Source organism: Pseudonocardia aurantiaca (assembly GCF_039526725.1).
GTDB lineage: Bacteria > Actinomycetota > Actinomycetes > Mycobacteriales > Pseudonocardiaceae > Pseudonocardia > Pseudonocardia aurantiaca.
The window spans coordinates 319,123-374,918 of record NZ_BAAAJG010000016.1; the positions used below are offsets into that span (position 1 = coordinate 319,123).

Here is a 55,796-nt window from a genome sequence, read left to right on the forward strand (position 1 = left end):
TGTGAGTTGTTGGGTTTTGGGTTTGCTGCCTTACCGTGCCGGGTGTGCCGATGAACCTGTTGCACCGTCGCATATGCCGTTCGGACTCGTGGGCACTGCGCATGCACTCCCAGGTGCTGCCTTGGGCGTGCAAGGCGGTTCCGCTCGACGGCGACGTGCTGGAGATCGGCCCCGGCTACGGCGTCACGACGCGCTGGCTGCTCGACCAGGGCGCGCACGTCACGGCCGTGGAGGTGGACCCCGACCTCGCCGGCGGCCTGCGCCGCGAGTTCGACGGCCGGGTCGACGTCCACACCGGCGACGGCGCGGCGCTCCCGTTCCCCGACGGATCCTTCGACACCGTCGTCTGCTTCACGATGCTGCACCACGTGCCCTCGCCCGGGCACCAGGACCGGATGTTCGCCGAGGTGGCGCGGGTGCTCCGGCCGGGCGGGACGTTCGCGGGTTCGGACAGCCGCGTGAACCTGCGGTTCCGGCTGCTGCACATCGGCGACACGATGGTCGCGGTCGACCCGGGCGCCCTGCCCGACCGGCTCCGCGCGGCCGGGCTGGAGGACGTGGACGTCGACGTGGTCCCGCGCTCGCTCCGGTTCCGGGCCACTCGCGGCTAGAGCCAGCCCTCGTCCAGCGCCGTGCGGTAGGCCTCGGCGCGCGACGGGACGCCGAGCTTCGTCGCGATGGCGGCGAGGTGGTTGCGGACCGTGCCCTGGGACAGCTGCACCCGCCGGGCCACCGCCGTCACCGGAGTGTCGAGCCCGGCGGCGCGCAGGACGTCCAGCTCGCGGGGTGTGAGCGGGCATGGGCGCGCGGTGAGGGCGTCGGCGGCCAGCGCGGGGTCGACGTAGCGCGCGCCGCGGTGCACGCGCCGGATCACGTCGGCCAAAGCCCCGCCCGGCGCGCCTTTCGGGAGGAAGCCCCTGGCCCCGGCGGTGAGCGCGCGCTGCAGGTGCGGCGGGCGACCGTGCCCGGTCAGGATCACCACGGCGCACGACGGCGCGGCCGTCGCGAGCTCGGCGGCCACCGCGATCCCGTCGAGATGGGGCATCTCCAGGTCCACGACGGCGACGTCCGGGCGGTGCGCCACGGTCGATTCGACCGCGGCCCGCCCGTCGCCCGCCTGCGCGACGACGTCGAGGTCGGGTTCGAGAGCGAGCAGGGCGGCGATCGCGGTGCGGATCAGCTCCTCGTCGTCGGCGAGCAAGACCCGGATCGGCCGGTCGTTCACGGGGCGGCCACCGGGATCGCCGCGTCGAGGGTGAACACTCCGCCCGCCACGGACGTGCGCAGCCGTCCGCCGGACTCGGCGAGGCGCTCGTCGAGACCGCGCAACCCGGAGCTGTGTCCGTCGGGCGCGGCGAGGGCCGGGACGCCGTCGTTGGCCACGGTCATCCGGACCTCGTCGCCGCTTCGCACGACCTCGATCGTGCACCAGCGGGCCCGGCTGTGGCGCAACACGTTGGTGCTGGCCTCGCGCACGGTCGCGGCGAGCCCCGCGGTGACCGGCTCGGGCAGCTCTCCGGCCGCGGACGTCACTGTGCACCGCACACCGGACGAGCGCAGCACCTGCGCGATCGCGGCGAGCTGGGCGTTCAGGTCGACGGCCCGGTAGCCGTGCACCACCGCCCGCATCTCGGCCAGCGCGTCCGCGGCCAGCTCGCGCACCTCGCCCGACTCCCGGCCCGCCCGTGCGGGGTCGGCGACGGCGAGCCGCTCGGCCAACTCGGCCTTGAGCGCGATCACCGACAGGTGGTGGCCGAGCAGGTCGTGCACGTCGCGGGCGAAGCGCAGGCGTTCCTCCGCGGCGGCGAGCCGGGCGGCGGAGTCCCGTCCGGCTCGGGCGTCCAGCACCAGGCTCCACAGCGAGACGGGCAGCCAGTTCATGGCGAGCACCGCGGCCCCGAATCCGGCCGTGATCAGCGCGTACGCGGCGGCCGAGCCTCCTGTCCAGGCGCCGACGCCCGCCGCGAGGCCGGTGGTCAGCAGGGCGACGGCGGCCCCGGCGGCTGGACGGGCGAGCAGCGGCGCCGACCCGACGACGGTCGCGCCGACCCACGCCCAGGTCCGCCAACCGTCGGGGCCAAGTGAGCCCACCGGGGCGACCAGCGGAACCGACGCGACCACCGCCACGGCGAAGGCCGCAAGCAGTCGGCGGCGGCTGGCGGGGGCGAGCCCGGGGGTGGCGGCTGCGAGCAGCGCACCCGCCTGCGTGGCAGCGACGGCGAGGACGCCCACCGCGCCGAGCACCCGCCACAGCGGGCGCGGCTCGGAGACGAGCCCGATCGACGGCATCACGAGCGTCGTCACGACGGTCACGGCGAGGGAGAGCAGCACGGCCGCTCGCGCCCGCCCCAGCCTGGGGTCGGGCGCGGACGGACCGGCCGCTGGCACGGTCGTGATCATCCCCGGCGCGGGTCCCACCGCACCAGCCGACGGGCCGCGAGCGCCGCCACGACCAGCCACAGGACCAGCACACCGATGGACGCAAGGGCGCCGGCCGGGCCGGCGGTGCCCAGCCAGCCGCTGCGCACGAGCTCCGTCATCGACCCGAGCGGCAGCAGCAGACCGACGAGCGCGGGGACGGAGCCGACTATGGCGACCGGGATCAGCACACCGGGCGTCGCGAGGAACACCGACACCGACGGCAGGGTCGTGAGGAGCGCGGCCTCCGAGCTGCGCGTCACCCCGGAGAGCGCTGCCGAGAGCGCGGCCAGCACCGCCCCGCAGAGCACGATCCCGGCGAGCATCGTCCACGGTTGTGCCGGCAGGGGCAGGCCGAGCACCAGCACCCCGAACGCGACGAGCAGCACCGCCTGCCCCGCGAACACGGTGAGGCCGCCGAGCGCGGTCCCGAGGAGGATCGTCCGGTCCTGGAGGACACCTGCGCGCAGGCGCTTGAGCACACCCTCCTGCCTGCGCGTCGCATAGACGGCGGTGAGGTGGTAGTGCACGGAGAACACCGCCGCCATGCCCATCGCGCCGGCCACGCCGTGTACGCCGGTCACCGGGTCGTCGCTGTGGGCGCGGGCGAGCAGGAACCCGAACAGCAGCGGCGTCACCGCCGCCACCAGCGCGGCACTCCAGTTGCGGCGCAACAGGAGCAGCTCCATCCGGAGCAATGCATTGAGCGGGCCGGGCGCGTCCGCCGTCCGCCGGGTCCTCGTCGTGGTGGGGGCGGTCATCGTCCGGTCTCCGATCCGCTCGTGGCGGCGATGCCGAGGAAGACGTCCTCGAGTGAGGCGGGGCGGGCGCTGAGCCCGGCGAGGACCGTTCCGGTGCGCCCGGCCCAGCCGAGCAACTCGGCGAGGTCGGCCTGCAGGTCGCGGCTGCGGTAGCCGACGGTCTCGGCGTCGATGTCGCGGACGGCGTTGGCCAGTCGCGGCGGTTCGAGAGGCGGGCGCGTGAACGTGATGCGCGCCGGCAGGGCGGCCACAACCTCGGCCGGGCTGCCCTCGGCGACGATCCGGCCCGCGTGCAGGATCGTCACGCGATCGGCGAGCGCCTCGGCCTCCTCCAGGTAATGCGTGGTCAGCAGCACTGTTGTGCCCGCCCGGCGCAGCTCGCCCACCGCGTCCCAGGTGCGGCGGCGAGAAGCCGGGTCCATGCCGGTGGTGGGCTCGTCGAGGAACAGCAGCTCGGGCCGGCCGAGCACAGCGAGGGCGAGCTCCAGGCGGCGGTGCTCCCCGCCGGAGAGCTGGGCCACGGGGACGCCGCCGCGGTCGGCCAGCCCGACCAGCTCCAGCGTCTCGGTCACCGGCCGCGCACCCCGGGTGAACGAGCGCCAGGTGCGCACCGTCTCAGCCACCGTGAGCAGGCCGGAGAGCCCGCCGTCCTGCAGCATCACGCCCGTGCGGGGCCGCACGGCGGTGCGGTCGCGCGCCGGGTCGCAGCCGAAGATCCGCACACTGCCGCCGTCGGGCTCCTGCAGCCCTTCGAGCGTCTCGACGGTGGTGGTCTTGCCCGCGCCGTTCGTGCCGAGCAGGGCGTGCAGCTCGCCCCGCCCGACGTGCAGCGATATGCCGCGAACCGCCTCGTGGTCGCCGTAGCGCCGCCGTAGCTCGGTGGCTTCGATGATCGTGTCGGTCTCCATGCCGACGACTCTCGGGCCGTCCGCCGGTAGGCGGCACCGGCGAAACGCACGGCCGGACCGTGCGGAGTGGGTCGGTCAGAGAGTGGGAGCCCCCGCGCTCTCGACGATCCGGGCCTGCACGTCCCCGTCGACCACCCGCGCCTCGAATCGGGGGACGGCCGCGGTGGCGGGCCCGTGCACGACGCACCCGTCGTCGAGCCGGAACTCGCTGCCGTGCCACGGGCAGACGACGCGACGATCCCCGTCGCTGCCGATGACCTCGCCCTCCGACAGCGGCGCCGCGAGGTGCGGGCAGCTGTCGGAGAGTGCGGTGACCTCGGAGCCGCGCCGAAGGACGAAGACCGGCACGTCACCGGCTTCGCGACGGACCGGGGTGCCGTCCGGGAGGTCGGTCAGCGCGCCGAGCGAGCGCCAGTCGTGCGGGGCGAGGTCGCGCACCCGGTCGGCGTGGTTGGGCCCGAGCGACTGGTGGTAGGCAAGGTGCCCGCCGAGGGTGGCGCCGACGGCGCTGACCGCCGCACCCGCCAGGGAGAGGAGCCGGCCGCTGCGACCCCGAGCCCGTTGAACGAGGCTCCCGGCGTAGCAGCTGATCGCGACGGCATTGGTGGCCGCGTGGACGAGGCCGACCCGCTGCTGGTCCGGGTTCGACGTCGACCAGTCCGTCCAACCGGTCGCCACGGTCGGCGGCGCGAGCAGCAGCCCGGTGGCGATGAGGCCGGTGGAGGTGCGGCGCCGCCCGCCAACGGCGTCGATCAGGGATGCGGACACCAACGTCCCGAGCGTCGCCTGCACCAGCACCGGGTGCACGGGATGGCCGAGCCAGACGCCGTGCAGTGCGTCCTCGACGCGCCGGTCGGACAGGAGCTTCCGGACTCGGGTGCGGATCGCCGCGGCCGGCCCGTCGAGCGCCTCGGCGCGCTCCAGCCGGCTGATCTGCTCTAAAGGCCACATGAACCCGGGATTGCCCGTCCTCGTGCCGGCTAACCGGCTCTGCGTAGACGGGCGTCAGTGGCCGGGGTGCAGGAAACGCAGCGTGAAGGTCTCGAACCGGCCCGGCTCGACGCCGCTCGGGGCGCGCACGAGCCCGTCCGTTCCCGGCTGCGGCGGCGCGGGCGGGTCCGCCATCAGCCGGTGCAACCGGGCCAGCGCGTGACGGTAGAACCGCAGCTGCGTATAGCGTCCGAAGAGCCGGAACCCGAGCCGGAACAGCGGGTTGGCGATCGGGGCGCGGCGGGAGTGCGCGACGATCCGGAACTCGACGCGCCCCGTCCCCAGCTCCTTCGCCACCTCGTAGCCGAGCCGGCCCTGCTCCAGGTGCCCGCGCAGCGTCTGGTACGACCAGCCGACCACCCGCTCCGGCCCGTTCGGCCCGTCGCGCATTTCGTCCAGCTGGGCGGTGATGCGCACGCCGAGGAGGAAGCGGAGGAAGAGGAACCGGCCCTCCAGCAGCATGTCGCGGCCGACGAGGCCGCCGGGATGGTGGAAGGCAGCGCGCAGGATGCGCGGGTCGCTGAACTCGTAGCTGTTGACCAGCACGGCCGCCGTCTCCACGAGCCCCCCGGGCACCGGCTCGCCTGGCGGCTCGTGGCCGACCTCGATCACCCTCCGGTCCCGGTGCCACCCCTCCACGACGAACGGGGGAGCCTGCGCCTCGTCGTAGTTGACGGGGCGGTGGCGCAGCTCGGCCACGGCATCAGCGAGCGTGGGTAGGCTGCGCAATCCGGCGCTCAACGCCCGGCTGCGCGTTCGGCCGCGTCCCCCAACAGCCAGAGCATCGACGGCCACAACCCCACGAATATCGCGCGGCGCTCCGCGTTGCCCCGCTCCTCTTGGTCGACGGTCTTGGCGCGCAGCCAGAGGCTCACGCACAGCCCGACCGACGCAACGGATGCCCCGTGCAACGCGACCGCCGACCAGCGCAGCATTCCGGTGGGGATCACGACGAGCGGGTACCCGCGTGATCGTGGTCCTACCCGCCCGCTCTCGTGAGATCCCCGGAACGCGCCTGCACCGCGTCGCGGTCGTCATGCGGTGGCCCCTCGGCCTGGCCAGGGTGAGCTGGCGCTATCTCTGGCGCATCACGCCTGTGCACCGCACCGAGACGACGGGGGACGAGCGCGACCTGCCGGAGCCGATCCCTGCTGAGGTGTACGACGAGGACGTCCAGCGGGTCGAGGACGGCGTCGGGCCGATGCTGCGCCGTCGGTACTCGGTCTGCGTTACCGGGACCGACGTCGACCCCGACGTGGTGCTCGGGCGGTTCGCGGGCGACCCGAACTGCGGGGCCCCGGCCGAGGTCGCCGTGTTCGAGAAGATCCGCGGCGAACCCGCCGCGCTCTGCGTCGGTGACGAGTTCCTGATCCGGATGCCGGGGCCATGGAACGGGCCGGTGCGGGTGATCGCGCAATCGCCCACCTCGTTCCGGCTGGCCACGCTGCGCGGTCACCTGGAGGCGGGGCAGATCGAGTTCCGCTGCCGCCGCGAGGAGGACCGCCTGCTGTTCGAGATCGATTCGTCGGCGCGCTCCGGCGACCGGCTGTCCCACCTTCTCTACGACCGGCTCAAGCTGGCGAAGGAGATCCAGCTCAACCTGTGGGTTGAGACGTGTCTGCGGCTGGCTCGCGACACCGGCGGACGCACCCGCGGCGGCGTCCGCGTGGAGACCCGCCGCCTCCCCGAAGCCCTGACCCCCTCCCCGCGAGTCGGGGTGTGAGCGTGCGAGTCGGGGCTGTGCGGGGGGAGCAACACGCACCCAGGGCGCGACTCGCGCGCACCCAGGCCCCGACTCGCGTGCCTTTCTGCAGCGACTCGCGCACCCCTTTCCGGCGACTCGCGCGCTCTTTTGCAGCGACTCGCGGGGTCAGGTCCAGGTCAGGGGGAGGGTGAGGGGGCCGCGGGCCAGGGTGCCCTTGCGCCACTCCACGTCCTCGGCGGGCACCCCCAGGCGCAGGTCGGGGAACTCGCGCAGGAGCCCGCCGATCGCCTCCTGCAGCTCCATGCGCGCGAGCTGCGCGCCGAGACAGTGGTGGGCGCCGTGGCCGAAGCCGACGTGGTGGTTGGTGGCGCGGTCGAGCACGAGGGCGGTGGCCTCCTCGAACACGGCGGGGTCGCGGTTGGCGGCGTGCACCGCCACCATCACGGCCTCCCCGGCGCGCACGGTGACGCCGGACAGCTGCACGTCCTCCGTCGCGATGCGGGCGAACCCGGCGGATGCGCCGAGCGGGATGAAGCGGAGCAGCTCCTCCACACCTGCGGCGACGACCGCAGGGCCCCCGCGCAGCGCGTCGCCGCGGTCGGGGCGGGTGAGGAGAGTGAACGCGATGTTCCCGATCTGGTTCATGGTGGTCTCGTGGCCGGCGACGAGGATCCCGACGCCCATCCCGATGAGCTCGCCCTCGTTCAGGCGGTCGCCCTCGTCGCGGGCGCTGACGAGCGCGCCGAGGAGGTCGTCGGTCGGCTGCGCCCGCCGCTGCGCCACGAGCCCGGCCATGTAGGAGAACAGCTCGTTCATCGCGGCGGCGCGCTCGTCCGGGCTCATCGCCGATGTCGAGAGGGCGGCGTCGGCCCCGGCCCGGAAGATGGTGCGGTCCTCGACGGGCACGCCGAGCAGCTCGCAGATGATCGTGACGGGCAGCGGCACGGACAGGTGCTCCACGAGGTCGGCGCCCGGGCCCTCGGCGCGCATCCCGGCGAGCATCTGCGCGGTCAGCTCGGCGGCGCGCGGGCGCAGCTCCTCGACCCGGCGCACGGTGAACGCCCTGGCCACGATCTTGCGCAGGCGCGTGTGCTCCGGCGGGTCCATGTTCAGGATCGAGTTGGCCAGGTGGTCGATCTCCGGCCGCAGTCGCGGGACGTCGCGGCCGACCACGGCGGCGCGACTGAACCTCGCGTCACCGAGCACCGTGCGCACGTCCGTGTGCCGGACGGCGAGCCAGGCCTCCCCGCCGTAGGGCAGGCGCACGCGGGACACGGGTTCGTCGCGCAGCAGCGTGGCGTAGGTCGGGTCGAGCTCGAGGCGGTCGGGATCGGAGAACGGGTAGGCGCGAGTCATGACATCTCCCCATGGATGTAAGCAATCGCTTACTTGTGGAGAATACGCCGCTGTGGCTCCAGGAGCACCCGGGCCGCCCGCAGCACGTGCTCGGTAACGACCTGCGGGTCGTGCAGCGGACCGGCGCGCAGGGCGCCGCGCATGAGCGAGATGCCGAGCAGCCATGCCAGCAGCAGGTCGGCGCGCACGCGGGCGTCGTCCGGGTCGTCGGAGTCGACGAGCGAGGCGAACGCGGCCGAGTAGGCGGAGCCGAGCTGGTTGCGCACCTCCTCGGCCACCTGGGTGCTCCCGGCGGCGAGCAGCACCGCCATCAGCGGCTGCGGGCCCCGGTCGGCCTGGTCGGCGAGTATCGCGGCCAGGGTGCGCTCCAGCAGGTCCTCCCGAGGCCCGTCGGCCAGCAGTCCCATCGCCTGCCCCAGCACCGCCTCGGCGAACAGGCCCTCCTTGTTGCCGAAGTAGCGGAAGAGCAGCGCCTGGTTCACCCCGGCCCGGTCGGCCACCGCCCGCACTGTCGTGGCGTCGTAGCCCACCGTCGCGAACAGCTCGCTCGCAGCCGTGATGAGGGCGCGCCGGGTAGCCGCCGAATCCCGCTGCCGGGCGCCGACCGTCGGCGGCCGGTCCGGTCGGGGTTCGGTCATGGCTGGTCTCCTGCCTTGTCGGGGCGCGTCGTTGCGTCGCGATCAGAACACATCGGCGGGCGTGTGGCGGGCCGAGGCCTGGGGTATCCGGGCCGGGTTCCCACTCCGCTACCGACCAACACGATCCGGAGGTGCACCGCCGCCATGGCGCAGCGCGACTACGGCTCGAGCGGCCCGGCGGGGGCGCCCGCCCTGGAGGACCCGGAGCTGGAGGCAGTGGAGCTGGTGGCAGTGGAGCTGGAAGCGGTGGTCGGCGACGACGGGCAGGCAGAGCAGGCCATGACGGACGCCGCCCGCGACCTCGATGCGGAACGGTCGGACGGCGCCGCGCGGATCGATGCTTCGCGGGGCTCGGACGGCGCGGTCGCGCCCGCGTCGGGCCGGCAGGACGCCGGGCCTGACGTCTGGCGCTAGCCGGCTGTGAATCGGGGTGTCGCGGTGCCGGGAGCGGTGGGGGAGCGGACCGGCGGCAAGGGAAGTAAGCGGTTGTGCACCGGCGGGCCGGTGCGGGTGGCGGCCGACGTCGGCGCGGGCGGGGGCGGCGGCGGTCGGGTCGGAGACGTGCCGGCCGGCGATTTCTACTCGGCGCAGCTCTGGGTGATCTTCGCGATCTCCACGTCCAGGTCCATCCGGTCCGCCTCGTCACCGGGCGCAACCAGGTCGATGCTGGCCTCGACGAAGTGCCGGAGCAGGTCGCGGTCGACCTCCAGGACGGCATGCCCGTCGTGGGAGTGGATCTCGATCTGCACGATGTCATAGCCCTGCACGACCTGCGGGCTCATCCGGACGTCGCCCTCACCGGAGGGACCGGCGAGCGACTCGACCACGAGGTCCCGCGCCACCAGCCACTCGACCCACCGGTCGTGCCTGGTGCGGACGGCGAGGGAGACCGCGAAGGGGTCGTTGACGGAGTAGCTCCATCGCGTCACGACCGGCGCGGGCTGCCCGTGGAGAACCGTGAACATGTCCTGCTGGACGGAGTCGCTCGTCATCGTCGTCGCCTCCTGGCGATCCCGGGCCGCCCGCTCGTGCGGCGGCGTTACCGGCTCATCGCCACGGTCCGCCGGAACGCTGCACCTGGAGCCGATCTTCACTCGAACAAGTGAGCGGAAACACCCGTGCGCACAGAGGGTCGCGACGCTTCGAAGCGGCTGAACAGCACAGCGTGACGTCTGCGGGCCGTCCGACCGATGGGTCCGGGCGTCAGACGGGGCGCTCCGCCGTCACCACCCAGATCCCGGTGTCGCCGGTGCGGGCCGGCTGGGCGAGGGTCAGCGTGAGGCGCTCGCCGTCCGGGTTGCGGACGTCGACGCTCGTGCCGTCAGGCCCCGGGTACGCCTCGGCGCCGGCCCAGCCGTGCGCCGCGGCGGCGTAGGAGATCGCCACCTCGGAGGGGTCGAGCAGCCACGGCTGGGAGCCGGAGTCGGCGGCGGTCTGGAGCGCTGCGGCGTCGGCCGCGCTGTGGGCCGGCCACGGAAGCTCCACCGGTTGGGCGGGCTCGGTCGCTCGGCCGCCCGTCGGCCCGGAGGGCGTGCCCGAGTCCCGCGTGCCCGATGGGGCCGAGCTCGCCGTGGCCGGTCCCGCTGGGCCCGGGGCGATGGAGCCGGGGGCGTTGCCGCAGGCGGCGAGCACGAGACCGGCGAGCAGGGCCGCCGCGGCGGGCGCCGCCGCCCGGAGGAGACGGGTCACCCCGTCCACGGTAGGCCGGGCCGTCCGGTCGGGCAGTGCTCCCGGCCCGGCACGTACGAGGGACAGGACGCCCGGCTTATGGTGCGGGTCAGCAGAGCGGCTACTCCCCGAGGTGAGACATGAACCCGCCGGCAGCGTCCCCCTCCGTCGCGGCTTTCCACGCGGCGCGCGAGTTCCTCGTGGCCCATCGTGAGGACTACGAGACCGCATACCGCGACTTCCGATGGCCCGAGATCGACGAGTTCAACTGGGCGCTCGACCACTTCGACGCCGTCGGAGCCGACCCCGGACGCGGCGGCGCGCGGGCCCTGTGGATCGTCGAGCAGGACGGCAGCGAGGCGCACTGGAGCTTCGCCGAGCTGTCGGCGCGGTCGAACCAGGTGGCCAACTGGTTGCGCGACCACGGCGTGGCCAGGGGAGACCGGATCATCCTCATGCTCGGCAACCAGGTCGAGCTGTGGGAGACGCTGCTCGCGGCGATGAAGCTCGGCGCCGTCGTCATCCCGGCCACCACATTGCTGACCGCCGCCGATCTGCGCGACCGCCTCGACCGGGGTCGCGCCAAGCACGTGGTGGTGGGCGGGGCCGACGCCGGCAAGTTCAACGACGTCGAGGGTGACTACACGCGCATCGCGGTCCGGGGTGCACCCGAGGGCTGGCTCGACTACAGCGACGCCGCGGCGGCGTCGGCCGAGTTCACCCCGGACGGCGTCACCCGCGGCTCCGACACGCTGCTGCTCTATTTCACCTCCGGCACCACGGCGAAGCCGAAGCTCGTGGAGCACACGCACGCGTCCTACCCCGTCGGGCACCTCTCCACGATGTACTGGATCGGCCTCGCGCCGGGCGACGTCCACCTCAACATCTCCTCGCCGGGCTGGGCCAAGCATGCGTGGAGCAACGTCTTCGCGCCGTGGATCGCCGAGTCGTGCGTGCTCGTCATGAACTACTCGAAGTTCGACGCCGAGAGTGTGCTCGGGGTGCTCGACCGCTGCGGGGTCACGAGCTTCTGCGCGCCGCCGACCGTCTGGCGGATGCTCATTCAGGCCGACCTGTCGGGCCTCGCGAACCCGCCGGCCAAGGTCGTCGGTGCGGGGGAGCCGCTCAACCCCGAGGTGATCGAGCAGATCGAGAAGGCGTGGGGCGTGCGGATCCGCGACGGCTTCGGCCAGACCGAGAGCACCGTGCAGATCGGCAACCCGCCCGGCCAGGCCGTGAAGCCCGGGTCGATGGGGCGCCCGATCCCCGGCTACCCGATCGTGCTGGTCGACCAGACGACGGGGCAGCCGGCCGAGGAGGGCGAGATCTGCGTCGACCTCTCGCAGCGGCCGCTAGGGCTCATGGTCGGCTACCACGGCGACCCGGAGCGCAACGCCGAGGCGATGGCGGGCGGCTACTACCATACCGGCGACGTCGGCTCCCGCGACGCGGACGGCTACATCACCTACGTCGGGCGCGCCGACGACGTGTTCAAGGCGTCGGACTACCGGATCAGCCCGTTCGAGCTGGAGAGCGTGCTCATCGAGCACCCGGCGGTCGCCGAGGCGGCCGTGGTGCCCTCACCGGACTCGCTGCGCCTGGCGGTCCCGAAGGCGTACGTGGTGCTGGCGGCCGGGTACGAGCCGAGTGAGGAGACGGCCCGGTCGATCCTCGAGTTCGCCCGCGACAACCTCGCCCCGTACAAGCGGATCCGGCGCCTGGAGTTCGCCGCGCTCCCGAAGACGATCTCCGGGAAGATCCGCCGCGTGGAACTGCGGGGCCGGGAGCAGGAGGTGCACGCCGACGTCACCGCGACGCCACCCGGGGAGTTCACTCTATGAGGTGATCGCGGCGAGCGGCGGCATGCCGGCGGCGATCGGTAGCGCGCAACATTGTGGCGTACAGCACCTGGCACCGATCGTCGCTTGGAGCCCGTTCGGCGACAGGGCCAGACCGGCGGAATTTCGGCACCCACTGCCGGAAGTTGCACCGGGTGTGACGCAATCGCACTCGCCCGGCGCCATGGCCGACGTCATGGCGGGCATGCCGGAGGTCTGGCGACGCCTGCTCGCCGCCCACGTCCCGGACCGGTTGGGGCGCTGTACCGGCTGCCGCTCCGCCAACGGCTCGGGCGAGCGATGGCCGTGCTCCCTGCACGGCATCGCCACCGACGCCCAGCGGCTCTACGGGCTGCGGCTCGGTCAGGCGGTCGGCGGCGAGTAGTGCCCGGGCCACTCGCGGTGCGGGATGCGGGTGATGTCGAGCACCTGGCCGATCGTCGACCACTCGTTGCGGCCCAGGCGGGCGAGCGGTTGCAGCTTGTCGATGGCGGGCAGCCCACCCCTGTGCGGGTCGCCGTCGAAGACGTCGGTGCGCACCGCCGCGTGCACCACCTGCCCCATCACGACCGTCGAGTCGCCCAGCTCCAGTGTCTGGTGCAGCCGGCACTCGAGCGCCACCGGTGACTCCGCGACGCGCGGTGGGGCGACCTCAACGCTCGGCTCCGGGGTGAGCCCGACCTCGGCGAACTCGCTGACGTCGTCGGGGAAGTCGGTGCCCGTGGCGTTGACCTGCTCGAACAGCGGTGCCGTCGCCAGGCACACGACGAACTCGCCGGTCTCGCGGACGTTGCGCAGCGAGTCCTTCTTCCCGACGCTCGTGAACTGCACGATCGGCGGGTCGACACACGAGACGGTGAAGAACGAGTGCGGCGCCAGGTTGTCAACGCCCGCGGCGGAGCGGCTGGAGACCCAGGCGATCGGGCGCGGCACCACCACCGACGTCAGCAGCTTGTAGAACCCCTGTGATCCCAGGTCGGCGGGGTCGAGTTCGGTGCGCATCACCCGATGATCCCCTCGCCGGTTAGCGTTCGGGCCGTGCGGGTGTGGGTGCGGCCGGCCGGGCTGCTGCTGGGTATGGCCGCCGACGCCGTGTTCGGCGACCCGCGGCGCGGCCACCCGGTCGCCGGGTTCGGCCGCCTCGCCGGGGCGCTGGAACGGCGCTGGTACGCCGACCGCCGCTCCGCGGGCGCGGCGTACACCGCGGTTCTCGTCGGCGCGGCCGCCGGGCTGGGCGTGCTGGTCGAGCGGGCCGCGGCCAGGCGTCCCGTATTCGGGGTACTGAACACTGCCGTGGCGACGTGGGCCGTCCTGGGCGGGTCGTCGCTCGCCGGCCACGGGGCGGCGCTCGCCCGCGAGCTCGCCGCGGGCGACTTGACTGCCGCCAGGGACCGCATTCCGTCGCTTTGCGGGCGGGACCCGGCCTCCCTCGACGCCGCCGGGATGGCGCGGGCGGGCACCGAGTCGCTGGCTGAGAACACCTCGGACGCCGTGGTCGCCCCGTTGTTCTGGGGCGCGGTGGCCGGGGTGCCGGGGCTGCTCGGCTACCGGGCGGTGAACACCCTCGACGCGATGGTCGGCTACCGCTCGGACCGCTACCGCCGCTTCGGCTGGGCGGCCGCCCGCCTCGACGACCTGGCCAACCTCGTCCCGGCGCGGGCGGCGGCGCTGCTGTTCGCGGGACTCGCCCCCGCCGTCGGCGGCTCGCCGGGCACGGCGCTGGCGGCCTGGCGCCGGGACGCGGCGACCCACCCGAGCCCCAACGCCGGCCCGGTCGAGGCTGCGGCAGCGGGGGCTCTGGGGGTGGGTCTCGGCGGCCGGACGGTCTACGCGCACGGCGTGGAGGAACGTCCGAGACTGGGGAGGGGCCGCGCACCCGTGCCGGCAGACCTGGCCCGCGCCGCCCACCTGTCCCGTCTCGTGGGCTGGGCGGCAGCAGGTGCCACAGCCGCCGCGGCGGCACTGAGCCCGAGATCCACCCCCTGGCCACACGCAACTCGCCCGCACTCAGACCCCGACTCGCGGGAATTGGGGCTTCACACCCGCGAGGCGGGGTGTGAGCGCGCGCGAGTCGGGGTGTGAATGCGCGCGAGTCGGGGTCTGGGTGCACGCGACTCGCGCGCACAAATCCAGCGACTCGCGCGCATTTCTGCCGCGACTCGCGGGAGACCCCGACCAGTCGGGGAGCCTCAGCGGCGGCCGTAGCGGTCGGCCAGTGGGGTCTCGCCCGGGTTCTCCGGCTCGTCCTCGCCCGACAGAGCGCGACGGATGGCGGCGCGTTCCGTGGCGCGGTCGGTGCCCTTGCGGCGCTGCAGCATCTCCAGGCGCACGAAGTAGACCAGGGCGAACAAGGCGATCGCACCGAAGGTGATCCACTGCAGGGCGTAGGAGAAGTTGGTGAACGGCGCTTCGCCGCCGCTGGTCGGGGCGACCTCGATCGGGGTGAGCACCCCCGGTTGGTCCGCGGAGAGCTGCAGGAAGCCCGGTTCGAGCGGGAGGCCGGTGGCCGCGGCGAGTGCACGCGAGTCGGCCGCATAGAGCTGGCGGTACCCGTCGGCCTCGAAGACCGGGCGGGCGCGCGGGTCGGTCTCGTCCACGCGCAGCCGCGCCGTCAGCGTGACCGGCCCGGTGGGCGCGAGGGCGATGGCCGGGGTGGTGCCGCCGCTGTCGGCGGTGACGCTGCCACGGTCGACCACGACGAGCCTGCCGTCGCTGGTGCGGAACGGGGTGAGCACCTCGACCGCGGGCTTGCCCGCCACCACCCGCAGCCGGACGAGCGCCTCCCCGTCGGGCACGTACGAGCCCGACAGGGTGACCTGCCGCCACTCGACGGCAGAGGTGACCGCCGAACCCGCGGGCACGAGCTCGCCGAGCGGGGCCGGTGGGATGGAGTACGAGGCGTCGATGGCCTGTTGCTGGGCGTCGCGCTGGGCCTCGCGGCCGAACTGCCACGGGGCGAGCAGCGCGTAACACGCGACCGCGAACCCGATGACCACCACGATGAGGGCGAGCCAGGCGGGACGCAGGAGGAAACGCACGGGGCAAGGCTACCGGCGGCGAAATTGCCGAGATACTGGCCGGGTGAGAGGTGCACTGCTGGTCGCAGGCACGACGTCGGACGCGGGCAAGAGTGCCCTCGTCGCCGGCATCTGCCGGTGGCTCGCGCGCCGCGGCGTGGCGGTGGCGCCGTTCAAGGCGCAGAACATGTCCAACAACTCCGTGGTCACCCCCGACGGCGGCGAGATCGGGCGCGCACAGGCGATGCAGGCGCTGGCGTGCGGGCTCGCGCCGAGCGTCGCCTTCAACCCGGTCCTGCTCAAGCCCGGGAGCGACCGCAGCTCGCAGGTGGTGGTGCGCGGCCACGTCGACGGTACGGTCAGCGCTCGCGACTACCAGGAGCGCAAGGCCGCGCTGCTGGACGTGGTGACGGCGGAGCTGGCCGGTCTGCGCCGGCGCTATGACGTCGTGGTCTGCGAGGGCGCCGGGTCGCCCGCCGAGATCAACCTCCGGGCCAACGACATCGCGAACATGGGCCTCGCACAGGCCGCCGACCTGCCCGTGATCGTCGTCGGCGACATCGACCGCGGTGGGGTGCTCGCCCACCTCTTCGGCACTCTCGCCGTGCTCGACGCGGCCGATCAGGCGCGGATCGCCGGGTTCGTCGTCAACAAGTTCCGCGGTGATCCGGCATTGCTCGAACCCGGTCTCGACCAGCTCCGAGTGCTTACCGGCCGCCCGACGTACGGGGTGCTGCCGTGGGAGGAGCGGCTCTGGCTCGACGCGGAGGACTCGCTCGCCGCCGTCGCCGACGGGGTGCTCGGGCGCCCCGGCCCGCCGCTCGGGTCGCAGTGGCTGCGGGTTGCGGTCGTGCGGCTGCCGCGCATCTCCAACGCCACCGACGCCGAGGCGCTCGCCTGCGAGCCGGGCGTTGCCGTCCGGTATGTGACGGAGCCGTCGCGCCTCGCCGACGCCGACCTCGTGGTGCTGCCCGGCTCGAAGGCCACGGTCAGCGACCTCGAGTGGCTGCGCCGCACCGGGCTCGCGGACGCGGTTGCGGCACACGCGGGCGCGGGGCGTCCGGTGCTGGGGATCTGCGGGGGCTACCAGATGCTCGGCAGGCGCATTCACGATCCGCACCTGGTGGAGGGCGGCAGCGCCGACGGGCTCGGCCTGCTCGACCTGGAGGTGGCGTTCGACGCGGAGAAGCACCTCGGCAACCCCGTCGGGACGGCGTGGGGCGAGCCGGTGCGCGGCTACGAGATCCACCACGGCCGAGTGGTGCACTCCGGCGACCCGACGCTGCTGGACGGCGAGGGCTCCGACAGGGGCGTCGTGCTCGGCACGCACTGGCACGGCCTGCTGGAGAACGACGGGTTCCGCCGCGCGCTCCTTTGCCGCGTGGCCGAGCAGGCGGGGCGGCGCGGGTTCGTGCCCGCCACGGACACCTGCTTCGCCGCGGAGCGCACCGCGCAACTCGACCTGCTCGGCGACCTCGTCGAGAAGCACATCGACGTCAGCTCACTTGAACATGTCTTCAATCACGGTGCGCCTTCTGATCTCCCGACGGTGACGACCGGTCTGGCAGGCTCCCCACGGTGAGCGTCCCCGGGAGCACCGCCGTCGGTACCGCAGCCTTCCCGTTCTCGGCCATCGTCGGGCACGCCGACCTGCGGCTCGCGCTGCTGCTCAACGCCGTGCACCCGGGGGTCGGCGGTGTTCTCGTGCGCGGGGAGAAGGGCACCGCCAAGTCGACGGCCGTGCGCGCGCTGGCCGCGCTGCTGCCCGCCCTCGACGTGGTGCCCGGCTGCCGGTTCGGCTGCGCGCCCGGCGACCCCGACCCGGCCTGCCCCGACGGCCCGCACGAGCGCGGCGGCGCCATGGATTCCCGGCTCGCCCGGCTCGTGGAGCTGCCGGTGGGCGCCACGGAGGACCGGCTCGTCGGCTCGCTCGACCTGGAACGCGCGCTGAGCGAGGGCGTGCGCGCCTACCAGCCCGGCCTGCTCGCCGACGCCCACCGCGGGGTGCTCTACGTCGACGAGGTCAACCTGCTGCACGACCACCTCGTCGACCTGCTCCTGGACGCCGCCGCGATGGGCCGTGCGCACGTGGAGCGGGACGGGGTGTCGGTGTCGCACGCCGCCCGGTTCCTGCTGGTCGGGACCATGAACCCGGAGGAGGGCGAGCTGCGCCCGCAGCTGCTCGACCGGTTCGGGCTCGCCGTGGAGGTGCGCGCCGCCCGCGACGTCGAGACTCGCGTGGAGGTGGTGCGGCGGCGGCTGGCGTTCGAGGCCGACCCCGCCGGGTTCGCCGCGGCCTGGGCCGACGCCGAGGCCGAGGCGGCCACGCGGATCGTCGCTGCCCGGGCCCGTGTCGGCGCGGTCACGCTGCCGGACGCCGAGTTGCGCCGGATCGCAGCCGTGTGCGCGGCCTTCGACGTCGACGGGATGCGCGCCGACCTCGTGATCGCCCGCGCGGCCACCGCGCACGCGGCATGGCGCGGCGCCGACGCCGTGACCGAGGAGGACGTCCGCGCGGCCGCCCGGCTCGCGCTGCCGCACCGCCGCCGCCGCGACCCCTTCGACGAGCCGGGTGTGGACGACCAGGCCCTGGACGACGCACTCCGCGAGGCCGAGCCGGAGCCCGACCCCGACCCCGACCCCGACCCCGACCCCGACGGCGGGGGCGGTGGCGGTGGCGATCAGGCCGAGGCGGACGGCGGCGCCCCGGCCGAGCAGGGCAGCGGCCAACCGCAGCAGGCACCCGCCCCGGGCGGGGACGGACCGGGACGGAGCGCGCCTCCGCCGAGCACCCCGTTCCGCGCCCGGCTGCTGACCGTGCCGGGCATCGGCGAGGGCGCGCCCGGACGGAGGTCGCGGGCTCGCACCGGCACCGGCCGGGTCGTCCGCCCCACCGCCGACGCCCCCCGCCGCGCCGCCGACCTGCACCTGCCCGCGACGATCGCCGCGGCAGCCCCCCACCAGCGCGTGCGCGGCCGGGCCGGTGCCGGTCTCGTGGTGCGGCGCGACGACCTGCGACGCGCCGAGCGCGAGGGCCGGGAGGGGAACCTCGTGCTCTTCGCCGTGGACGCGTCCGGTTCGATGGCCGCGCGCCAGCGCATGTCAGCGGTCAGCGGAGCGGTGCTGTCGCTGCTGCGCGACGCCTACCAGCGGCGCGACAAGGTGGGGCTGGTGACCTTCCGGGCCGGCGGCGCCGAGCTCGTGCTGCCGCCGACGTCGAGTGTGCCGACCGCGCAGGTCCGGCTCGCCGCGATGCGCACCGGGGGCCGCACGCCGCTCGCCGACGGCCTGCTGCGGGCCAGGGCCGTGCTCCGGGTGGAGCGGCTGCGAGACCCGCGGCGCCGCGCGCTGGTCGTGCTGCTCACCGACGGGCGTGCCACCGTCGCCGCCCGGCCTGGCGGCGACCCGGTGTCGGACGCGTGCCGGGCCGCCGCGCTGCTCGCGGCCGACGGCGCCGCGACCGTGGTGGTCGACTGCGAGAGCGGGCCGGTCCGGCTCGGGCTGGCCGCCCGGATCGCCGCCGCCGCGGACGGACCGGTGCTGGGCCTGTCCGAGCTGTCAGCCGACCAGGTCGCCGGCGTGGTCCGCGCCGCCAGGGCAGCCTGAGAGAGGAGGGCCGACACGATGCCGCAGGGACAGGTCGCAACCGTTCCCGACGACGGGCTCACCACCCGCCAGCGTCGCAACCGCGCGCTGCTCGTCGTCCACACGGGGGAGATGAAGGGCAAGTCGACGGCCGCGTTCGGGCTCGCGCTGCGCGGCTGGAACCAAGGGTGGTCGATCGGGGTGTTCCAGTTCGTGAAATCCGCGAAGTGGAAGGTCGGCGAGGAGGCGGCGTTCCGCGCGCTCGGCCGGGTGCACGCCGAGACCGGCGAGGGCGGGCCCGTCGAGTGGCACAAGATGGGCGAGGGCTGGTCCTGGACGCGCAAGCAGGGCACCGAGGCCGATCACGCCGCGGCCGCCGCGGAGGGCTGGGCGGAGATCCGCCGCCGCATCGAGGGGCAGGTCCACGACGTCTACGTGCTCGACGAGTTCACCTACCCGATCAAGTGGGGCTGGGTGGACGTGCACGAGGTCGTCGAGGTGCTCACTGCGCGGCAGGGCCGCCAGCACGTGATCATCACCGGCCGCGACGCCGCACCTGAGCTGGTGGCCGCCGCCGACCTCGTGATGGAGACCACCAAGGTCAAACACCCGATGGATTCCGGGCAGAAAGGACAGCGCGGCATCGAGTGGTGATCCCGCGGCAGGTCCGGGGGTTAGGGTCAACTCGTGGAGTACACGCGACTGGGCTCGACCGGACTGCAGGTCTCGCGGGTGTGTCTCGGGATGATGAGCTACGGCTCCCCGTCATGGCGTGAGTGGGTGCTCGACCTCGATGCCTCGCGCCCGCTGGTGCGCAGCGCCGTCGACGCCGGGATCACCTTCTTCGACACCGCCGACGTCTACTCGCTCGGCGTGAGCGAGGAGGTGACCGGCACGCTGCTGCGGGAGTTCTTCCCCCGACGTGAGGACTACGTGCTGGCCACGAAGGTCTTCAGCACGATGAGTGACCGCCCCAACGACCGCGGCCTCTCCCGCAAGCACATCCTGGCGAGCATCGACGACTCGCTGACCCGGCTCGGCACCGACCACGTGGACCTCTACCAGATCCACCGGTGGGACCCGGAGACGCCGATCGAGGAGACGATGGAGGCCCTGCACGACGTCGTGCGTGCGGGCAAGGCCCGCTACATCGGCGCCTCCAGCATGTTCGCATGGCAGTTCGCGAAGGCGCAGAGCACGGCCGACCTGGCCGGCTGGACGCGGTTCGTGTCGATGCAGGACCACTACAACCTGATCTACCGCGAGGAGGAGCGGGAGATGCATCCGCTCTGCCTCGACCAGGGCGTCGGTGCGATCCCGTGGAGCCCGCTCGCCCGCGGGCGCCTGGCCCGGGTGCCGGAGGAGCGCACCACCACCCGGTCGAGCAGCGACCCGATCGCGGACCGGATGTACACCGAGGCCGACGACGCCGTGGTGCGCGCCGTGGCTGAGGTCGCCAAGGCCCGTGGCCTGTCGATGGCGCAGGTGGCGCTGGCCTGGATGCTGCACAAGGAGGCCGTCACCGCGCCGATCGTCGGGGCCACCAAGCCGGGGCACGTCGAGGACGCCGTGGCGGCCGTCGACATCGAGCTGTCCGACGACGAGATCGCCGCGCTGGAAGCCCCCTACGTCCCGCACCCCATCCTCGGGCACGGATGACCGCTCGGGCGGTCGTCGTCGCCGCGCCGGCGTCCGGTAGCGGGAAGACGACCGTCGCGACCGGGCTGATGGCCGCGCTGCGGCGGCGCGGTACCTCCGTGGCGCCGTTCAAGGTGGGGCCGGACTACATCGACCCGGGTTACCACACGCTCGCGGCCGGGCGTCCCGGCCGCAACCTCGACCCTGTGCTCGTCGGGGCCGAGCGGATCGCGCCGCTCGCCCGGCACGGGGCGGCGGGCGCGGAGGTGGCGGTGGTCGAGGGGGTCATGGGCCTGTTCGACGGCCGCATCGCCGACGGCGCCGGGTCCACGGCGCAGGTCGCGAACCTGCTCGGCGCGCCGGTGGTGCTGGTGGTCGACTGCCGCGGCCAGTCGCGCAGCCTCGCGGCGGTGCTGCACGGGTTCCGCTCGTTCGACGCAGGCGAGGACCAGCGCGTGCGGCTGGCCGGGGTGGTGCTCAACCGCGTCGGCAGCGCGCGCCACGAGGAGGTGCTGCGGGCTGCTGCCGACGAGGCCGGGCTCCCGGTGCTCGGCGCCCTCCCGCGCCTTGACGCGCTGGCCGTGCCGTCGCGGCACCTCGGGCTGGTGACGGCCGCCGAGCACGGCGACGCGGCGGTGGCTGCCGTGGACGCGATGGCCGAACTGGTGGCCGCGCACGTGGACCTCGACGCGATAGTCGCGCCGGCCGAACCGCTTCCGCCAGGCCCGGTGTGGAACCCGGCCGATGCGGTCGGGGTGCGCTCTGGCTCTGTTTCTGCAGAGCCTGGTGGGCCTCGTCTGCCCGACACACCCTCCGGACCGCTGGTCGCGGTGTTCGGCGGTCCCGCCTTCACCTTCGGCTACGCCGAGCACGTCGAGCTCCTCGCCGCCGCCGGTGCCTCCGTCGTCACCGTCGATCCGCTGCGCGACGAGGCCCTACCACCCGGCACGGCCGCGCTGGTGCTGCCCGGCGGATTCCCCGAGGAGCACGTCGCCGCGCTCGCGGCCAACACGCCGCTGCGGGAGGCGGTGCGGGCGCTCGCCGTGTCCGGGGCGCCGGTGCACGCCGAGTGCGGCGGGCTGCTCTTCCTGTGCGAGTCGCTCGACGGCGCCCCGATGTGCGGGGTGCTGCCGGCCACCGCCGCGATGGGGGGCCGCCTCACACTCGGCTACCGCGACGCGGTGGCGGTGACCACGTCGCCGCTGTTCCCGGTCGGGGCGCGGGTCACCGGCCACGAGTTCCACCACTCCACCCTCACTCCGCGCGCAGGGGCGGACCCGGCCTGGGGGTGGCGCGGCGGACAGCCGGAGGGGTTCGTCGCGGGGGGCGTGCACGCCTCTTACCTGCACACCCACCCTGCGGCCCACCCTGGGGCCGTCGCGCGGTTCGTCGCCGTGGCGGCAGGCAGGCCCGCGGACCTCCCGGCCCACGCCGGAGGCTGAGCGACCCCTCGCCGGGTTTCGGACACCCGGCCGGGGGGTACCAGCCAAAACTCGGGATCGCTGCCCGGGCGGTCCGGGTCTGGAGGGGTTCGTGGAAATCGGTATCGGTCTCCCCGCGGCCGTCCCCGGCACCGACGGCGCCACGATCGTCGAATGGGCGGAGTCGGCGTCGGACGCGGGCTTCCCGAGCCTCGGCGTGCTGGACCGCATCGTGTACGACAGCTACGACCCCATCGCAGTGCTCGGTGCCGCGGCCGCGATAGCGGACGCCCGCTTGATCGGCGCGGTGCTGCTCGTCCCGTTCCGCGGCAGCGGGGCCGTGATCGCGAAGCAGCTCGCCAGCGTGGACCGGCTGAGCCTCGGCCGCCTCACCGTCGCGGTTGTCGTCGGTGACCGCGAGGACGACTACGCCGTCTCCGGTGCCGACTTCGAACGCCGCGGCCCCGACCACGACCGCATGCTCGAGGAGATGCACCTGGCCTGGCGGGGGGAGGCGATGGGCGTGACGGGCTCGATCGGCCCGACGCCCGCGCAGCACGGCGGCCCACCGGTCCTCGTCGGCGGGTACGGGCCTGCGGCGATCCGCCGGGTCGTCCGGTACGGGGCCGGGTGGATCTCGGGCGGCGGCGGCCCGGAGGCGTTCCGCCGCACCGCCGACCGCGTGCGCGCGGCCTGGGCCGAATCCGACCGGGAGGGCGACCCGTACCTGGCGGCGATGGGCCACTTCGCGCTCGGCGAGCACGGGCGCGCCGTTGCGCGCCGCTACCTCACCGACTACTACGGCTTCCTGGGAGGGGACGCCGCCGAGTCGATCGCGGCGCGGGCTCTCACCGACACCGAAACCCTGCGGCGCGAGATCGACGGGTACGAGGCAGCCGGCTGCGACGAGCTCGTGCTCTTCCCGTGCTCGGCCGACCCCGACGAGATCGACCTGCTCGCGCAGGCCGCGCTGGCGGCGGAGTCGGCGCGCTGACCGGACCCGATCAGCCGGACGCCGTGGCGTCGTCCTTGTCCGGCAGCGACTCGTAGTCGCGCAGCTCCAGCGCCCGTGCCGCTTGGTTGACGCCGCCGTTCAGCCGCCGGGCGAGCGGGCCCAGGCGGGTCAGGGCGCCGAGGAGCCGGTCCCGGAGCCAGATCTGCGTCCGGGTTGCGGGGACTAGGGCGAAGGTGCCGCTCTTGGCGAGCCGCTGGTTGCGCTCGACGAACGGGCGCAACTGTCGTTCGTAGGCCCCGAACGCGAGGCGGTGGTCGCCGCGCGCCGTCGCCAGCTCGCCCGCCAGCAGGTAGGCGCCGACGAGCGCGATGCTGGTTCCCTGCCCGGAGAGGAACGACGGGGCGTACGCGGCGTCGCCGACCAGCGCGACGCGCCCCGACGTCCAGCGCGGCATGCGGATCTGGCTGACCGAGTCGGAGAACAGGTCCTCGGCGGTTCGCAGCGCGGCGAGGATCCGCGGCACCTCCCAGCCCGCGCCGCTGAAGGCGTTGGTCACCCGCCTGCGCTGCTGGTCGAGGTCGTGGGGGTCGACGTCGGCCTCGCCGTCGTCGGCGAACGCGAGGAACGCCGTCGACAGGTCCTGGCCGTGCACGGCGTACCAACCCGCGAGCCTGCCCGGGATGTTGTGGAAGAGGGCCTCCCGGTCGAGGCCCAGACCGTCGTCCATAGTGAAGGCCGCGAAGCGAAAGCCGAGGTCGTGGCGGTAGGCGCGCTCGGGCCCGAAGGCGAGCGCGCGGACGTTGGAGTGCAGCCCGTCCGCGCCGACCACGAGGTCCACGGTGCGCGGAGCCCCGCGCCGGAACGTCACGTGCACCCCGTCCTGGTGCTCGTCGATCGCGGTGATCGAGTCGTCGAACACGTACTCGACGTCGTCGCGGGTGGCCTCGTACAGCGCTCGCGTCAGGTCGCCGCGCGGCAGTTCGAGGTCACGGCCCTCGGGGCTGCCGGTGAACCCGTCGGGGGCGATCTGGCCGGTGACCCGCCCATTCGCGTTCACGAACGTCACACGCCGGGTGCCCACGTGCGCGCCCCGCAGCCGCGGGAGCATTCCCATCCGGTCGGCGACGTCGAGCGCGACGCCGCGGACGTCGATCGGGTAGCCGCCGCCGCGGACGGCCCCGGCCCGCTCGACGACGACCGCGCGGAAGCCGTGGCGGTGCAGCCAGTAGGCGAGTGCGGGCCCGGCGACGCTCGCGCCGGAGATCAGGACGGTCGGCTTCACGGCTTCTCCTCTGGGTCGATCTACCTGTCGCACGGTAAGGGAAAACTGACCGTGCGGCAAGTAGGTAACCGTGCGGCAGGCAGGAGATAGGCTGCGCGGATGCCCCGCCGCAACGCCGACACCCGCGAGGAGATCCGCGAGGTCGCCCTCGAGCTGTTCGCCACAAAAGGGTTCGAGCAGACGAGCCTGCGCGAGATCGCCGAGCGGCTCGACATCACCAAAGCGGCGCTCTACTACCACTTCCCGTCGAAGGACGAGCTGCTCAGCGCCGTCGTCGAGCCGCTGGTCACCGACATCGAGGCGTTCCTCGGGGAGGCCCGGCGTCTCCTACCCGAGGGGGAGCGACCGGTCCTGGAGGCCTACTTCGAGCTCTGCCACCGGCACCGCCTGTTCTTCCAGGGGGTGCTGCAGGACCTCACCGTGCTGGCGCGGGTCCGGATCCTGCCCGAGGTGCTGCACCGCCGCGCCGAGCTGGACCGGTTGCTGGTCGGCAGCGACGAGCCCGCCGACCGCTGCCGGGCCGTGGTCGCGCTCGGCGGGCTGCAGGACTGCGCTGTGCTGATGGGACCCGAGCCCGTGGAGTCGTACCGGCCGGCCGCGGTGGACGCCGCATTGCGCGCGCTGCTCCCGGACACCTGACCAGGTGGACGAAACGGATGAGCTCCTCGGCTGGACACGGTCGGGAGCGGGCCGTACGGTCCCCGTCAGCAAACGATTACCCAACGCGTGCCCGGCGAACGGGTGCCAGTGGGCCGCACGCCCTGCGCAGGGCGGGGTGGGATCGGATGGCGTGGAGGGTCGGCTGCCGGGTGGTCAAGATCGGCGATGTGGCCCGCGAGGCCGGGGTGTCCGTGGCGACGGTGTCGCGCACGCTCAACGGGCAGTCGTCGGTGGATCCTCAGCTCGCCTCCCGCGTGCGCGAGGCCGCGGCCCGGCTGGGTTACCGGCCGAACGGGGTCGCCCGCAACCTGCGCCGCAAAGCCACCGACCTGCTCGCGCTGATCATCGCCGACGTGGCCAACCCGTTCTTCACCGCGATCACGCGCGGTGTCGAGGACGTCGCCCGCAGCCGGGGCTTCTCGGTGCTTCTCTGCAACAGCGACGAGGACCCCGGCAAGGAGTCCACGTACCTGCGCGTCGCCGAGCAGCAGCGGGTGGCGGGGGTGATCCTTTCCCCGCACCGGGACGGCAGCGACATCGGTGACCTGCGTCGGGCCGGCGTCCCCACCGTCATCGTGGACCGCCCCCTGACCGAGCCGGTGGACTCGGTGATGGTGCGGTCGCGCGAGGGTGCGCGAGCGGCCACCGACCACCTCATCGACGCGGGGTGGAGGCGTCCGGCGTGCATCACCGGACCCGAGGACGCCTGGACGGCGCAGGAGCGGCTGGAGGGTTACCTCTCCGCAGTCCGGGAGCACGGCGAGATGGACGAGCTGTGGGTACGCGGCCCCTTCCGCCAGCAGGGCGGGACGAGCGGAGCTGCCCGCCTGCTCGACGCGCCCAAGCCGCCGGACGCACTGCTCGTGGCAAACGCGCAGATGGCGCTGGGTGTGCTCGAGGAAGTGCGCCGCCGGGGCCTGCGGGTCGGCATCGACATCGGGCTCATCACCTTCGACGAGGCGCCCTGGACGTCCTTCGTCGAGCCGCCGATGTCGGTGGTCGCCCAGCCCGCCTACGACATCGGCGCGCAGGCGGCGCAGCTCCTGATGGATCGGATCGCCGGATCGGCGCCTGCGGAGCCGCGCCACCTCCAGCTGTCCACGATGCTCGTGGTGCGCGCCAGCTCGCGGCGGCAGGCCCCGCGCTGACCGGCCCTGCGCTGACCGGCCCTGCGCTGACCGTCTCCGCAGGTCGCAGCGCGGCGGCCGCAGCGACGCGACATCCATGGTTGACACGTCCGGAGCACGCAGCCTAGGGTCCGCCGGTAATCGATTTCCGGCGGAGCTCCCGAGCGTCTTTAGAAATCGATTACTTGCAGCTGACCTGCGCTGAACCGCCCCCACCGCGGTGCTCATCCCCGCAGCGCTCGATGAGGAGTAGTCATGCCGTACTCGCTGTGGATGCTGGAATACAGCCGCTGCCCGGCCCAGCCCCTGGGGTGCATCTTCTACGGCGAGTGGTCCGGTCGGACCCGGCCGTTCTCCTACAGCTACGTCTACATCGAGGGCGCCGGCCGCAAGATGCTGGTCGACGTCGGGCACGACGTCCGGACCACGAACAAGGCCTGGCACGACGACAACGCCATCGTCGACTACCAGGCGCCGGACGTCGTGCTCGCCAAGGTGGGGGTGCGGCCCGAGGACATCGACACCGTCGTCCTCACCCACGCCCACTACGACCACGCGGGCGCGGCCCGCTGGTTCCCCAACGCGACCTTCTACCTCCAGCGCCGGGAGTTGGAGAGCTCTCGGTGGGCGCTGTCGCAGTCGCCGCTCTACGACTCGATCATCGCGGCACTCGACCCGTCCGACGTCGCCATGCTGGAGGAGATGGCGAGCGACGGGCGGCTCGTGCTGCTCGACGGGCCGCTGGACTTGCAGCCGGGCCTGGAGATCCGCACCGCCTGGGACACACATACGCAAGGTGGCCAGTACGTCGTCCTCACCGACCACGCGGGCGAGCGCTGGGTGATCACGGGCGACGCGATGTACAGCTACGAGAACGCCGAGGGCATCGGGGGCTCCGGCGGCTACGTGAACATCGGCTTCGGCGGCGGCAGCGGCTGGGACGGGCTGCGCCTGATCGACGAGATGGTGACGACGGTCGGCGACACGAACCGGCTCGTCATCGTGCACGAGCCGGCCACGTTCACGCGGCACCCCGCGCGCCGCTACGGCGACGGCCTCGCTGTAGCGGAGCTCGTACTCGCACCGGGAGAGCCCTCCCGCGTCAACCCGCCGTCGCTCGCCCACACCCCCGCGGCGACGTCCGCCGCCACCCTCGAAGACTCATGAAGGAATCTGCAATGCCCTGGAACAGAGTGGTTCTCGCCGCGGCGGCCCTGCTGACGCTCGGCCTCACGGCGTGCACCGTCCCGTCCGACAACGCCGGTGGCCCGCCGGCGGGCGGCAACGGCAGCAAGCTCGTCGGGATCGTGACGATCACCGCGACCGACGCCAACAACGCGCGGGTCATCGCCGGTGTCACCGAGGCCGCTCAGGCCGCGGGCTGGACCGTCGAGACCGTCGACGCCGCAGGCAACGCGGACCAGGCGAACTCGGCGATCCGCAATTTCACCTCGAAGAACGCGGGGATGATCTTCGACCTCGTGTTCCCCACCTCCTCGCTGGGAGCGGGCCTGGCTGCGGCGAAGCAGGCCGGCATCCCCGTCGCGACCTGGGGCGGTGGGCTCGGCACCGGCGTGGTGATGACCACCGGTGACGGGGCGCCGTTCGCCCAGCCGGCCACCGACCAGATGGTCACCGACCTCGGTGGGTCGGGGTCGGTGCTGGCCCTGACCTACCGCGCGGGCCAGGTGTGCCGCGACCGCGAGGGTGTCTTCGACCAGGTCGTGGCTCAGAACTCCGGTCTCAAGGTCGACAAGGGGGAGGTCTCGATCCCCGGCTTCCTCCAGGACGGCTCCCGCTACGCCACCGCGTGGCTGGCGGCGCACCCGCAGGGCTCCGGCCCGCTCGCGATCTGGGGCTGCTGGGAGGACCCGACCCTCGGCGCGATCTCGGCTGTGAAGCAGCAGGGCCGCACCGACGTCAAGACCTACGGGATCAACGGCTCGAAGACCGCCATCCAGGCGGTGCAGGACGGCAGCCTCACGGCCACCGTCTACGAGGACGGCGCCGCGGAGGGCAAGACGATGTTCGAGACGACCCTCCAGGCGATCCAGGCGGGCCCGTCGTGGCAGCCGAAGACCGTGAACGTCCCGGGGATCCTGGTCAGCGCCGACACTGTGGCGCAGTTCGTCCAGGACCACCCCGAAGCGCTGCAGTGACCGCAGTCGCCTCCGTGCACGAGCGGGGCGGACCTGCCCCGGCCGCCCCGCTCATCCGGATCAGCGAGGTGAGCAAGGCCTTCGGCGGCGTGCAGGCGCTCGACCGGGTGTCCTTCGAGATCCGCCCGGGCGTCGTGCACGGCCTCGTGGGGGCGAACGGCGCGGGCAAGTCGACGCTCATCCGCTGCCTGGCGGGGATCGGCCTGCCGGACAGCGGCAGCATCGAGGTCGATGGCGTCGTGGCGCCGATCGCGAGCCCCGACGACGCCACCCGGCTCGGTCTGGCCTTCATCCACCAGGAGATGAGCCTGATCCCGGGCTGGGACGTGCTCCGCAACATGGCGCTGGGCATCCCGCCGCGCACGCGGTTCGGGGTGATCGACTGGCGGCCCACCCGGCAGCGCGCCGCCGAGGTCGCCCACCGGCTGGGCATGCGGTTCGCGCTGACCACGAACGTCGACGACCTCAGCACAGCCGACCAGTGGCTGGTGCTCATCGGCCGGGCGCTGATGCGCGACGCCCGGATGATCGCGATGGACGAGCCGACCGCGTCGCTTTCGGTGGAGGAGGCCACGCGGCTGCACGGAATTGTGCGCGAGCTCGTGGCAGCGGGCACCGCGATCGTCTTCGTCTCCCACCGGCTCGACGAGGTCTCGGCGCTCTGCGAGGACGTCACCGTCTTCAAGGACGGGCGAGTGACGAAGCGGGTCGTGGGGGAGCCGACCAGCAAGGCCGAGCTCGTTCGCGCGATCGTGGGCCGCGACCTGGAGATCCCCGAGCACGGCCACGAGCCCGCACCCACGGGTCGAACCGTGCTCGAGGTGCGGGGCGTCTCCGACGGCTCGCGCGTCCGGGACGTGTCCCTCACGGTGCGCGAGGGCGAGGTGGTTGGTCTCGGAGGGCTCGTCGGGGCCGGCCGGACGGAGCTCGTCAAGCTCGTCTACGGAGCCGCGCGTGCGACGGCGGGCGAGGTGCTCCTGGACGGGCGGCCCACGGGGTTCCGCTCGCCCGCCGACGCCGTGCGCGCCGGCGTCGGCCTGGTGCCCGAGGAACGGCGCTCGGAGGGCCTGTTCCTGGAGCGCACGATCGACTTCAACATCAACGTCGCCTCCCTCGACTCGCTGCGCCACTCCCGGGCCCTGCCGCTGCTGCGCACCACGGCCGGGCGGCGCCGGGCCCAGGAGGTGGCCGACCGCGTGGCCGTCAAGGCGGAGTCCGTGGACGTGCCGGTCGGGTCGCTCTCGGGCGGCAACCAGCAGAAGGTGGCGATCGCGCGCTGGCTGCTGGAGCCCCCGCGGCTGCTGATCCTCGACGAGCCGTCGCGGGGCGTGGACGTCGGCGCCCGGGCGGAGGTGCACCGCGTCGTCCGCGAGCTCGCTGCGCGCGGCACCGCGGTGCTCGCCGTGTCCTCGGACAACGAGGAGCTCGTCGCGCTCTGCGACCGGGTGCTCGTGATGGCCGAGGGGCGCGTCACCGGCGAGCTGTCCGGTGCCGGGATCACCGAGGAGCGGATCGTCTCGCTGAGCTTCGCGAGGCATGCAGGTGACGACGGCGCAGATGACTACGGCGCAGATGACTACGGCGCAGGAGGAACACCAGCATGAGCACCGAGACCACCGGCGCCGTGGACATCAGGGGGCCCGGCGCACCGGGCCCGGGCCGTCATGCCCGCCGGGTCGCGCTGATGATCGTGTCGAAGTACGGCACGCTCATCGCGATGGGCATCATGATCGTCATATTCGGCGTGACGGTGCCCGGCGGGGCGTTCCTGAGCACGAACAACCTGTTCAACATCCTCAACCAGTCGGCCCTCACCGCGATCATCGCGTTCGGCCTGACGATCGTGCTCGTGGTGGGCGAGTTCGACCTGAGCATCGGGTACGCGGCGAGTCTCGCCGGCGTGCTGGTGAGCGGGTTGCTGGTCAACCAGGGCGTTGCGCTCCCGGTGGCCGTGCTCGTCACGCTCGCCGTCGGCGCGGTGATCGGTGTGGTCAACGGCCTGCTGGTGACGAAGGCCAGGGTCAATGCCGTTGTGGCGACGCTCGGGATCGGCACGACGCTGATCGGCCTCTCGTACGGCTACACGGCGGGCTCGCCCATCACCGCCGTGCCGACCGCGTTCACGAACATCACGCTGGGCGCGTTCGTCGGCATCCAGAACCCGATCTGGTACATGGTGATCGTCCTCGTGCTGCTCTGGGTGGTGCTCAACCGCACCCCGCTCGGGCAGCGCATCCAGGCCGTCGGCGCCAACAAGGAGGCCGCGCGGTTGGCGGGGATCCGCACCGATCGCGTGAAGGTGGCCGCGTTCGTCATCGCCGGGCTGTGCGCGGCGCTCACGGGCATCCTGCTCGCCTCACTGCTCGGCAGCGGAACCGTCAGCGCGGGCGACGGCTACCTGCTCGACTCGTTCGCCGCAGTGTTCCTCGGCGTGGCGACGCTGCGCGACGGCGAGTTCCACATCCTCGGGACGCTCGTCGGCGTCCTGGTGGTGAACGTCGGCTTCAACGGTCTGAGCCTGCTCGGCACCCCGACGTTCTGGCAGTTCGTCTTCAAGGGCGGGATCCTCGTGCTCGCGGTGGCGCTGTCGACCGTGGCGAGGCGCTACGCGAAGACATAGCCGCCGTCCCCGGACCGCCGATCTGTCACCGGCAGGACGAGACGGTTCGTCCCGGCACCGGCGGTAGCCCCTCGACGGAACGCATGACGTCGCCCGGCCCGAGGGAGGCCGGTGCGCAGCCCGTCGTCTGCGCGACCCGCGGAAGTGAGGCGGCCGTCGCGGGGGTCATCGCGGCGAAGGCTGCGAGCGTGACCAGGAGCGCGCCGACGACGATCGGCGCCACCTCCGACCGCGCGCAGCGGCCGAAGCGCTTATTCGGCATATGTCGGACACTACGCACCGGTATGCAACTATCCGGACACGCGAAGGTCAGCGCTTTGCCAGAAGGGCTAGGCGTACCCGAACGGACGAGTGGCACCCTCGCTCAGCCCCACTGGACGACAATGCCGCTCGTCCGTCGGCTCGCCGAATCCCCGTGCGCCTGGTCGCAGTCGGCCCCACGAGTTGGACTCCGCGGAGCGGCGCGGCACAGACTGTCCGGCGTGGAACGCGGGAGAGTGTCGTTCGTCGGGGCGGGGCCGGGAGCGGCCGACCTGATCACGCTGCGGGGCGCGCGGCGGATCGCCGAGGCCGACGTGGTGGTCTGGGCGGCGAGCCTCGTGATGGAGGAGTGCATCACCGAGCACGCCCGCCCCGACGCCGAGCTGGTCGACTCGTCGCGGATCGCCCACGAGGACGTGCTCGCGCTGTACGGCCGCGCTGCCGCCGAAGGTCTGAAGGTCGCGCGGGTGCACTCGGGCGACCCCTCGCTGTGGGGCGCGGTCCAGGAGCAGTACGACGCCGCCGAGGCGCTCGGGCTCGAGGTCGAGATCGTGCCCGGCGTGTCCGCGTTCGGGGCCGCCGCGGCCGTCGCGGGGCGCGAGCTGACCATCCCCGAGGTGGCGCAGTCCGTGGTGCTCACCCGCCTGGAGGGCGGCAAGACGCCGATGCCGCCGCGGGAGAAGCTGCGCGAGTTCGCCCGCCACGGCACGACGATGGCGATCTTCCTGTCGGCCGCGCGGACGGCCCAGATGGTGGCCGAGCTGCGCGCGGGTGGGTACCCGGACGACACCCCCGTCGTCGTCGCCTACCGCACGAGCTGGCCCGACGAGGTGACGCTGCGCTGCCGCCTCGACGAGGTGGAGGCCGTGTGCAAAGAGCGCAAGCTCTGGCGCCAGACGCTGTTCCTGGTGGGTGCGGCGCTCGGCGCGGAGGGCACGCGCAGCCACCTGTACCACCCCGGCCATTTCCACACGTTCCGCAAGCCCGAGCCGGCCGCCCGCCGCGCGTTGCGGGCCGCGCGGGCCGCGGGCAGCGGAGCGCCGTGACACTCACCGTCGTCGGCGTCGACGGCGGGTCGTTGCCTCCCGGCGCCGCCTCGGCGATTGCGGCCGCGGAGCTCGTCGTCGGCGCGGCCCGGCACCTTGCATCCGTCGCGGTGCCCGCCTCGGCCGAGCGGGTCGAGCTGGGACCCGTCGAGCCCGCGATGGCGGCGCTCACCGGGCGCCGGGCCGTGGTGCTGGCCAGCGGGGACCCGGGGTTCTTCGGGATCGTCCGGCTGCTGCGCGAGCACGGGCACGAGCCCGTGGTGCTGCCCGCGCGGTCGAGTGTGCAGGTGTTCTTCGCGCGGCTGGGCCGGTCGTGGGACGACGTGGCCGTGGTCAGCGCGCACGGGCGGGCGCTGGGTCCGGCCGTGAACGTCTGCCGGGCGCGTCCCGCCGTCGCCGTTCTGACGGCTCCCGGGGCCGGACCCGCGGAGATCGGCGCCGCATTGGACGGGTGGCCGCGCACGCTCGTCGTGGCAGAGGACCTGGGCGGGACGGGGGAGCGGCTGACGACTCTGCCGGCCGCCGAGGCGGCCGCCCGGGACTGGGATCCGCTCACCGTGGTGCTCAGCCTGCGCGATCCGGACGCCGTGCCCGCACGCGGCTGGATGGCCGGTGGGGAGCCTGTGCCGCCGCCTGGCGGGTGGGCGCTGCCCGACGCCGCGTTCGAGCACCGGGCCGGGATGGTCACGAAGGCCGAGGTCCGGGCGCTCGCGCTGGCCCGGCTCGCGCCGCGGCCGGGGGAGCTGGTCTGGGACGTCGGCGCCGGCTCGGGGTCGGTCGCGGTGGAGTGCGCGCGCCTCGGGGCGGCCGTGCTCGCCGTCGAGCGCCGGGCTGACGACACCGCCCGGGTGGCCGCCAACGCCACAGCCCACGGCGTCGAGGTGCGCGTCGTGGCGGGTGCGGCGCCCGCAGCGCTGGCCGGACTCGCGCAGCCGGACGCCGTGTTCGTGGGCGGTGGCGGACCCGAGGTCGTCGCCGCCGTGGCCGCTGCCGGGCCCGCGCGAGTTGTGGTCGCGCTGGCCGCGCTCGACCGGATCGCCCCATCCCGCGCGCTGCTGCAGGACGCCGGCTACCGGGTCGAGGGTGTGCAGCTCGCGGCGTCCCGGCTCGCCGAGCTGCCGGACGGGGCCGTCCGCCTCGCGGCCACCAATCCCGTGACCATCCTGTGGGGGACCCGATGATCGCCCTGTTCGCCGTCACCGATGCCGGGCGGCGCGCCGCCGCCGAGGTGGCGTCCGTCCTCGACGCCCGGCTGCACGAGCTGGCCGAGCTGGCCGAGCTGTGGCCGAGGCTCGACGGGGCGGTGTTCTTCCTCGCGACCGGCGCCACCGTCCGGCTCGTGGCGCCGTTGCTCGGCGACAAGCACACCGATCCCGGGGTCGTCTGCGTGGACGAGGCCCGCCGGTTCGCCGTCGCGCTCGCAGGTGGCCACGAGGGCGGCGCCAACGCGCTGGCCACGCGGGTGGCGGCGGTGCTGGGTGCGGAGCCCGTGATCACCACCGCGTCCGACGCGGCGGGCCGCACCGGAGTCGACGGGCTGGCGGGGCTGCTCGGCGCCACCGTGGACGGCGACGCCGCCGCCGCGGGTACGGCCCTGCTCGACGGCGCCGCGCTCGTGGCGAACCCGCTCGGCTTCCCGCTGCCGCCGCTCCCGCCCGTGACCGGCGAGCCGCGGCACACGATCACCATCACCGACCGGCTGGCCGCCGAGCCGGGCACCCGGCTCGTCCCGCCGACGCTCGTCGTCGGCATCGGCAGCGCCAGGGGCGTGCCCGCCGCGGACGTGACAGCGGCGCTCCAGCGGCTGGAAACCGAGCACGGCGTCGACCTGCGCGCCGTCCGGGCCTACGCGAGCGTGGACCTCAAGGCCGACGAGGCCGGCATCCTCGCCGCGATCGCCCCAGCGGAGCTGCGAACGTTCCCGGCCGAGGTGCTCGCGGCGGTCGACGTGCCCAACCCGAGTGAGGTCGTGCGCGCCGAGGTCGGCACGGCGAGCGTTGCCGAGGCGGCCGCCCTGCATGCGGCCGCCGAGCTGGGCGCGGGGGCCCCCGTTGAGCTGGCGGCCGAGAAGACCAAACACCGGAACGTGACGGTCGCCGCCGCCCGCATCCGGCCCCGCGGACGGCTCGCGATCGTCGGGCTCGGGCCGGGCGCCGACGACCTGCGGGTGCCGCGCGCGGCGGCCGAGCTGCGCCGGGCCTCGGTGGTGGTGGGGCTCGACCAGTACGTCGAGCAGGTGCGGCACCTGCTTGTCCCGGGCACCGAGGTCCGGGTGAGCGGGCTCGGCGACGAGGAGCAGCGCGCGGCCGACGCCGTCGCACTCGCCGCGAAGGGCCTCGCGGTCGCGCTGATCGGCTCCGGCGACGCCGGGATCTACGCGATGGCGAGCCCCGCGCTGGAGGCCGCCGGCGCGGACATCGAGGTGGTCGGCGTGCCCGGGGTGACGGCCGCGCTCGCCGCCGCCGCGCTGCTCGGCGCCCCGCTCGGGCACGACCACGTGCTCATCTCGCTGTCGGACCTGCACACACCGTGGCCCGTGATCGAGAAGCGGGTTGCGGCCGCCGCCGAGGCCGACCTCGTCACCTGCTTCTACAACCCCCGCAGCCGCGACCGGCACTGGCAGCTCGGTGCCGCCCTGGACGCGTTCCGCGCGCACCGGCCGTCGGCGACCCCGGTCGGCGCGGTGCGCCAGGCCGGGCGGCCCGGGCAGCGGGTGTGGACCGCGCCGCTGGCGGATTTCGACCCGGCCGAGGTGGACATGCTGACGACGGTGGTCGTCGGGTCGTCGACGACGCGGATGGTGGCGGGGCGGATGGTGACGCCGCGGGGATATCGCTGGAGCTGAGGGATCAGGGACGATCGTCCTTATGCAGATCACCATCCGGCTCACCGACGAGGAGACCCAGGCATTGCGGTCTCAGGCCGCGCGCGAGGCCGCTCGATGGAGGCAGTCGCTCGTGCGGCGATCCGTGAGTACGTCGAGCGCGATGCCCACCGGGCCCGAGTGGCCGACGCGGCTCGTGAGGTTGCGGTGGAGTACTCGGACGCGCTGCGCAGGCTGGGCGAGGTGTGACGGACCTGCTGGTCTCCCGGTGGCGCGTTGACCGATGTCGGCAAGATCGCACGTCAGCTGGCGGTCTGGGCCCGGGAGCGGGTTAGGCTCAGTCGGCTGCGCGGGAACCCGGTGCGAACCCGGGACGGTCCCGCCACTGTGATCCGGGTGTTCGCGCACCCGGGAGTCAGACCCCGCGCCGCCGAGACCCCCGAACCGTCCGGGCGTGGACCCCCGGAGAGGAGAACCGCGTGCGCACCACCGTGCACCCGATCGAGGTGGAGTCGTACGCGATCCTGCGTACCCGCCTCGACACATCCGATCTGCCCCCGCTCACCCGCGCCGTCGTCGAGCGGGTGGTGCACACCAGTGCCGACACCGGCTGGGCGGGCGACCTCGTGTGCGACGAGGCCGCGTTGCGGGCCGGGCGCGAAGCCCTGCTTGCGGGAGCCCCGCTGGTCACGGACGTGCGGATGGTCGCGGTGGGCGTCACGAGCCGGGCCGCGACGGTCGCGCTCGACCTCGCCCACGCGGCCGGTGAAAGCACGACCCGCTCGGCCGCCGGGATCCGCGCCGCCGTCACGCGGTACCCCGACGGCGCGGTCTGGGCGATCGGCAACGCACCCACGGCGCTCGTTGAGCTGGTGCGCTGCGCGGAGGCCGGGCTCGTGTCGACGCCGCTGGTGGTCGGGCTGCCGGTCGGGTTCGTCGGGTCCGTGGCCGCGAAGGCCGCGCTGCGTGCGTCGGGCCTGCCCGCCGTCTCGAACCGGTCCGAGCGGGGAGGCGCGGCCGCCGCGGCCGCCGCCGTCAACGCCCTGCTCTACGCCGGGGACCCGGCCGGGGAGCTGGCATGACGCCCCCGTTGCTGCTCGTCGGTCACGGCACTGTCGACACCACGGGCGTGACCGAGTTCGTCGCGTTCACCGACCGGATGCGCGGGCTGCTCGCCCCCGACGGAGTCGACGTCGCCGGCGGGTTCATCGAGCTGTCGCTGCCCACGGTGCACGAGGCCTGGACCGCCCTGTCTGCCCGCGGGCACTCGACGATGGCTGCGGTGCCGCTGGTGCTCGTCGCCGCCGGGCACGCCAAGGGTGACATCCCCGCCGCGCTGCAGCGCGAGGTCGTGCGCGACCCGGCCACCGGCTACGTCTTCGGTCGCCCGCTGGGCCCGCACCCGGTGCTGCAGGAGGTTCTCGACGCCCGGATCTCCGCCGCGCTCGGCGACGAGCCCGCCGATGGGACGGCGGTGCTGCTGGTCGGGCGCGGGTCGACCGACCCCGACGCGAACGCGGAGGTCTGCAAGGTCGCGCGGCTGCTGCAGGAGGGCAGGCCGTACGAGTTCGTGGAGCCGGCCTTCGTCTCGCTGGCCCGGCCCGACGTCGCCGCCGGGCTGGCCCGATGCCGGGCACTCGGGGCGCGCCGGGTTGTGGTGGCCCCGTACTTCCTGTTCGACGGGGTGCTGCCGCGCCGCGTCGGCGACCAGGCCCGCGCCTTCGCCGCCGCCCACCCGGACGTGGAGGTCCGCGTGGCAAGCCACATCGGCGACTGCGCCGAACTGGCCGGGCTCGTGGCCGAGCGCTACCGGGAGGCGCTGCACGGCGACATCCGGATGAACTGCGACACCTGCGCCCATCGGGTGTTGCTGCCAGGGTTCGCCGACAAGCTCGGTGCTCCGCAGACCCCGCATCACCACCCGGACGACCCGAGCCACGGGCACGGCCACGGCCACGGACAGGCGGTGGTCGGACAATGAGTGTCGTGGACCCCTATCTGGTCGGACTCGACCTCGCCGGCCGCCGCGTCGTCGTGGTCGGCGGCGGCTCGGTCGCGCAGCGGCGCCTCGGCGGGCTGCTCCCCGCCGGCGCGGACGTCGAGGTCGTCGCACCCGAGGTCACCCCGGCCGTCGAGGGCATGGCGACGGCGGGCGAGCTGCGCTGGACGGCCCGCGGCTACCGCGATGGCGACCTCGACGGTGCCTGGTACGTCATCGCCTGCACGGACGACCCGGCCGTCAACGCCGCGGTGGGCGCGGAGGCCGAGTCCCGGCGCGTGTTCTGCGTCCGCGCAGACGACGCCCCGGCCGGCAGCGCGGTCACCCCGGCGGTCGGGCGCCACGACGGGCTCACGGTCGGCGTGCTCGCAGGGCGCCGCCCGCGCCGGTCGGCCGCGGTGCGCACCGCGCTGGTCGAGGCGCTGCAGACCGGGCTCGTGAGCGACACCGCAGAACCGCTGCAGCCGGGCGTCGCGCTGGTCGGGGGCGGGCCGGGCGACCCGGAGCTCATCACCGTGCGGGGCAGGCGGCTGCTCGCCCGCGCCGACGTCGTGGTGACCGACCGGCTCGGCCCGCGCGACCTGCTGGACACGCTCGCCCCGCACGTCGAGGTGATCGACGCATCCAAGATCCCGTACGGGCGCGCGATGAACCAGGCCCGGATCAACGAGCTGCTGGTGGAGCACGCGCGGGCGGGGAAGTTCGTGGTGCGGCTCAAGGGCGGTGACCCCTACGTCTTCGGGCGGGGGTTCGAGGAGGCGCTCGCCTGCGCCGAGGCGGGGGTGCCCGTCACTGTCGTGCCCGGGGTGACCAGCGCGTTCGCCGCCCCGGCCGTCGCGGACGTGCCGGTGAGCCACCGCGGGGTGGCGCACGAGATCGTCGTCGTCTCAGGCCACGTCGCGCCCGGCGACCCGCGCAGCCTCGTCGACTGGCCCGCGCTTGCCCGGCTACGCGGCACGGTCGTGCTGCTGATGGCGGTGGAGCGGATCGGCGCGTTCGCCGACGCGCTGATCGAGGGCGGCCGGCCCGCCGACACGCCCGTCGCGGTGGTGCAGGACGGCACGATGCGGATCCAGCGCTCCGTCCGCGCCACGCTCGCCACGGTGGCCGAAGCCGTGCGCCGGGAGGGGATCAGCCCGCCGGCCGTGGTCGTCGTCGGCCCCGTGGCCGGGCTGGCCGGCGGCCCGGTCACCAGCTGAGGACGGAGGAGCCCGTGCCGGACGACGAGTCGTCCCTGCTCGACCTGACCGTCCGCGAGCTGCTCGACGCCGTGGCCGACCGCACCACGGCCCCCGGCGGTGGTGGGGCGGCGGCGCTCGCCACGGCGGTCGCGGCGGCGCTCACCGGGATGGCCGGGCGGTTCTCCGACGCGGGGCCGGTGGCCGCCGAGGCCGACGACCTGCGCACGAGCGCGGCCCCACTCGCCGACGCGGACGCCGCGGCCTACCGGGCCTACCTCGCGGCCACCCGGCTGCCGCGCGACGACCCCGGCCGGTCGGAGGCCGTCGCCGCCGCGCGCAAGGACGCCATCGCCGTCCCGGCCGAGATCGGGCGGCTGGCGGGAGCCGTCGCAGGCCTCGCCGCCGGCCTCGTGCGCAATGGCAACCCGAACCTGCGCAGCGACGCCATCGCGGCGGTCCACCTCGCTGCGGCGGCCGCGGACACCGCCGCCGAGCTGGTGTCGGCGAACAACGCGCCCGACGACGTGCTCGCGCGCGCCCGCGCGGTCGCCGCCGAGGCCCGCGAGCGGGTGCGCGAGGTGGCGCCCGAGTGACGGCGGAGCTGATCGACGGCCGGGCCGTCGCGAAGGCGCTGAAGGACGACGTGGCCGCCGAGGTCGAGGCGCTCACCGACCGCGGCGTCACCTGCGGGCTCGCCACCGTGCTCGTGGGCGACGACTACGCCGCACGCGCCTACGAGCGCAGGCTCCGCCGCGTGGCTGGGGAGCTGGGCATCGACTACCGGCACTACTACCTCGGGCCGAGCACCGACCTCGGGGCCGTCGTGCGTGTGGTGCGGCAGCTGAACGCGGACCCCGCGGTGCACGGCGTGCTCGTGCTGCGGCCGCTGCCCCCGCACGTCGACGAGGGCGCGGTGTTCCAGGCGCTCGACCCGGCCAAGGACGTCGAGTCGGTGCACCCGGAGAACGCCGGGCTGCTCGCGCTGGGCACACCCCGGTTCGTCCCGTCGACCCCCGCCGCGGTGTTCCACGTGCTCGACGGCTGGCTCGACGCGGCCGGCGTCGACATCGTCGACTTCTACCGCCGCTCGACCGTCGTGGTCGTCGGGCGTTCCAACAACGTCGGCAAGCCGGCCGCCGCGCTCGGCGTCCAGCGCGATGCGGTGGTGCTGACCTGCGACGAGTGGGCCGACCGCACCGGGCGCCTCGCCGAGCTCACCCGCCTCGCCGACGTCCTCGTGGTCGCGGCGGGCGTGCCCGGCCTGATCGGCGCCGACCACGTCGCTCCTGGCGCGCTCGTGCTGGACGTGGGCATCAACCCGGTCACCGACACCGAGTCCGGGCGCGTGCACCTGGTCGGAGACGTCGACACGGCCGCAGTCGCGCACCGGGCCAGGGCGCTCACGCCCGTGCCGGGCGGGATCGGCCCGGTCACCGACGTCTGGCTCATGCGCAACACCGTGGCGGCCGCCCGGTCGACGATCGGCGGGTAGGCACCCGGACGCGCGAAGTCGGAATCCTCACGCCGCGTTGACCCGCGCCGCCGGCGTGTGTTCCAGTTCTGGGCGACGTCAGTGGAGGAAGCCGGTGTGAGTCCGGCGCGGTCCCGCCACTGTGACCGGGGGTCGCTCCTCGGGAGCCAGACACTCGCTGCCGTCGCAGATCCCGAGCGGAGGGCGCGGACCCTCGAGGAGGAACGATGACAGGCTCGACGTCTGTCCTGTTGCTGTCCACCGCCGACACCGAGCTGCTGGCGGCCCGATCCTCCGGCGCGCTGTACCGGACGGCGAACCCCGCCCGGGTCGAGCCCGCCGGGTTGCCTGCGCTCCTCGACGGCGTCGACGTCGTCGTGTTGCGGCTGCTGGGGGGCCGCCGGGCGTGGCCGGAGGGCGTCGACGCGCTGGCGGCGTCCGGGCGGCCCGTCGTGCTGCTGGGCGGCGAGGCCGCGCCCGACGCCGAGCTGATGGCCGCCTCCACCGTGCCCGCCGGGGTCGCGTCCGAGGCGCTCGCCTACCTCGCCGCCGGCGGGCGCGACAACCTCCGCGAGCTGCACCGGTTCCTCTCCGACACCGTGCTCCTCACGGGCGAGGGGTTCGCCCCTCCCGCCCCGGCCCCCGACTTCGGTGTGCATGGTGAGCGGGCGCAGGACCCGGCGCGGCCGACCGTCGGCGTCGTCTTCTACCGGGCGCACGAGCTGTCGGGCAACACCGCGTTCGTCGATGCGCTGTGCGACGCGATCGAGGCGCGCGGAGCGAACGCGCTGCCGGTGTTCTGCGGTTCGCTGCGCGGCGCGGATCCGGTCCTGATGGGGCTGCTCGGGAAGGCGGACGCGCTCGTCGCGACGGTGCTCGCCGCGGGCGGCACGGTCGCGGCCGGGGCGAGCGCGGGCGGCGAGGAGGACGCCTGGGACGCCGGAGCGCTCGCCGAGCTCGACGTCCCCGTGCTGCAGGGGCTGTGCCTCACGACCTCGCGGGCGACCTGGGCGGAGTCCGACGCCGCCCTCTCGCCCATGGACGCGGCGATGCAGGTGGCCATCCCCGAGTTCGACGGCCGGATCGTCACCGTGCCGTTCTCCTTCAAGGAGACCGCCCCGGGCGACGACATCCCCGTCTACGTCGCCGACCCCGAGCGCGCGGCCCGGCTGGCCGGGATCGCCGTGCGGCACGCGCGGCTGCGCGCCACGCCGGTCGCGGAGCGGAAGCTCGCCGTCGTGCTATCGAGCTACCCGACCAAGCACTCCCGCGTCGGCAACGCCGTCGGGCTCGACACCCCGGCGTCGGCGGTGGTGCTGCTGCGCGCGCTGAGGGAGGCCGGGTACGAGGTCGACGATTTCCCGGAGGACTCCGACGAGCTGATCCACTCGCTGATCGCCGCGGGCGGCCACGACGTCGAGTGGCTGACGGAGGAGCAGCTCGCCGCTGCGCCCGCGCGGGTGCGGCTGGCGGACTACCGGCGCTGGTTCGACGCGCTCCCCGCGGAGCTGACCGACGGCATCCGCAAGCACTGGGGGGAGCTGCCGGGCTCGCTCTACGTGGAGGGCACGGACGTCGTGCTGGCGTCGCTGACCTTCGGCAACGTCGTGCTGATGATCCAGCCGCCGCGCGGGTTCGGCGAGAACCCGGTGGCGATCTACCACGACCCGGACCTGCCGCCCTCGCACCACTACCTCGCCGCGTACCGCTGGCTCGACCACGAGTTCGGCGCCGACGCTGTGATCCATCTCGGCAAGCACGGCACGCTCGAGTGGCTCCCCGGCAAGGGGCTCGGCCTCTCCGCGGGATGCGCCCCCGACGCGGTGCTGGGCGAGCTGCCGCTGGTCTACCCGTTCATCGTGAACGACCCGGGCGAGGGCACGCAGGCCAAGCGCCGCGGGCACGCCGTGGTGGTGGACCACCTGGTGCCGCCCATGGCGCGCGCCGACACCTACGGCGAGATGGCGAAGCTGGAGCAGCTCCTCGACGAGTACGCCGCGGTGCAGGCGATGGACCCGGCCAAACTCCCGGCGCTGCGGACGCGCATCTGGGAGGTGGTGACGGCCGCGCAGCTGCACCACGACCTGCACGTCGACGCGGCCCCCGGCGAGGACGACTTCGACGACTTCATCCTGCACATCGACGGCTACCTGTGCGAGGTCAAGGACGTCCAGATCCGCGACGGGCTGCACATCCTCGGCGCACCCCCGCGGGACGAGGCGCAGGTGAGCCTGGTGCTGTCGATCCTGCGGGCGACGCAGGTGTGGGGCGGGCGGAAGGCACTGCCCGGCCTGCGAGCCGCGCTGGCGAACTGGAGTGGGCTGGACGAGCAGGAGCTGCTGGCGAACCCCGGTACCCACGTTCAGGAAAGCCACCCTGAACCTCGCCGCCGACTGCGTGCGCTTGCGCCGGGGCCCGCCGTCACCGGGGCCGATCTCGTCGACGTGCTCGAAGGGGCCGCGCGGGTGCTCGTCTCCCGGGTGCAGGACCGGGGATGGGCCGGTGGCGCGTATGTGTGTGCAGAGCTTCTGGGGGAGGAGGTCGCCGACGTCGTCGCGGTTCTCGACTTCGCCTGCCGGGAGGTCGTGCCGCGGCTCGAGCGCACCACCGACGAGGTCGCGCACGTCCTGCACGCCCTCGACGGCGGGTACGTCCCCGCCGGGCCGTCCGGGTCGCCGACACGCGGGCTGGTCAACGTGCTCCCGACCGGGCGGAACTTCTACTCCGTCGACCCCAAGGCGATCCCGTCGCGCTCGGCGTGGGAGGTCGGCTCGGCGCTGGCCGAGTCGCTCGTGGCGCGCCACCTCGCCGACACCGGCACCTACCCGAAGTCGGTGGGCCTGACGGTCTGGGGCACCTCCGCCATGCGCACCCAGGGCGACGACCTCGCCGAGATCCTCGCGCTGATCGGCTGCCGCCCCGTCTGGGACGACGCCTCGCGGCGCGTCACCGGTGTGGATGTCGTGCGGCTCGCGGAGCTCGGGCGCCCGCGCATCGACGTGACCGTGCGCATCTCCGGGTTCTTCCGTGACGCGTTCCCGCACGTCATCGCCCTGCTCGACGACGCCATCCGCATGGTCGCCGAACTGGACGAGCCGGCCGAACAGAACTACGTGCGCGCCCACGTCGAGGAGGACGTGGCCGATCACGGCGACCGGCGCCGCGCCACGGCCCGGATCTTCGGCTCGAAGCCCGGGGCGTACGGGGCGGGGCTGCTCCCAGTGATCGACGCCCGCAACTGGCGCAGCGACGCCGACCTCGCCGAGGTGTACGCGGTGTGGGGCGGCTACGCCTACGGCCGCGGCCTGGACGGCCGCGAGGCGCGCGCGGACATGGAGCAGTCGTTCCGCCGCATCGCCGTGGCGGCGAAGAACCAGGACACCCGCGAGCACGACATCGTGGACTCCGACGACTACTTCCAGTACCACGGCGGGATGGTCGCGATGGTGCGCGCCCTGACGGGCCGCTCGCCCGCCGCGTACGTCGGCGACTCCGCGGTCACCGACGCGGTGAAGACGCGCACGCTCGCCGAGGAGACCAAGCGGGTGTTCCGGGCGCGGGTGGTGAACCCGAAGTGGATCTCCGCGATGCAGCGCCACGGGTACAAGGGCGCGTTCGAGATCGCCGCCACCGTCGACTACCTCTTCGGCTACGACGCCACGGCGGGCGTGGTCGACGACTGGATGTACGGGCAGCTCGCGCAGAGCTACGTGTTCGACGAGACCAACCGGGCGTTCATGGAGAAGTCCAACCCGTGGGCGCTGCGTGGGATCACCGAGCGCCTGCTCGAGGCGGCCGACCGCGGCATGTGGGCCAAACCCGATGACGCCGTGCTCGACCGGCTGCGCCAGACCTACCTGGAGCTCGAGGGCGACCTGGAGGGCCAGTCATGAACACCCTCGTCGGCGTGGGTGTCGGCCCGGGCGACCCGGAGCTCGTCACCGTCAAGGCGGCGAACCTTCTCGCCAAGGCTGACGTCGTGTTCGTGCCGGTCAGCGACACCGGGGAGACGGGCCGCGCGGAGCAGACGGTGCTCTTTTACGCCGAGGCGTGGCGCGTCGAGCGGGTGGTGTTCGCCCTGCACGACCGCGAGCACACGGAAGCTCGCGAACGTGCGTGGGACGCTGCGGCCGCGCATGTGGCCGACTGGTTCCGCGCCCGTCCGGGCGGGGTCGCGGCGTTCGCGACGATCGGCGACCCGTGCGTCTACTCGACGTTCAGCTACCTCGCCGCGTCCGTCCGGGAGCTCCTTCCGGGGCTCGATGTGCAGCTCGTCCCGGGGATCACCGCGATGCAGGACCTGGCCGCCCGCAGCGGCACTCCGCTCGTGGAGGGGCGCGAACCGCTCGCGCTCTTCCCCATGACCGCCGGCGCCCACCGGTTCCGCGAGGCCCTCGAACGCGGCGACGCCGTGGCCGCGTACAAGTTCGGCCGCATGCTGCCCGAGACCCTCGCCGTGCTGCGCGCGACCGGCCGCCTCGACGAGGCCGTGTACGGGGCCGGGCTGGGCCTGCCGGAGCAGGACATCCGCCCGGCGTCCGAGCTGAACCCCGACGAGCCGGGTCCGTACCTGTCGACGCTCATCGTGCCGCCCAAGCGCACCCGCCGCGGCGGAGCCCTGTGACCCTCGCTGTGAGATCGCGACTCGCGCGCACTCAGACCGCGACTCGCGCGCACCCAGACCCCGACTCGCGGAATGGGGGCCTCGACGCCCGCGAGTCGGGGCGTGAGTGCGCGCGAGTCGGGGCGTGAGTGCGCGCGAGTCGCGGGGCCTGGCCTGGTGCAAAGGAACTTCTAGGAGGAGCTATGGACCTGCTCGCCGAGACGATCGCTGCGATCGCCTCGCCGGACGCGGGCGCGCGCGCCGCCGCGGCCGAACGGTTGGACCGCATGACGAAGCCACGCGGCTCGCTCGGCCGCGTCGAGGACCTCGCCGTCACGCTCGCCGGGATCGCCGGGGAGTGCCCGCCGCCGGTGCCCGAGCCCGCGGCGGTCGCCGTCTTCGCCGCTGACCACGGCGTGCACGCGCAGGGTGTGACGCCGTGGCCGCAGGAGGTCACCGCACAGATGGTGGCCAACTTCCTGTCCGGCGGAGCGGTGGTGAACGCGTTCGCGCGGCGGCTGGGCGTCGAGGTCTGTGTCGTGGATGTCGGTGTGGCCGCGCCGCTGGACCCGGCACCCGGACTGCTGTCCCGCCGCATCGCCGACGGCACCGCCGACCTCTCCACGGGCCCGGCGCTCACCAGGGAGCAGACGCAGGCGGCCGTCGAGACCGGGATCCAGACTGCCCGTGACCTCGTCGCCGCCGGGAACCGCTGCCTCCTCACGGGTGACATGGGAATCGCCAACACCACGGCCGCTGCGGCTTTGATCTGCGCGTTCACCGGCGCGGACCCCACGGTGGCCACCGGGCGCGGCACAGGCGTCGACGACGACACCCTCGCGCACAAGACCGCTGTGGTCGCGGCCGCCATCGAAAGGCACCGGCCGGACCCGACCGACCCGCTCGGCGTGCTCGCCGCGTTCGGCGGGCTGGAGCACGCGGCCATGGCGGGGTTCGTGCTGGGCGCGGCAGCGCTGCGCGTCCCGGTGCTGCTGGACGGCGTCAACGCGGGCGCGGCGGCGCTCGCGGCCGCGGCGTTCGCCCCGGACGCTCGCGGCCGCTGGGTGGCCGGGCACCGGTCGGCCGAACCCGGTCACCAGCTCGCGCTCGCCCACCTGGGCCTCGACCCGCTGCTCGACCTCGGCATGCGCCTCGGCGAGGGCACCGGTGCCCTGCTCGCGCTGCCCGTGCTGCAGGCCGCCGCGCAGGCCCTCCACGACGTCGCGACGTTCGACGCTGCAGGTGTCACGGACAAGACCGACAGAGCGGACGCGTCGGGCTGACACGCCGGACCGGTAACGGCTGACGAGGACCTACGCGAGGAACGTCCCGTTGGTCGCCGGCTGGGCGCGCACCGCAGGCCACGACACGCGGACCAGCTGCACGGCCAGCGCCGTCACCACCGCGATGTCGAACCCCAGCACGCCCCGTTGCAGGAACCCACCGATCTCGACGTTGCCGAAGACACCGGGGAACACGTCGTCGAGCCTGCTGACGATGTACGCGGCGGCGAGCACGGCGGCCCCGATCGACAGCGTGCGGACGGTCCCGACGATCGGGCGCCACGACGGGTTCTCCGCCAGCCGGGGGGCGGCGGCGAGCCCGGCGAAGGACAGGAACGCGAGGATGCCCGCACCGGCGAACTGGTGCACCCACCCCGCGACGGTCATGATCACCGGCGCGTCGTCGATGGGGAACACGGCGGAGAGCACCAGGCACAGCGCCCACACTGCGAAGAGCACCGTGGGCCGTCCAGCCAGCCGGACGCCGGCGCGGGCCATCCCCAGCAACACGGCGAGCACTCCGACCGCCAGGGCGACCGCGGCCGAGGTGAACATCTGGCCGCCGCCGTCCACGAGGACGTAGTAGCTCAGGGGAGTGGTCAAGGGATTGAACTCGTCCTGGAACGCCAGGTTCAGGTAGATCATGATGAAGCTGGCGCGCGCCGCAGCCAGCAATGCGATCACGGCCAGTACCAGCGTGCTGACGCTCAGCCACCGCTTGCTCGGACCACTCCCCATCGAGTCCCCCCTGTCCTACCCCGTCCCCATAGATCGAACACCGGCTGGGCAGGATCATGTTCCCGTTTCAGCCGAGAGGCTGAATCGGCGCGGGGGCCGTGGTCTCCAGGGCTTCTATGAGATTCGGGACGGTGACGCCCCCGCGGTACATCTCACCGTTCACGAAGAGTGCCGGGGTGCCGCGGACGCCGCTTCGGACGCCGGAGTTGAAGTCGGCCTCCACCCGGTCCTCCACGAACCGGGTGGCCGGCCAGAGCACCTTCTCAGGCGGGATGCCGATCTCCTCGGCGTAGCGGCGCAGGTCGGCCTGGGTCAGCCGGGGCTCGTCGCCGGAGTAGAGCTTCGCGTGCATCGGCCAGAACTGGCCCTTGAGCGCCGCGGCCTCGGCGGCGACGGCGGCCGACAGCGCGTATGGGTGCAGCTCCGCGAGCGGGAAGTGCCGGAACGCGAAGACGAGGCGATTGCCGAGGCGCTCACGCACCTCGTCGATGATCGGGGCCGCCCTGCGGCAGTATGGGCATTCGAAGTCGCCGTACTCCACGAGCGAGAGTTCGGAGCCGAGCACTCCGTGGAGGTGGTCGTAGCTTCCGATGCGGGGGTCGAGGGTGATGGCTGGCCTCCTCCCGGCATGATCCGGCTCCCGAAGACGGGTGGCAGGATCGATTCGTGGTGACGACCCTATCCGAGCGCGGCGAGCTCAGCAGGGCCGCGCGCTCGTTCCTGCGGACGGAATCCGGTTCGGCCGTACTGCTGCTCATGGCCGCGGTCGTCGCGCTCGTGTGGGCCAACACGAGCCCGGGCTACGAGACCTTCTGGCACACCGACTTCTCGCTGAACTTCGGCGGGACCACGCTGTCGCTCGACCTGCGGCACTGGGTCAACGACGGGCTCATGGTGCTGTTCTTCTTCTCGGTGGGTCTGGAGATCTCCCGCGAGATGGTGCTCGGCGAGCTGCGCGGGGTCCGGGCGATCGCCACGCCCGCCGCGGCGGCCGTCGGCGGCCTCGTCGTGCCGGCCCTGCTCTACTTGGCGTTCAATGCGGGCGGCCCGGGGGCGGGGGCGTGGGGGATCGCGATCTCCACCGACACGGCCGTCGTGATCGGCGTGCTCGCGCTCGTCGGCCCCCGCTGCCCGGATCAGCTCCGGGTCTTCCTGCTTGCCCTCGCCATCGTCGACGACATCGGCGCCGTGGCCGCTATCGCGCTGTTCTACACCGAGAACGTCGACTACACCGCGCTGGCGCTGGCAGTCGTGGCGTTCGTCGCGCTGCTGGGGCTGCGGTTCGTGAGGTTCTGGCGCACCCCGATCTACGTGCTCATCGGTGTCCTCATGTGGCTCGCGATCCTGCGCTCCGGGGTGCACCCCAGCGTGGTCGGCCTGCTCCTCGGCCTGCTCGTCAACGCCTATGCCCCGCGCCCCCGAGACGTGGCACGGGTGCAGGTGATGGGCACCAGCTTCCTCGTCGACCCCAGCCCGGAGCGCGCGCTCGCGGCGCAGGCGGCGGCCACGGAGGCGGTGTCGCCCAACGAGCGGCTGCAGCTGCGCATCCAGCCGTGGAGCAGCTACGTGATCGTCCCGCTGTTCGTGCTCGCCAACGCCGGGGTGGTGCTCAGCGCGCAGACGCTGGCCACCGCCGCGATGTCCCCGATCACGTGGGGGATCATCGTCGGGCTCGTGGTCGGCAAGCCCATCGGTGTCGCGGCCGCCACCTGGATCGCGCTGCGCACGGGCATCGGGACCCTGCCCGACACCCTGCGGTGGGGCCAGGTGATCGGCGGCGCCGGGCTCGCGGGCATCGGGTTCACGGTGGCCCTCTTCGTGACGGAGCTGGCACTGGATGACCCGGTGCTGATCAACAACGCGAAGATCGGCATCATGACCGGCTCCATACTCGCGGCCGTGGTCGGATGGCTGATCTTCCGGGTCGCCGGCGAGCGGGGCGGGCAGTGCGCGCCCAGCGGCCTGCCGGTGCTGCCCCCGCGCCCGTGGCGCCCACCCTCCTGACCCAGTTGCTCAGGCGAGACTCGCGAGCGGGTCCGCCCGGGTCAGGTCCGGGTCGTCGGAGGCGAACGTGTGCGCGCGGCCGGGGCCGGTGCTGCGGGTCTCGAATCGCACGGTGACCCGGCCGTGGCCCGCGCCCTGCACCCAGCCGTGCCCGTGCTCCGGGTGGGAGGCGTCGTCGCCGGGGCGCCACGGCCGGGACACTGCGGGTTCCTCGGCGCGGGCGGGTTCGGCGACGGGCTCGGCGACGAGCACCTCTTCCTCGCGCAGCGGCTCGAACAGGGCGGGCGGCGGGTCGTCGCCAAGGCCTGCGAGAGAGACGCCGATCAGCCGCACCCCGCCCTCCGGCACCGCAGCCCTGGCCAGCCGCTGCGCCACGGCGGTGAGCGCCCCGAGGTCGGTGCTCGCGGTGCCCGCTGTCTCCGAGCGGCTCGCGGTCGTGAAGTCGGCGCTGCGCACCTTCACCGTGACGGTGCGTGCCGCGCGCCCGGACGCCACGAGCCGCCGGTGCGCGGCCTCGGTCATCCGGGCGACGGCCTCGTGGACGTCGGTCATCGCCGTCAGGTCGGCGTCGAACGTGGTCTCCGCGCTCACCTGCTTTGCCGCTCCGCGCGGGGCCACCGGACGTTCGTCGACGCCGCGGGCCAGGCGGTGCAGCTCGGTGCCCACGGCCGTGCCGAGCAGCCCCGTGGCCTCACGCAGATCCATCGCGGCCAGCTCGCCGATGGTGTGCACGCCGAGCTTGCGCAGTCCGGCCTCGGCCACCGGCCCCACGCCCCACAGCGCCCGCACGGGCAGTGGCGCGAGCACCGCCTGCTCCTCGTCTGGTGCGACGATGCGTAGCCCGTCGGGCTTGGCCAGCTCGGAGGCGATCTTCGCGAGCTGCTTGCCCGATCCCGCGCCGACCGACGCCGGCAGCCCGGTGGCCGCGCGGACGTTCGCCCGCAGCTTCGCGCCAAACTCCTCCACCTCGGCGGCGGATGCCCCGGCGAGCGACGGCGGCTCCAGGAACGCCTCGTCGAGCGACACCGGCTCCACCACAGGCGCCGCGGCGCCGAGCACGCCCATCACCCGCTCGCTCAGCGTCTGGTAGAGCCCGAACCGGGCGGGCAGCACCACGGCGTGCGGGCAGAGCCGGCGCGCCTGGCCCATCGGCATCGCGGAGCGGGCCCCGAACACCCGCGCCTGATAGCTGGCCCCGGCGACCACCGCGCGCGGCCCGAGCCCGCCGACCAGCACCGGCCGGTCGCGCAGCGTGGGACGGGTGAGCTGCTCGGCGGCCGCGAAGAACGCGTCCATGTCCAGATGCAGGACCCAGCGCGCACCCACGCCGCCATCATCCCCCGTACCACCGACGAACCTGGGAAATCGGGGGTGTCGGGGCCGCCGGTTCGCGTACCGTCCCGGAGACGTGGACCCTTTCGAGATCACCAGCGTCGCCGACCTGGAGTCCGTGGTCGGCACCCCGCTCCCCGCCGCGGCGGAGAAGGTGCGGGCCAGGCTCGACCCGATCGACCGGATGTGGCTCGCCCACTCGCCGTTCTGCATGATCGCCACGAGTGACGCCGAGGGCCGCCTCGATGTCTCGCCCAAGGGCGACCCGGCGGGCTTCGCACACGTGATCGACGATGGCACGCTCGCAATACCGGAGCGCCCCGGCAACCGGCGCGTCGACGGCTACCGCAACGTCCTCGCCAACCCGCACGCCGGCCTGATCTTCCTGGTGCCCGGCCGCAGCGACACGCTCCGCGTCAACGGGCGGGCGCGCCTGCTGCGCGACGCCCCGTACTTCGACGCGATGGTCGTGAAGGGCCACCGGCCGGTCCTGGCGCTGGAGGTCGCGGTCGAGGAGGTCTTCTACCACTGCGCGAAGGCGTTCCTGCGCTCGGCGCTGTGGAAGCCGGAGACGTGGGACGCGCAGGCGATCCCGTCGAGGGCGAGGATCGCGAAGGCGCTCGAGCGCCCGGACACGCCGCTCGAGGAGCTGGAGGCGTACTACGGCCCGGCCTACGCGGAGAAGCTCTACCGGGCCTGACCTCTACCGGGCCTGGGCGAGGAGCGCGTCGCCGTCCTCGGTCCGGACGTCCCCCGGTTCGGTGCCCAGTCCGGCGATCGCGGCTCGGTAGCCGGGGCCGGGGTGCAGGTCGCGCAGCCACACCGGCCCGGTGGGAGCGCCGTCCCCGGTCCACTCGGTCACGCCTGCCGGGCCGAGCGTGATGGCGGCCATGGGGCTGGAGAGGCCCGCACCCGTGGCCTTGAGCAGGGCTTCCTTTCGCGTCCACAGGACGAAGAAGGACCCGGGGTCCGGCGCCGCCTCGGCCGGTGAGCAGGCGTGGGCGGCGAGCGCGGGGAGGTCGGTCAGCTCGCGCTCCTCCTCGACGTCGAGTCCCACGGGCCCGGTGTGGACGGCGACACCGACCAGGCCGCCCGCGTGGGTCAGGGAGAAGCCGGGTCCGCCGAGGAGGACGGGCTTTCCGTGCTGCTCCCCGCAACGGCAGGTGCGATCGAACTCCAGCTCCGCAGCGGGGTGGCCGACCGCGGCGGCGAGCACCAGCCGGGTCAGAGCGTGGGCGGCGAGGTAGGCGGCCCGGTCGGCGTCGCGCCGGAAGCGGTCGAGCCGGGCGCGCTCCCGGGCGTCGAGCAGGTCGACGAGGCGGCCGCCGTCGGCAGGTGGCACCGGGCGGGCCCACCAGACGGTGGCGCTACGTGCGTCGCGATCGACATCCACCGCGCAATCGTCACACGCCGGAGGCGCGAGTACCGCCGGCCTCGTGGACGCGAGGCCGGCGGTACCGGATCAACCGGTGCGGCGCACCGGGTTGATCCGGCGGCCCTGCGCTGCGCGGGCGCGACCCCCGGAGCCGGTGTGGATCGCTCCGCTCGGGGCCTGCTGGCCGGCGCGGCCACGGCGGGCCGCTCGGTTGGCCGGCGCCGGAACGGCGCCTGCCGTGTCGGTGGTCGTGTCGGTGGTCGTGTCGGTGGTCGTGTCGGTCGGCTGCTCGCCGAGGGCAGCGCCGAGGACGGTGGACAGCAACGGATCACGCATAAGAGCCTCCTGCAGGAGATGACGGGGCCGGCGCACAGCAGAGCCGAGGCGGCCCGGGACGTCCGGTGCCGGCCGGTTGGCTGGGGTTGGGTGCGGTGGGGGACAGGAAGGTCCCGCCGACCGCGCTGCCGCTCGAGGCGGTCCGTCGCTACAGGCGCATGAGAAGGACCATAGATCCGCGCGGAGAACCACGCCACAGGTTTTTCCGCCGGTTACGGTCAGCGCCGTGACCAGCACATCCGATGTCGTCGTGGTCGGCGGCGGGATCGCCGGAGCCTCAGTCGCGTACGAGCTCGCCGGCACTCGCTCGGTGGTGCTGCTCGAAGCCGAGACGGCGCTTGCGCGCCACTCCACCGCTCGCTCGGCAGCCACCTACATCCCTGGTCACGGCACCGGCGTCGTCCGCGCGCTGATCGTCGCGAGCGGGCCGCGCTTCGCGCGGCTGGAGGCCGATCTCGACGCGCCCCCGCTGCTCGCGCCGCGCCCCACGCTGCACATCGCCGTCGACGACGAGGGCGAGGCGGCGCTCGCGGCGCGGCTCGCGGAGCAGGCCGGGGAGCCCGGGGCGCCGGTCGTGCTCGACCCTGCCGAGGCAGAGCGACGTTGCCCGGTGCTCGCCCCTGGCGTCGTGCGGGCGGCCGCCGTGGTGGAGGGCGCCGCCGACGTCGACACCGAGGCGCTGCACCAGGCCTACGTCCGCGGGCTGCGCAGGCGCGGCGGCACCGTCCGGGCCGGGGCGCGGGTCACGGCCGTCGAGCGGAGGGGGACGGGCTGGCGGGTGCACACCGGGGCGGGCGAGGCGCCGATCGACGTCGCCGACGTGGTGGACGCCGCGGGGGCGTGGGCGGACGTCGTGGCTGGGCTGGCAGGGGTGCCGCGCATCGGGCTCACGCCGCTTCGCCGCACGATCGCGCAGGTCCTGGTACCGGACCAGGCCCGGCTGCGGGCCCCGGACGGGCCGCTGCCGATGGTCATCGATGCCGGCGAGCGGTTCTACCTGAAGCCGGAGGGCGACGGGCTGCTGGTGAGCCCCGCGGACGAGACGCCGGTCGAGCCGCACGACGCCCGCCCCGACGAGCTGGACGTGGCGCTGGCGCTGGAGCGCGTCGAGGCCGTCACGCGGCTCGGGCTGCGCTCGGTGCGGACGAGCTGGGCGGGGCTGCGGTCGTTCGTACCGGACCGCCGTCCGGTCGTCGGGGACTGGCCGGACCACCCCGGCTTCTGGTTCTGCGCGGGCCAGGGCGGGTCGGGCATCGAGTCGGCACCCGCGCTGTCGGCGTTCGCGGCGGCTGTGATCACCGGGGCGCCCGTGCCGGCCGACGTGCCCCTCGATCGAGTGACGCTGTCGCCGGCCCGCCTGTAAGCTCGCGCTTACATCCGCGGCTGAAGGAGATCGGTGACTGCCACCCTCGAGCTGTTCGACGGCGCCTTCTGGCGCGACCCCTACCCGGCCTACGCCGAGCTGCGGGATGCGGCGCCGGTGCGAGAGGTGCAGCGCCCGGAGGGCACGGTGTGGCTGGTCTCCCGCTACGCCGACGTCCGCGCGGCTCTCGCCGACCCCCGGCTGAGCAAGGACTGGCGCTACACGCTCGCGCCCGAGGGGCGAGCCGACGCGCCCGCCGCCAACATCCCGATGATGCTGCTCCTCGACCCGCCGGAGCACACGCGGCTGCGCAAGCTCGTGTCGCGCTCGTTCACCGTGCGCCGGATGGAGGAGCTGCGCCCGCGCGTCGAGCAGATCGCCAGGGAGCTGCTCGACGCCCTCCCGCCCACGGGCAAGGTCGACGTCATGGCCGAGTACGCGTTCCTGCTGCCGGTGTTCGTGATCTGCGAGCTGCTCGGCGTGCCCGCCGAGGACCGCGACGAGTTCGCGGCGTGGTCCAACACGCTGGTCGACGAGTCCACGCAGGACGAGGCGACGGCCGCGATGGGCCAGCTGAGCGCCTACATGGGACGGCTCGTCGAGCAGAAGCGCCTGCAGCCCGACGACGCCCTGATCAGCGCGCTCGTCGAGGTGGCGGAGGACGGCGACCGGCTTTCCCAGGAGGAGCTGGTGGCGATGGCGATGATGCTGCTCATCGCCGGCCACGAGACCACCGTCAACCTCATCGGCAACGGGCTGCTCGCCCTGCTCACCCACCCCGAGCAGCGGGCGCTGCTGCGCGAGCGGCCGGAGCTGCTGCCGTCGGCGGTCGAGGAGTTCCTGCGCTGGGACTCCCCGGTGCACAGCACACCGGTGCGGTTCGCCGCCGAGGACGTCGAGTACGCGGGCGTGACGATCCCTGCGCGGTCGGTGGTGACGCTCTCGCTCGCCGCCGCCAACCGCGACCCCGAGCGCTTCGCGGGAGCCGAGGAGCTGCGCGTCGACCGCGACGCCTCCGGCCACGTCGCCTTCGGGCACGGGCTGCACCACTGCCTCGGCGCGCAGCTCGCGCGCATCGAAGGGCAGGAGGCGATCGGCCTACTCCTCGCCCGGCGTCCCGAGATCGCGCTGGCCGCCGACGCGGGGGATCTCGTCTACCGCCGCAGCTCCCTGATCCGGGGCCTGCGGGAGCTGCCCGTGGAGCTCGGCCCCTCGTCCTGAGCCCCTCGTCCTGAGCAGGGTCGGCGGGACGTACCGTTCCGCCCCATGGTCAGTGCGCTGTTCGACCCGCTCTTCGGGGCCGACCGGGTGGCAGCCCGCCTCGACGACGCGTCCTGGGTGGCCGCCCTGGTCGCGGTGGAGGTGGCGCTGACCCGCGCCGCCGCCCAGCACGGCGTCGTGCCTGCGGAGGACGCGGAGCGGATCGAGGCCGCGGCCGCCGGGCTGGAGGTCGACCCCGGCGTGCTCGGGCGCTCGGCCGTCGAGGGCGGCAACCCGGTGATCCCGCTGGTGCGGATACTGCGGGCCGCCGCGGGGGAGGCCGGTCGGTCCGTGCACCCGGGCGCCACCAGCCAGGACATCATGGACACCGCGGCCGTGCTGCTCGTCGGCTGGGCGGGCGAGGTGGTGCTGGGCGACCTGCGCGGGGCAGCCGACGCCGCCGCTGCCCTCGCGCGGGCCCACCGGACCACCCCGATGATCGCCCGCACACTCGGCCAGCAGGCGCTCCCCACGACGTTCGGGCTGGTCGCGGCGGGCTGGTGCACCGGCCTGGACCGGGCGCGGACGGCGCTGTCCGGCGTGCTCGACGCGCTGCCGCTGCAGCTCGGCGGCGCCGCAGGCACGCTCGCGGCCCTGCACCCGCACGGGCCGGCCGTTGCCGCGTCGCTCGCGCGGTCGCTGCGCCTGGCCGACGCGGCGCCGTGGCACACCGAGCGCACCCGTATCGGGGAGCTGGCGGGGGCCCTGGCCGTGGCGGCCGGGGCGTGCGCGAAACCGGCCACCGACGTCGTGCTGCTCGCGGGCACGGAGCTGGGAGAGGTGTCGGAGGGCGCGCCGGGCGACTCGTCGTCGATGCCGCACAAGCGCAACCCCATCGCCGCGATCACCGCACGCGCCGCGGCCCGCCGCGCCCCCGGCCTCGCCGCCGTGCTGCTCGGTGCGGCGGACCACGAGCACCAGCGCGCCGCGGGCCCGTGGCACGCCGAGTGGCAGACGCTCACCGACCTGCTCTGCGCCACCGGCGGCGCGGCGGCACGGCTCCGCACGTCGCTGGAGGGCCTGGAGGTGCATCCCGACCGGATGGCAGCGAACCTCGCCCTGACGACGGACACCGACAGCTCGACGGGCCACGCGGCGGACCTGGTAGACCGCCTGCTGTCCGAACGCCCCACCTGAGCGCAACTCGCTCGCACTTTCCCAGCGACTCGCGCGCACCCAGACCCCGACTCGCGCGCACCCAGACCCCGACTCGCGGAGTGTGGGGTCCCACCCCCGCGAGTCGCGGTGTGAGTGCGCGCGAGTCGGGGTGTGAGTGCGCGCGAGTCGGGGTGTGAGTGCGGCTGAGTTGGGGTGGTTAGAGCCAGCCGCGGTCGCGGGCTACTCGGGCCGCCTCGATGCGGTTGCGGACGCCGAGCTTCGTGATCGCCGTCGACAGGTAGTTGCGGACGGTGCCCTCGGCGAGGTGGAGCTGGGCCGCGATCTCGCTGTTGGGCAGGCCGTCGGCGGCCAGGCGCAGGACGTCGCGCTCGCGGTCGGTCATGGGGTCCGCGCCGTCCCACGCGGCGACGGCGAGCGCCGGGTCCACCACCCGGCCGCCCGCGTGGACCCGCCGCACGGTGTCGACGAGCTGGTCGATCGGCGCGTCCTTCAGCACGTACCCGGCCACGCCGCTCTCCAGGGCCCGGCGGAGGTAGCCCGACCGGGCGAACGTCGTGACGATCACGATCCTGGTGCGGGTCCCGCGCCGGCGCAGCTCGGCGGCGACGTCCAGGCCGCTCAGCCCGGGCATCTCCACGTCGGTGACGAGCACGTCCGGGTCGTGGTCTGCGACGGCCGCCAGCGTGCGGGTGCCGTCGGTGGCGGTGGCGACGACATCGAGGTCTGGTTCGAGAGCGAGCAGCTGCGCGAACGCCCCGAGCACCATGGCCTGGTCCTCGGCGAGCACGAGCCGGATCTTGCTCATGTGGCCACCGCCGCAGGGACCGCGACGGTGAGCGCCGTGCCGCCGCGGGC

The 55,796-nt window shown here is 74.0% G+C and carries 57 protein-coding genes and 2 riboswitches (1 of these 59 running past the window's edge); of the genes, 35 read left to right on the forward strand and 22 right to left on the reverse strand.

Annotated elements, in window-relative coordinates; all coding sequences use genetic code 11:
- The first annotated feature begins 50 nt into the window (after positions 1–50).
- Complete coding sequence (locus ABD143_RS26110) at positions 51–611, forward strand: class I SAM-dependent methyltransferase (RefSeq protein WP_343983991.1); 561 nt, start codon at positions 51–53, stop codon at positions 609–611.
- On the opposite strand, the gene ABD143_RS26115 is transcribed toward ABD143_RS26110, so the two are convergent.
- The 7 genes from ABD143_RS26115 to ABD143_RS26145 all read right to left on the reverse strand — a co-directional run bounded on the left by ABD143_RS26115 (position 608) and on the right by ABD143_RS26145 (position 6,012).
- On the reverse strand, positions 608–1,225 hold the full coding sequence (locus ABD143_RS26115; protein WP_343983747.1) for a response regulator transcription factor: 618 nt from the start codon (positions 1,223–1,225) through the stop codon (positions 608–610). The two genes, ABD143_RS26110 and ABD143_RS26115, sit on opposite strands and share 4 nt — an antisense overlap.
- The gene (locus tag ABD143_RS26120) at positions 1,222–2,388 is read right to left on the reverse strand and encodes a sensor histidine kinase (RefSeq protein ID WP_343983749.1); all 1,167 of its coding nucleotides are present in this window, start codon (positions 2,386–2,388) and stop codon (positions 1,222–1,224) included. The genes ABD143_RS26115 and ABD143_RS26120 overlap by 4 nt, the downstream gene beginning before the upstream one ends.
- A gap of 8 nt (positions 2,389–2,396) precedes the next feature.
- The gene (locus ABD143_RS26125) at positions 2,397–3,179 is read right to left on the reverse strand and encodes an ABC transporter permease (protein ID WP_343983752.1); all 783 of its coding nucleotides are present in this window, start codon (positions 3,177–3,179) and stop codon (positions 2,397–2,399) included.
- Positions 3,176–4,087: an ABC transporter ATP-binding protein gene (locus ABD143_RS26130; protein WP_343983756.1), complete on the reverse strand. Its 912-nt coding sequence runs from the start codon at positions 4,085–4,087 to the stop codon at positions 3,176–3,178. The genes ABD143_RS26125 and ABD143_RS26130 overlap by 4 nt, the downstream gene beginning before the upstream one ends.
- Before the next feature lie 75 nt (positions 4,088–4,162).
- Positions 4,163–5,038, reverse strand: a complete 876-nt coding sequence (locus tag ABD143_RS26135; protein WP_343983759.1) for a Rieske (2Fe-2S) protein — start codon at positions 5,036–5,038, stop codon at positions 4,163–4,165.
- A 54-nt stretch (positions 5,039–5,092) separates the two neighbouring features.
- Complete coding sequence (locus tag ABD143_RS26140; RefSeq protein WP_343983762.1) at positions 5,093–5,776, reverse strand: DUF1990 family protein; 684 nt, start codon at positions 5,774–5,776, stop codon at positions 5,093–5,095.
- Between the two features lie 38 nt (positions 5,777–5,814).
- Positions 5,815–6,012 (reverse strand): hypothetical protein, encoded by a 198-nt coding sequence (locus tag ABD143_RS26145; RefSeq protein ID WP_343983993.1) that lies wholly within the window; start codon positions 6,010–6,012, stop codon positions 5,815–5,817.
- Positions 6,013–6,044: 32 nt separating this feature from the next.
- Between ABD143_RS26145 and ABD143_RS26150 the strand changes: the two genes are divergently transcribed.
- Positions 6,045–6,800: a DUF1990 family protein gene (locus ABD143_RS26150; protein ID WP_343983764.1), complete on the forward strand. Its 756-nt coding sequence runs from the start codon at positions 6,045–6,047 to the stop codon at positions 6,798–6,800.
- A 147-nt stretch (positions 6,801–6,947) separates the two neighbouring features.
- Here ABD143_RS26150 and ABD143_RS26155 read toward each other — a convergent pair whose 3' ends face one another.
- Positions 6,948–8,138: a cytochrome P450 gene (locus ABD143_RS26155; RefSeq protein WP_343983767.1), complete on the reverse strand. Its 1,191-nt coding sequence runs from the start codon at positions 8,136–8,138 to the stop codon at positions 6,948–6,950.
- Positions 8,139–8,167: 29 nt separating this feature from the next.
- Positions 8,168–8,776 (reverse strand): TetR/AcrR family transcriptional regulator, encoded by a 609-nt coding sequence (locus tag ABD143_RS26160; RefSeq protein WP_343983770.1) that lies wholly within the window; start codon positions 8,774–8,776, stop codon positions 8,168–8,170.
- Between the two features lie 144 nt (positions 8,777–8,920).
- On the opposite strand from ABD143_RS26160, the gene ABD143_RS26165 reads away from it, so the two are divergent.
- The gene (locus ABD143_RS26165; protein WP_343983773.1) at positions 8,921–9,190 is read left to right on the forward strand and encodes a hypothetical protein; all 270 of its coding nucleotides are present in this window, start codon (positions 8,921–8,923) and stop codon (positions 9,188–9,190) included.
- A gap of 164 nt (positions 9,191–9,354) precedes the next feature.
- Here the strand turns inward: ABD143_RS26165 and ABD143_RS26170 are convergent, their stop codons facing one another.
- The gene (locus tag ABD143_RS26170; protein ID WP_343983776.1) at positions 9,355–9,768 is read right to left on the reverse strand and encodes an SsgA family sporulation/cell division regulator; all 414 of its coding nucleotides are present in this window, start codon (positions 9,766–9,768) and stop codon (positions 9,355–9,357) included.
- A gap of 211 nt (positions 9,769–9,979) precedes the next feature.
- Positions 9,980–10,465 (reverse strand): hypothetical protein, encoded by a 486-nt coding sequence (locus ABD143_RS26175; protein WP_343983779.1) that lies wholly within the window; start codon positions 10,463–10,465, stop codon positions 9,980–9,982.
- Positions 10,466–10,584: 119 nt separating this feature from the next.
- Here ABD143_RS26175 and ABD143_RS26180 point away from each other — a divergent pair, with 119 nt between their 5' ends.
- On the forward strand, positions 10,585–12,285 hold the full coding sequence (locus ABD143_RS26180; protein ID WP_343983782.1) for an AMP-binding protein: 1,701 nt from the start codon (positions 10,585–10,587) through the stop codon (positions 12,283–12,285).
- A 154-nt stretch (positions 12,286–12,439) separates the two neighbouring features.
- Entirely contained in the window at positions 12,440–12,667 is a 228-nt protein-coding gene (locus ABD143_RS26185; RefSeq protein ID WP_343983785.1) for a hypothetical protein, read from the forward strand.
- Here ABD143_RS26185 and ABD143_RS26190 read toward each other — a convergent pair.
- Positions 12,646–13,284: a flavin reductase family protein gene (locus tag ABD143_RS26190; protein ID WP_343983787.1), complete on the reverse strand. Its 639-nt coding sequence runs from the start codon at positions 13,282–13,284 to the stop codon at positions 12,646–12,648. The two genes, ABD143_RS26185 and ABD143_RS26190, sit on opposite strands and share 22 nt — an antisense overlap.
- Before the next feature lie 6 nt (positions 13,285–13,290).
- On the opposite strand from ABD143_RS26190, the gene ABD143_RS26195 reads away from it, so the two are divergent.
- Complete coding sequence (locus tag ABD143_RS26195) at positions 13,291–14,364, forward strand: cobalamin biosynthesis protein (protein ID WP_343983790.1); 1,074 nt, start codon at positions 13,291–13,293, stop codon at positions 14,362–14,364.
- A 107-nt stretch (positions 14,365–14,471) separates the two neighbouring features.
- Here the strand turns inward: ABD143_RS26195 and ABD143_RS26200 are convergent, their stop codons facing one another.
- Positions 14,472–15,320, reverse strand: coding sequence for an SURF1 family cytochrome oxidase biogenesis protein (locus ABD143_RS26200; protein ID WP_343983792.1), 849 nt, complete (start codon positions 15,318–15,320; stop codon positions 14,472–14,474).
- A 43-nt stretch (positions 15,321–15,363) separates the two neighbouring features.
- Here ABD143_RS26200 and ABD143_RS26205 point away from each other — a divergent pair, with 43 nt between their 5' ends.
- The 6 genes from ABD143_RS26205 to ABD143_RS26230 all read left to right on the forward strand — a co-directional run bounded on the left by ABD143_RS26205 (position 15,364) and on the right by ABD143_RS26230 (position 22,937).
- Positions 15,364–16,881 (forward strand): cobyric acid synthase, encoded by a 1,518-nt coding sequence (locus ABD143_RS26205; protein ID WP_343983795.1) that lies wholly within the window; start codon positions 15,364–15,366, stop codon positions 16,879–16,881.
- Entirely contained in the window at positions 16,878–18,905 is a 2,028-nt protein-coding gene (locus tag ABD143_RS26210) for a putative cobaltochelatase (RefSeq protein WP_343983798.1), read from the forward strand. The genes ABD143_RS26205 and ABD143_RS26210 overlap by 4 nt, the downstream gene beginning before the upstream one ends.
- A gap of 18 nt (positions 18,906–18,923) precedes the next feature.
- Entirely contained in the window at positions 18,924–19,538 is a 615-nt protein-coding gene (cobO, locus tag ABD143_RS26215; protein ID WP_343983801.1) for a cob(I)yrinic acid a,c-diamide adenosyltransferase, read from the forward strand.
- A 33-nt stretch (positions 19,539–19,571) separates the two neighbouring features.
- Positions 19,572–20,543 (forward strand): aldo/keto reductase, encoded by a 972-nt coding sequence (locus ABD143_RS26220; protein ID WP_343983804.1) that lies wholly within the window; start codon positions 19,572–19,574, stop codon positions 20,541–20,543.
- Positions 20,540–21,964, forward strand: a complete 1,425-nt coding sequence (locus ABD143_RS26225) for a cobyrinic acid a,c-diamide synthase CobB (protein WP_343983807.1) — start codon at positions 20,540–20,542, stop codon at positions 21,962–21,964. The genes ABD143_RS26220 and ABD143_RS26225 overlap by 4 nt, the downstream gene beginning before the upstream one ends.
- A 91-nt stretch (positions 21,965–22,055) precedes the next feature.
- The gene (locus ABD143_RS26230; protein WP_343983810.1) at positions 22,056–22,937 is read left to right on the forward strand and encodes an LLM class flavin-dependent oxidoreductase; all 882 of its coding nucleotides are present in this window, start codon (positions 22,056–22,058) and stop codon (positions 22,935–22,937) included.
- A 10-nt stretch (positions 22,938–22,947) separates the two neighbouring features.
- On the opposite strand, the gene ABD143_RS26235 is transcribed toward ABD143_RS26230, so the two are convergent.
- The gene (locus ABD143_RS26235; protein ID WP_343983813.1) at positions 22,948–24,180 is read right to left on the reverse strand and encodes an FAD-dependent monooxygenase; all 1,233 of its coding nucleotides are present in this window, start codon (positions 24,178–24,180) and stop codon (positions 22,948–22,950) included.
- 99 nt (positions 24,181–24,279) lie between these two features.
- Between ABD143_RS26235 and ABD143_RS26240 the strand changes: the two genes are divergently transcribed.
- The 6 genes from ABD143_RS26240 (at position 24,280) to ABD143_RS26265 (ending at position 30,746) form a co-directional block, all read left to right on the forward strand.
- Positions 24,280–24,819, forward strand: a complete 540-nt coding sequence (locus ABD143_RS26240; RefSeq protein WP_343983816.1) for a TetR/AcrR family transcriptional regulator — start codon at positions 24,280–24,282, stop codon at positions 24,817–24,819.
- Between the two features lie 170 nt (positions 24,820–24,989).
- Positions 24,990–25,988, forward strand: coding sequence for a LacI family DNA-binding transcriptional regulator (locus ABD143_RS26245; protein ID WP_379659828.1), 999 nt, complete (start codon positions 24,990–24,992; stop codon positions 25,986–25,988).
- A 234-nt stretch (positions 25,989–26,222) separates the two neighbouring features.
- Positions 26,223–27,134 carry an MBL fold metallo-hydrolase gene (locus ABD143_RS26250; protein ID WP_343983823.1) on the forward strand — a complete coding sequence of 304 codons (912 nt, stop codon included), beginning with the start codon at positions 26,223–26,225 and terminating at the stop codon, positions 27,132–27,134.
- Between the two features lie 11 nt (positions 27,135–27,145).
- Positions 27,146–28,126 (forward strand): sugar ABC transporter substrate-binding protein, encoded by a 981-nt coding sequence (locus tag ABD143_RS26255; protein WP_343983826.1) that lies wholly within the window; start codon positions 27,146–27,148, stop codon positions 28,124–28,126.
- A complete protein-coding gene (locus ABD143_RS26260; RefSeq protein WP_343983829.1) occupies positions 28,123–29,730 on the forward strand; it encodes a sugar ABC transporter ATP-binding protein in 1,608 nt (535 codons plus the stop codon). Before ABD143_RS26255 ends, ABD143_RS26260 begins: the two co-directional genes overlap by 4 nt.
- On the forward strand, positions 29,727–30,746 hold the full coding sequence (locus tag ABD143_RS26265) for an ABC transporter permease (protein ID WP_343983832.1): 1,020 nt from the start codon (positions 29,727–29,729) through the stop codon (positions 30,744–30,746). The genes ABD143_RS26260 and ABD143_RS26265 overlap by 4 nt, the downstream gene beginning before the upstream one ends.
- A 25-nt stretch (positions 30,747–30,771) precedes the next feature.
- Here ABD143_RS26265 and ABD143_RS26270 read toward each other — a convergent pair whose 3' ends face one another.
- Positions 30,772–31,008, reverse strand: coding sequence for a hypothetical protein (locus ABD143_RS26270; RefSeq protein ID WP_343983834.1), 237 nt, complete (start codon positions 31,006–31,008; stop codon positions 30,772–30,774).
- Positions 31,009–31,228: 220 nt separating this feature from the next.
- Here ABD143_RS26270 and cobM point away from each other — a divergent pair, with 220 nt between their 5' ends.
- From cobM to cobT, 12 genes are all read left to right on the forward strand, one after another.
- Positions 31,229–32,053, forward strand: coding sequence for a precorrin-4 C(11)-methyltransferase (gene cobM / locus ABD143_RS26275; protein ID WP_343983837.1), 825 nt, complete (start codon positions 31,229–31,231; stop codon positions 32,051–32,053).
- Positions 32,050–33,234 carry a precorrin-6y C5,15-methyltransferase (decarboxylating) subunit CbiE gene (cbiE, locus tag ABD143_RS26280; RefSeq protein WP_343983840.1) on the forward strand — a complete coding sequence of 395 codons (1,185 nt, stop codon included), beginning with the start codon at positions 32,050–32,052 and terminating at the stop codon, positions 33,232–33,234. The genes cobM and cbiE overlap by 4 nt, the downstream gene beginning before the upstream one ends.
- Entirely contained in the window at positions 33,231–34,898 is a 1,668-nt protein-coding gene (gene cobJ, locus ABD143_RS26285; RefSeq protein ID WP_343983843.1) for a precorrin-3B C(17)-methyltransferase, read from the forward strand. Before cbiE ends, cobJ begins: the two co-directional genes overlap by 4 nt.
- Positions 34,899–34,994: 96 nt before the next feature.
- Positions 34,995–35,126 (forward strand): hypothetical protein, encoded by a 132-nt coding sequence (locus tag ABD143_RS26290; protein WP_343983846.1) that lies wholly within the window; start codon positions 34,995–34,997, stop codon positions 35,124–35,126.
- A gap of 101 nt (positions 35,127–35,227) precedes the next feature.
- Positions 35,228–35,302, forward strand: a riboswitch (cobalamin riboswitch).
- A 54-nt stretch (positions 35,303–35,356) separates the two neighbouring features.
- Complete coding sequence (locus ABD143_RS26295) at positions 35,357–35,959, forward strand: precorrin-8X methylmutase (protein WP_343983849.1); 603 nt, start codon at positions 35,357–35,359, stop codon at positions 35,957–35,959.
- Positions 35,956–36,858 (forward strand): sirohydrochlorin chelatase, encoded by a 903-nt coding sequence (locus ABD143_RS26300; RefSeq protein WP_343983852.1) that lies wholly within the window; start codon positions 35,956–35,958, stop codon positions 36,856–36,858. The genes ABD143_RS26295 and ABD143_RS26300 overlap by 4 nt, the downstream gene beginning before the upstream one ends.
- A 5-nt stretch (positions 36,859–36,863) precedes the next feature.
- Complete coding sequence (cobA, locus tag ABD143_RS26305) at positions 36,864–38,075, forward strand: uroporphyrinogen-III C-methyltransferase (RefSeq protein WP_379659824.1); 1,212 nt, start codon at positions 36,864–36,866, stop codon at positions 38,073–38,075.
- Positions 38,076–38,089: 14 nt separating this feature from the next.
- The gene (locus tag ABD143_RS26310; RefSeq protein WP_343983858.1) at positions 38,090–38,650 is read left to right on the forward strand and encodes a cyclodeaminase/cyclohydrolase family protein; all 561 of its coding nucleotides are present in this window, start codon (positions 38,090–38,092) and stop codon (positions 38,648–38,650) included.
- The gene (locus ABD143_RS26315; protein ID WP_343983861.1) at positions 38,647–39,549 is read left to right on the forward strand and encodes a bifunctional 5,10-methylenetetrahydrofolate dehydrogenase/5,10-methenyltetrahydrofolate cyclohydrolase; all 903 of its coding nucleotides are present in this window, start codon (positions 38,647–38,649) and stop codon (positions 39,547–39,549) included. Before ABD143_RS26310 ends, ABD143_RS26315 begins: the two co-directional genes overlap by 4 nt.
- Before the next feature lie 62 nt (positions 39,550–39,611).
- Positions 39,612–39,725, forward strand: a riboswitch (cobalamin riboswitch).
- A 30-nt stretch (positions 39,726–39,755) separates the two neighbouring features.
- Positions 39,756–43,421: a cobaltochelatase subunit CobN gene (gene cobN, locus ABD143_RS26320; protein WP_343983864.1), complete on the forward strand. Its 3,666-nt coding sequence runs from the start codon at positions 39,756–39,758 to the stop codon at positions 43,419–43,421.
- On the forward strand, positions 43,418–44,152 hold the full coding sequence (gene cobI / locus ABD143_RS26325) for a precorrin-2 C(20)-methyltransferase (protein WP_343983867.1): 735 nt from the start codon (positions 43,418–43,420) through the stop codon (positions 44,150–44,152). Before cobN ends, cobI begins: the two co-directional genes overlap by 4 nt.
- A gap of 182 nt (positions 44,153–44,334) precedes the next feature.
- A complete protein-coding gene (cobT, locus tag ABD143_RS26330; protein WP_343983870.1) occupies positions 44,335–45,414 on the forward strand; it encodes a nicotinate-nucleotide--dimethylbenzimidazole phosphoribosyltransferase in 1,080 nt (359 codons plus the stop codon).
- Positions 45,415–45,444: 30 nt separating this feature from the next.
- On the opposite strand, the gene ABD143_RS26335 is transcribed toward cobT, so the two are convergent.
- Entirely contained in the window at positions 45,445–46,152 is a 708-nt protein-coding gene (locus ABD143_RS26335) for a DUF998 domain-containing protein (protein WP_343983872.1), read from the reverse strand.
- Between the two features lie 67 nt (positions 46,153–46,219).
- Positions 46,220–46,717 (reverse strand): DsbA family protein, encoded by a 498-nt coding sequence (locus ABD143_RS26340; protein WP_343983876.1) that lies wholly within the window; start codon positions 46,715–46,717, stop codon positions 46,220–46,222.
- A 104-nt stretch (positions 46,718–46,821) separates the two neighbouring features.
- Between ABD143_RS26340 and nhaA the strand changes: the two genes are divergently transcribed.
- On the forward strand, positions 46,822–48,156 hold the full coding sequence (nhaA, locus tag ABD143_RS26345) for a Na+/H+ antiporter NhaA (RefSeq protein WP_343983878.1): 1,335 nt from the start codon (positions 46,822–46,824) through the stop codon (positions 48,154–48,156).
- Positions 48,157–48,165: 9 nt separating this feature from the next.
- Here nhaA and ABD143_RS26350 read toward each other — a convergent pair whose 3' ends face one another.
- Complete coding sequence (locus tag ABD143_RS26350) at positions 48,166–49,482, reverse strand: DNA polymerase IV (protein WP_343983881.1); 1,317 nt, start codon at positions 49,480–49,482, stop codon at positions 48,166–48,168.
- 82 nt (positions 49,483–49,564) lie between these two features.
- Between ABD143_RS26350 and ABD143_RS26355 the strand changes: the two genes are divergently transcribed.
- Positions 49,565–50,188: a pyridoxamine 5'-phosphate oxidase family protein gene (locus ABD143_RS26355; protein ID WP_343983883.1), complete on the forward strand. Its 624-nt coding sequence runs from the start codon at positions 49,565–49,567 to the stop codon at positions 50,186–50,188.
- 3 nt (positions 50,189–50,191) lie between these two features.
- Here ABD143_RS26355 and ABD143_RS26360 read toward each other — a convergent pair whose 3' ends face one another.
- Both ABD143_RS26360 and ABD143_RS26365 read right to left on the reverse strand, forming a co-directional pair.
- Positions 50,192–50,881, reverse strand: a complete 690-nt coding sequence (locus ABD143_RS26360) for a 4'-phosphopantetheinyl transferase family protein (RefSeq protein WP_343983886.1) — start codon at positions 50,879–50,881, stop codon at positions 50,192–50,194.
- Positions 50,882–50,950: 69 nt separating this feature from the next.
- Positions 50,951–51,199: a hypothetical protein gene (locus ABD143_RS26365; RefSeq protein ID WP_343983889.1), complete on the reverse strand. Its 249-nt coding sequence runs from the start codon at positions 51,197–51,199 to the stop codon at positions 50,951–50,953.
- Between the two features lie 226 nt (positions 51,200–51,425).
- On the opposite strand from ABD143_RS26365, the gene ABD143_RS26370 reads away from it, so the two are divergent.
- From ABD143_RS26370 to ABD143_RS26380, 3 genes are read left to right on the forward strand one after another with little or no spacing between them, the layout of a single operon-like run.
- Entirely contained in the window at positions 51,426–52,562 is a 1,137-nt protein-coding gene (locus ABD143_RS26370) for an NAD(P)/FAD-dependent oxidoreductase (protein ID WP_343983892.1), read from the forward strand.
- Between the two features lie 33 nt (positions 52,563–52,595).
- Positions 52,596–53,783, forward strand: coding sequence for a cytochrome P450 family protein (locus ABD143_RS26375; protein WP_343983895.1), 1,188 nt, complete (start codon positions 52,596–52,598; stop codon positions 53,781–53,783).
- A gap of 45 nt (positions 53,784–53,828) precedes the next feature.
- A complete protein-coding gene (locus ABD143_RS26380; protein ID WP_343983897.1) occupies positions 53,829–54,959 on the forward strand; it encodes a lyase family protein in 1,131 nt (376 codons plus the stop codon).
- Positions 54,960–55,137: 178 nt separating this feature from the next.
- On the opposite strand, the gene ABD143_RS26385 is transcribed toward ABD143_RS26380, so the two are convergent.
- Positions 55,138–55,746 carry a response regulator transcription factor gene (locus ABD143_RS26385; RefSeq protein WP_343983899.1) on the reverse strand — a complete coding sequence of 203 codons (609 nt, stop codon included), beginning with the start codon at positions 55,744–55,746 and terminating at the stop codon, positions 55,138–55,140.
- On the reverse strand, positions 55,743–55,796 hold the end of the coding sequence (locus ABD143_RS26390) for a sensor histidine kinase (protein ID WP_343983901.1). Its footprint extends 1,050 nt past the window's final position; only the last 54 of its 1,104 coding nucleotides appear in the window; its start codon lies beyond the right edge, outside the window — the gene reads right to left on this strand; its stop codon occupies positions 55,743–55,745. Before ABD143_RS26390 ends, ABD143_RS26385 begins: the two co-directional genes overlap by 4 nt.

Excerpts from the sequence above, each read along its gene's own strand:
- ABD143_RS26110 (WP_343983991.1), top strand. The coding sequence starts at position 51 with ATGAACCTGTTGCACCGTCGCATATGCCGTTCGGACTCGTGGGCACTG.
- ABD143_RS26125 (WP_343983752.1), bottom strand. The coding sequence starts at position 3,179 with ATGACCGCCCCCACCACGACGAGGACCCGGCGGACGGCGGACGCGCCC.
- ABD143_RS26130 (WP_343983756.1), bottom strand. The coding sequence starts at position 4,087 with ATGGAGACCGACACGATCATCGAAGCCACCGAGCTACGGCGGCGCTAC.
- ABD143_RS26135 (WP_343983759.1), bottom strand. The coding sequence starts at position 5,038 with ATGTGGCCTTTAGAGCAGATCAGCCGGCTGGAGCGCGCCGAGGCGCTC.
- ABD143_RS26145 (WP_343983993.1), bottom strand. The coding sequence starts at position 6,012 with ATGCTGCGCTGGTCGGCGGTCGCGTTGCACGGGGCATCCGTTGCGTCG.
- ABD143_RS26155 (WP_343983767.1), bottom strand. The coding sequence starts at position 8,138 with ATGACTCGCGCCTACCCGTTCTCCGATCCCGACCGCCTCGAGCTCGAC.
- ABD143_RS26160 (WP_343983770.1), bottom strand. The coding sequence starts at position 8,776 with ATGACCGAACCCCGACCGGACCGGCCGCCGACGGTCGGCGCCCGGCAG.
- ABD143_RS26165 (WP_343983773.1), top strand. The coding sequence starts at position 8,921 with ATGGCGCAGCGCGACTACGGCTCGAGCGGCCCGGCGGGGGCGCCCGCC.
- ABD143_RS26170 (WP_343983776.1), bottom strand. The coding sequence starts at position 9,768 with ATGACGAGCGACTCCGTCCAGCAGGACATGTTCACGGTTCTCCACGGG.
- ABD143_RS26180 (WP_343983782.1), top strand. The coding sequence starts at position 10,585 with ATGAACCCGCCGGCAGCGTCCCCCTCCGTCGCGGCTTTCCACGCGGCG.
- ABD143_RS26190 (WP_343983787.1), bottom strand. The coding sequence starts at position 13,284 with ATGCGCACCGAACTCGACCCCGCCGACCTGGGATCACAGGGGTTCTAC.
- ABD143_RS26195 (WP_343983790.1), top strand. The coding sequence starts at position 13,291 with ATGATCCCCTCGCCGGTTAGCGTTCGGGCCGTGCGGGTGTGGGTGCGG.
- cobO (WP_343983801.1), top strand. The coding sequence starts at position 18,924 with ATGCCGCAGGGACAGGTCGCAACCGTTCCCGACGACGGGCTCACCACC.
- ABD143_RS26225 (WP_343983807.1), top strand. The coding sequence starts at position 20,540 with ATGACCGCTCGGGCGGTCGTCGTCGCCGCGCCGGCGTCCGGTAGCGGG.
- ABD143_RS26240 (WP_343983816.1), top strand. The coding sequence starts at position 24,280 with ATGCCCCGCCGCAACGCCGACACCCGCGAGGAGATCCGCGAGGTCGCC.
- ABD143_RS26250 (WP_343983823.1), top strand. The coding sequence starts at position 26,223 with ATGCCGTACTCGCTGTGGATGCTGGAATACAGCCGCTGCCCGGCCCAG.
- ABD143_RS26255 (WP_343983826.1), top strand. The coding sequence starts at position 27,146 with ATGCCCTGGAACAGAGTGGTTCTCGCCGCGGCGGCCCTGCTGACGCTC.
- ABD143_RS26265 (WP_343983832.1), top strand. The coding sequence starts at position 29,727 with ATGAGCACCGAGACCACCGGCGCCGTGGACATCAGGGGGCCCGGCGCA.
- ABD143_RS26270 (WP_343983834.1), bottom strand. The coding sequence starts at position 31,008 with ATGCCGAATAAGCGCTTCGGCCGCTGCGCGCGGTCGGAGGTGGCGCCG.
- cobJ (WP_343983843.1), top strand. The coding sequence starts at position 33,231 with ATGATCGCCCTGTTCGCCGTCACCGATGCCGGGCGGCGCGCCGCCGCC.
- ABD143_RS26290 (WP_343983846.1), top strand. The coding sequence starts at position 34,995 with ATGGAGGCAGTCGCTCGTGCGGCGATCCGTGAGTACGTCGAGCGCGAT.
- ABD143_RS26300 (WP_343983852.1), top strand. The coding sequence starts at position 35,956 with ATGACGCCCCCGTTGCTGCTCGTCGGTCACGGCACTGTCGACACCACG.
- cobN (WP_343983864.1), top strand. The coding sequence starts at position 39,756 with ATGACAGGCTCGACGTCTGTCCTGTTGCTGTCCACCGCCGACACCGAG.
- cobI (WP_343983867.1), top strand. The coding sequence starts at position 43,418 with ATGAACACCCTCGTCGGCGTGGGTGTCGGCCCGGGCGACCCGGAGCTC.
- cobT (WP_343983870.1), top strand. The coding sequence starts at position 44,335 with ATGGACCTGCTCGCCGAGACGATCGCTGCGATCGCCTCGCCGGACGCG.
- ABD143_RS26335 (WP_343983872.1), bottom strand. The coding sequence starts at position 46,152 with ATGGGGAGTGGTCCGAGCAAGCGGTGGCTGAGCGTCAGCACGCTGGTA.
- ABD143_RS26365 (WP_343983889.1), bottom strand. The coding sequence starts at position 51,199 with ATGCGTGATCCGTTGCTGTCCACCGTCCTCGGCGCTGCCCTCGGCGAG.
- ABD143_RS26380 (WP_343983897.1), top strand. The coding sequence starts at position 53,829 with ATGGTCAGTGCGCTGTTCGACCCGCTCTTCGGGGCCGACCGGGTGGCA.
- ABD143_RS26385 (WP_343983899.1), bottom strand. The coding sequence starts at position 55,746 with ATGAGCAAGATCCGGCTCGTGCTCGCCGAGGACCAGGCCATGGTGCTC.